At 57.4% G+C, this 56,409-nt stretch carries 58 protein-coding genes (1 of these 58 running past the window's edge); 34 read left to right on the plus strand and 24 right to left on the minus strand.

Going from position 1 to position 56,409, the window contains the following annotated elements:
* Positions 1-26: the 5' end (the start) of a fluoride efflux transporter CrcB gene (crcB, locus tag R3F64_RS07900; RefSeq protein ID WP_199283912.1), read on the minus strand. The gene continues 358 nt to the left of window position 1, outside the view; 26 of the gene's 384 nt are visible here — the first part of the coding sequence; the start codon lies at positions 24-26; its stop codon lies off the left edge, out of view.
* Entirely contained in the window at positions 23-412 is a 390-nt protein-coding gene (locus R3F64_RS07905) for a fluoride efflux transporter FluC (protein ID WP_233337267.1), read from the minus strand. The genes crcB and R3F64_RS07905 overlap by 4 nt, the downstream gene beginning before the upstream one ends.
* Positions 413-561: 149 nt before the next feature.
* Here R3F64_RS07905 and R3F64_RS07910 point away from each other — a divergent pair, with 149 nt between their 5' ends.
* On the plus strand, positions 562-1,416 hold the full coding sequence (locus R3F64_RS07910; protein ID WP_085917198.1) for a universal stress protein: 855 nt from the start codon (positions 562-564) through the stop codon (positions 1,414-1,416).
* Here R3F64_RS07910 and R3F64_RS07915 read toward each other — a convergent pair.
* On the minus strand, positions 1,413-2,606 hold the full coding sequence (locus tag R3F64_RS07915) for an MFS transporter (protein WP_199283911.1): 1,194 nt from the start codon (positions 2,604-2,606) through the stop codon (positions 1,413-1,415). The genes R3F64_RS07910 and R3F64_RS07915 overlap by 4 nt on opposite strands.
* Positions 2,607-2,697: 91 nt before the next feature.
* On the opposite strand from R3F64_RS07915, the gene R3F64_RS07920 reads away from it, so the two are divergent.
* A complete protein-coding gene (locus R3F64_RS07920) occupies positions 2,698-3,039 on the plus strand; it encodes a TraR/DksA family transcriptional regulator (RefSeq protein WP_085917200.1) in 342 nt (113 codons plus the stop codon).
* Between the two features lie 38 nt (positions 3,040-3,077).
* Positions 3,078-3,437, plus strand: a complete 360-nt coding sequence (locus R3F64_RS07925) for a RidA family protein (protein ID WP_085917201.1) — start codon at positions 3,078-3,080, stop codon at positions 3,435-3,437.
* A gap of 5 nt (positions 3,438-3,442) precedes the next feature.
* Here the strand turns inward: R3F64_RS07925 and R3F64_RS07930 are convergent, their stop codons facing one another.
* The 4 genes from R3F64_RS07930 to R3F64_RS07945 all read right to left on the minus strand — a co-directional run bounded on the left by R3F64_RS07930 (position 3,443) and on the right by R3F64_RS07945 (position 9,715).
* Positions 3,443-4,303, minus strand: coding sequence for a MurR/RpiR family transcriptional regulator (locus R3F64_RS07930; protein ID WP_085917202.1), 861 nt, complete (start codon positions 4,301-4,303; stop codon positions 3,443-3,445).
* On the minus strand, positions 4,303-6,060 hold the full coding sequence (locus tag R3F64_RS07935) for a putative bifunctional diguanylate cyclase/phosphodiesterase (RefSeq protein ID WP_332610745.1): 1,758 nt from the start codon (positions 6,058-6,060) through the stop codon (positions 4,303-4,305). The genes R3F64_RS07930 and R3F64_RS07935 overlap by 1 nt, the downstream gene beginning before the upstream one ends.
* The gene (locus R3F64_RS07940) at positions 6,057-8,294 is read right to left on the minus strand and encodes a hybrid sensor histidine kinase/response regulator (protein ID WP_332610747.1); all 2,238 of its coding nucleotides are present in this window, start codon (positions 8,292-8,294) and stop codon (positions 6,057-6,059) included. The genes R3F64_RS07935 and R3F64_RS07940 overlap by 4 nt, the downstream gene beginning before the upstream one ends.
* A gap of 65 nt (positions 8,295-8,359) precedes the next feature.
* Positions 8,360-9,715, minus strand: coding sequence for an aldehyde dehydrogenase family protein (locus R3F64_RS07945; protein WP_332610749.1), 1,356 nt, complete (start codon positions 9,713-9,715; stop codon positions 8,360-8,362).
* Positions 9,716-9,852: 137 nt separating this feature from the next.
* Between R3F64_RS07945 and R3F64_RS07950 the strand changes: the two genes are divergently transcribed.
* The 12 genes from R3F64_RS07950 to lpxL all read left to right on the plus strand — a co-directional run bounded on the left by R3F64_RS07950 (position 9,853) and on the right by lpxL (position 20,366).
* Positions 9,853-10,998, plus strand: a complete 1,146-nt coding sequence (locus R3F64_RS07950) for a GNAT family N-acetyltransferase (RefSeq protein ID WP_332610751.1) — start codon at positions 9,853-9,855, stop codon at positions 10,996-10,998.
* An 89-nt stretch (positions 10,999-11,087) separates the two neighbouring features.
* Entirely contained in the window at positions 11,088-11,429 is a 342-nt protein-coding gene (gene ftsB, locus R3F64_RS07955) for a cell division protein FtsB (protein WP_268901970.1), read from the plus strand.
* On the plus strand, positions 11,422-12,129 hold the full coding sequence (gene ispD / locus R3F64_RS07960) for a 2-C-methyl-D-erythritol 4-phosphate cytidylyltransferase (RefSeq protein WP_309780599.1): 708 nt from the start codon (positions 11,422-11,424) through the stop codon (positions 12,127-12,129). Before ftsB ends, ispD begins: the two co-directional genes overlap by 8 nt.
* The gene (gene ispF / locus R3F64_RS07965) at positions 12,129-12,617 is read left to right on the plus strand and encodes a 2-C-methyl-D-erythritol 2,4-cyclodiphosphate synthase (protein WP_332610755.1); all 489 of its coding nucleotides are present in this window, start codon (positions 12,129-12,131) and stop codon (positions 12,615-12,617) included. Before ispD ends, ispF begins: the two co-directional genes overlap by 1 nt.
* Complete coding sequence (gene truD, locus R3F64_RS07970) at positions 12,610-13,644, plus strand: tRNA pseudouridine(13) synthase TruD (RefSeq protein WP_332610757.1); 1,035 nt, start codon at positions 12,610-12,612, stop codon at positions 13,642-13,644. The genes ispF and truD overlap by 8 nt, the downstream gene beginning before the upstream one ends.
* Positions 13,645-13,688: 44 nt before the next feature.
* Complete coding sequence (gene surE / locus R3F64_RS07975) at positions 13,689-14,435, plus strand: 5'/3'-nucleotidase SurE (protein WP_085917211.1); 747 nt, start codon at positions 13,689-13,691, stop codon at positions 14,433-14,435.
* Entirely contained in the window at positions 14,422-15,099 is a 678-nt protein-coding gene (locus R3F64_RS07980; RefSeq protein ID WP_199283901.1) for a protein-L-isoaspartate(D-aspartate) O-methyltransferase, read from the plus strand. Before surE ends, R3F64_RS07980 begins: the two co-directional genes overlap by 14 nt.
* The gene (locus R3F64_RS07985) at positions 15,096-16,067 is read left to right on the plus strand and encodes a DUF368 domain-containing protein (RefSeq protein WP_199283900.1); all 972 of its coding nucleotides are present in this window, start codon (positions 15,096-15,098) and stop codon (positions 16,065-16,067) included. Before R3F64_RS07980 ends, R3F64_RS07985 begins: the two co-directional genes overlap by 4 nt.
* A 7-nt stretch (positions 16,068-16,074) precedes the next feature.
* A complete protein-coding gene (locus R3F64_RS07990; protein ID WP_332610761.1) occupies positions 16,075-17,112 on the plus strand; it encodes a peptidoglycan DD-metalloendopeptidase family protein in 1,038 nt (345 codons plus the stop codon).
* A 147-nt stretch (positions 17,113-17,259) separates the two neighbouring features.
* Positions 17,260-18,228, plus strand: a complete 969-nt coding sequence (gene rpoS / locus R3F64_RS07995; RefSeq protein WP_085917215.1) for an RNA polymerase sigma factor RpoS — start codon at positions 17,260-17,262, stop codon at positions 18,226-18,228.
* Between the two features lie 110 nt (positions 18,229-18,338).
* Positions 18,339-19,439, plus strand: a complete 1,101-nt coding sequence (gene alr, locus R3F64_RS08000; protein WP_332610763.1) for an alanine racemase — start codon at positions 18,339-18,341, stop codon at positions 19,437-19,439.
* 12 nt (positions 19,440-19,451) lie between these two features.
* Positions 19,452-20,366 carry an LpxL/LpxP family Kdo(2)-lipid IV(A) lauroyl/palmitoleoyl acyltransferase gene (lpxL, locus tag R3F64_RS08005; RefSeq protein ID WP_085917217.1) on the plus strand — a complete coding sequence of 305 codons (915 nt, stop codon included), beginning with the start codon at positions 19,452-19,454 and terminating at the stop codon, positions 20,364-20,366.
* A gap of 10 nt (positions 20,367-20,376) precedes the next feature.
* On the opposite strand, the gene speD is transcribed toward lpxL, so the two are convergent.
* The 5 genes from speD to R3F64_RS08030 form a co-directional block, all read right to left on the minus strand.
* Entirely contained in the window at positions 20,377-21,171 is a 795-nt protein-coding gene (gene speD / locus R3F64_RS08010; protein ID WP_085917218.1) for an adenosylmethionine decarboxylase, read from the minus strand.
* A gap of 222 nt (positions 21,172-21,393) precedes the next feature.
* Entirely contained in the window at positions 21,394-21,813 is a 420-nt protein-coding gene (locus R3F64_RS08015) for an OsmC family protein (protein WP_066319734.1), read from the minus strand.
* A gap of 95 nt (positions 21,814-21,908) precedes the next feature.
* Complete coding sequence (locus R3F64_RS08020) at positions 21,909-22,304, minus strand: gamma-glutamylcyclotransferase family protein (protein WP_085917220.1); 396 nt, start codon at positions 22,302-22,304, stop codon at positions 21,909-21,911.
* Positions 22,301-22,975: an N-acetylmuramate alpha-1-phosphate uridylyltransferase MurU gene (gene murU / locus R3F64_RS08025; RefSeq protein ID WP_085917221.1), complete on the minus strand. Its 675-nt coding sequence runs from the start codon at positions 22,973-22,975 to the stop codon at positions 22,301-22,303. Before murU ends, R3F64_RS08020 begins: the two co-directional genes overlap by 4 nt.
* Positions 22,972-23,982, minus strand: coding sequence for an aminoglycoside phosphotransferase family protein (locus R3F64_RS08030; RefSeq protein WP_268901974.1), 1,011 nt, complete (start codon positions 23,980-23,982; stop codon positions 22,972-22,974). Before R3F64_RS08030 ends, murU begins: the two co-directional genes overlap by 4 nt.
* Positions 23,983-24,052: 70 nt before the next feature.
* Between R3F64_RS08030 and R3F64_RS08035 the strand changes: the two genes are divergently transcribed.
* From R3F64_RS08035 to R3F64_RS08065, 7 genes are all read left to right on the plus strand, one after another.
* Entirely contained in the window at positions 24,053-26,482 is a 2,430-nt protein-coding gene (locus R3F64_RS08035; protein WP_085917223.1) for an LPS-assembly protein LptD, read from the plus strand.
* A gap of 38 nt (positions 26,483-26,520) precedes the next feature.
* Complete coding sequence (locus tag R3F64_RS08040) at positions 26,521-27,537, plus strand: peptidylprolyl isomerase (RefSeq protein WP_332610771.1); 1,017 nt, start codon at positions 26,521-26,523, stop codon at positions 27,535-27,537.
* Positions 27,537-28,592 (plus strand): 4-hydroxythreonine-4-phosphate dehydrogenase PdxA, encoded by a 1,056-nt coding sequence (gene pdxA, locus R3F64_RS08045; protein WP_085917225.1) that lies wholly within the window; start codon positions 27,537-27,539, stop codon positions 28,590-28,592. The genes R3F64_RS08040 and pdxA overlap by 1 nt, the downstream gene beginning before the upstream one ends.
* Positions 28,593-28,663: 71 nt before the next feature.
* A complete protein-coding gene (gene rsmA / locus R3F64_RS08050) occupies positions 28,664-29,479 on the plus strand; it encodes a 16S rRNA (adenine(1518)-N(6)/adenine(1519)-N(6))-dimethyltransferase RsmA (RefSeq protein WP_332610774.1) in 816 nt (271 codons plus the stop codon).
* Positions 29,476-29,853, plus strand: a complete 378-nt coding sequence (gene apaG / locus R3F64_RS08055) for a Co2+/Mg2+ efflux protein ApaG (RefSeq protein ID WP_085917227.1) — start codon at positions 29,476-29,478, stop codon at positions 29,851-29,853. Before rsmA ends, apaG begins: the two co-directional genes overlap by 4 nt.
* A gap of 28 nt (positions 29,854-29,881) precedes the next feature.
* Entirely contained in the window at positions 29,882-30,706 is an 825-nt protein-coding gene (locus R3F64_RS08060) for a symmetrical bis(5'-nucleosyl)-tetraphosphatase (protein WP_332610775.1), read from the plus strand.
* Positions 30,703-31,824 (plus strand): polynucleotide adenylyltransferase, encoded by a 1,122-nt coding sequence (locus tag R3F64_RS08065; RefSeq protein WP_332610776.1) that lies wholly within the window; start codon positions 30,703-30,705, stop codon positions 31,822-31,824. The genes R3F64_RS08060 and R3F64_RS08065 overlap by 4 nt, the downstream gene beginning before the upstream one ends.
* Before the next feature lie 13 nt (positions 31,825-31,837).
* Here the strand turns inward: R3F64_RS08065 and folK are convergent, their stop codons facing one another.
* Both folK and folB read right to left on the minus strand, forming a co-directional pair.
* Positions 31,838-32,383, minus strand: coding sequence for a 2-amino-4-hydroxy-6-hydroxymethyldihydropteridine diphosphokinase (folK, locus tag R3F64_RS08070; protein WP_085917230.1), 546 nt, complete (start codon positions 32,381-32,383; stop codon positions 31,838-31,840).
* Positions 32,380-32,760, minus strand: coding sequence for a dihydroneopterin aldolase (gene folB / locus R3F64_RS08075; RefSeq protein WP_199283892.1), 381 nt, complete (start codon positions 32,758-32,760; stop codon positions 32,380-32,382). The genes folK and folB overlap by 4 nt, the downstream gene beginning before the upstream one ends.
* Before the next feature lie 80 nt (positions 32,761-32,840).
* On the opposite strand from folB, the gene plsY reads away from it, so the two are divergent.
* Positions 32,841-33,413, plus strand: coding sequence for a glycerol-3-phosphate 1-O-acyltransferase PlsY (gene plsY, locus R3F64_RS08080; RefSeq protein WP_085917289.1), 573 nt, complete (start codon positions 32,841-32,843; stop codon positions 33,411-33,413).
* A 10-nt stretch (positions 33,414-33,423) separates the two neighbouring features.
* On the opposite strand, the gene tsaD is transcribed toward plsY, so the two are convergent.
* A complete protein-coding gene (gene tsaD, locus R3F64_RS08085; RefSeq protein ID WP_332610780.1) occupies positions 33,424-34,473 on the minus strand; it encodes a tRNA (adenosine(37)-N6)-threonylcarbamoyltransferase complex transferase subunit TsaD in 1,050 nt (349 codons plus the stop codon).
* A gap of 199 nt (positions 34,474-34,672) precedes the next feature.
* Here tsaD and rpsU point away from each other — a divergent pair, with 199 nt between their 5' ends.
* The 3 genes from rpsU (at position 34,673) to rpoD (ending at position 39,000) form a co-directional block, all read left to right on the plus strand.
* A complete protein-coding gene (gene rpsU, locus R3F64_RS08090) occupies positions 34,673-34,888 on the plus strand; it encodes a 30S ribosomal protein S21 (RefSeq protein WP_008956349.1) in 216 nt (71 codons plus the stop codon).
* Positions 34,889-35,079: 191 nt separating this feature from the next.
* A complete protein-coding gene (gene dnaG / locus R3F64_RS08095) occupies positions 35,080-36,936 on the plus strand; it encodes a DNA primase (protein ID WP_332610783.1) in 1,857 nt (618 codons plus the stop codon).
* Between the two features lie 219 nt (positions 36,937-37,155).
* Positions 37,156-39,000, plus strand: coding sequence for an RNA polymerase sigma factor RpoD (gene rpoD / locus R3F64_RS08100; RefSeq protein WP_085917234.1), 1,845 nt, complete (start codon positions 37,156-37,158; stop codon positions 38,998-39,000).
* Positions 39,001-39,089: 89 nt separating this feature from the next.
* Here the strand turns inward: rpoD and R3F64_RS08105 are convergent, their stop codons facing one another.
* Positions 39,090-39,740 carry a hypothetical protein gene (locus tag R3F64_RS08105; protein ID WP_085917235.1) on the minus strand — a complete coding sequence of 217 codons (651 nt, stop codon included), beginning with the start codon at positions 39,738-39,740 and terminating at the stop codon, positions 39,090-39,092.
* A gap of 152 nt (positions 39,741-39,892) precedes the next feature.
* Positions 39,893-40,789, minus strand: coding sequence for a LysR family transcriptional regulator (locus tag R3F64_RS08110; protein ID WP_085917236.1), 897 nt, complete (start codon positions 40,787-40,789; stop codon positions 39,893-39,895).
* Between the two features lie 202 nt (positions 40,790-40,991).
* On the opposite strand from R3F64_RS08110, the gene R3F64_RS08115 reads away from it, so the two are divergent.
* From R3F64_RS08115 to mtgA, 4 genes are all read left to right on the plus strand, one after another.
* A complete protein-coding gene (locus tag R3F64_RS08115; protein ID WP_233337266.1) occupies positions 40,992-41,972 on the plus strand; it encodes an MBL fold metallo-hydrolase in 981 nt (326 codons plus the stop codon).
* Positions 41,973-42,027: 55 nt separating this feature from the next.
* The gene (locus tag R3F64_RS08120) at positions 42,028-43,137 is read left to right on the plus strand and encodes an S-(hydroxymethyl)glutathione dehydrogenase/class III alcohol dehydrogenase (protein ID WP_085917237.1); all 1,110 of its coding nucleotides are present in this window, start codon (positions 42,028-42,030) and stop codon (positions 43,135-43,137) included.
* Between the two features lie 72 nt (positions 43,138-43,209).
* Positions 43,210-44,064 carry an S-formylglutathione hydrolase gene (gene fghA, locus R3F64_RS08125; protein WP_085917238.1) on the plus strand — a complete coding sequence of 285 codons (855 nt, stop codon included), beginning with the start codon at positions 43,210-43,212 and terminating at the stop codon, positions 44,062-44,064.
* 10 nt (positions 44,065-44,074) lie between these two features.
* Positions 44,075-44,797: a monofunctional biosynthetic peptidoglycan transglycosylase gene (gene mtgA, locus R3F64_RS08130; protein WP_199283887.1), complete on the plus strand. Its 723-nt coding sequence runs from the start codon at positions 44,075-44,077 to the stop codon at positions 44,795-44,797.
* Positions 44,798-44,859: 62 nt separating this feature from the next.
* Here the strand turns inward: mtgA and R3F64_RS08135 are convergent, their stop codons facing one another.
* Both R3F64_RS08135 and R3F64_RS08140 read right to left on the minus strand, forming a co-directional pair.
* Positions 44,860-45,633: an EAL domain-containing protein gene (locus tag R3F64_RS08135; protein WP_441316940.1), complete on the minus strand. Its 774-nt coding sequence runs from the start codon at positions 45,631-45,633 to the stop codon at positions 44,860-44,862.
* Between the two features lie 25 nt (positions 45,634-45,658).
* Positions 45,659-46,597, minus strand: a complete 939-nt coding sequence (locus R3F64_RS08140) for a DMT family transporter (protein WP_332610788.1) — start codon at positions 46,595-46,597, stop codon at positions 45,659-45,661.
* A gap of 140 nt (positions 46,598-46,737) precedes the next feature.
* Between R3F64_RS08140 and R3F64_RS08145 the strand changes: the two genes are divergently transcribed.
* The 3 genes from R3F64_RS08145 (at position 46,738) to R3F64_RS08155 (ending at position 49,969) form a co-directional block, all read left to right on the plus strand.
* A complete protein-coding gene (locus R3F64_RS08145; protein WP_085917241.1) occupies positions 46,738-47,127 on the plus strand; it encodes a DUF4168 domain-containing protein in 390 nt (129 codons plus the stop codon).
* Positions 47,128-47,331: 204 nt separating this feature from the next.
* Entirely contained in the window at positions 47,332-49,242 is a 1,911-nt protein-coding gene (locus R3F64_RS08150) for a DUF294 nucleotidyltransferase-like domain-containing protein (protein ID WP_332610790.1), read from the plus strand.
* A gap of 1 nt (position 49,243) precedes the next feature.
* Entirely contained in the window at positions 49,244-49,969 is a 726-nt protein-coding gene (locus tag R3F64_RS08155; RefSeq protein ID WP_085917243.1) for a 3'-5' exonuclease, read from the plus strand.
* Positions 49,970-50,053: 84 nt separating this feature from the next.
* On the opposite strand, the gene R3F64_RS08160 is transcribed toward R3F64_RS08155, so the two are convergent.
* The 5 genes from R3F64_RS08160 to R3F64_RS08180 all read right to left on the minus strand — a co-directional run bounded on the left by R3F64_RS08160 (position 50,054) and on the right by R3F64_RS08180 (position 55,357).
* Complete coding sequence (locus R3F64_RS08160; RefSeq protein ID WP_199283884.1) at positions 50,054-51,697, minus strand: BCCT family transporter; 1,644 nt, start codon at positions 51,695-51,697, stop codon at positions 50,054-50,056.
* Between the two features lie 38 nt (positions 51,698-51,735).
* A complete protein-coding gene (locus R3F64_RS08165) occupies positions 51,736-52,158 on the minus strand; it encodes a universal stress protein (RefSeq protein WP_085917245.1) in 423 nt (140 codons plus the stop codon).
* A gap of 144 nt (positions 52,159-52,302) precedes the next feature.
* Positions 52,303-53,175: a glycine betaine ABC transporter substrate-binding protein gene (locus tag R3F64_RS08170; protein WP_199283883.1), complete on the minus strand. Its 873-nt coding sequence runs from the start codon at positions 53,173-53,175 to the stop codon at positions 52,303-52,305.
* 149 nt (positions 53,176-53,324) lie between these two features.
* Entirely contained in the window at positions 53,325-54,155 is an 831-nt protein-coding gene (locus R3F64_RS08175; RefSeq protein ID WP_199283882.1) for an ABC transporter permease, read from the minus strand.
* 2 nt (positions 54,156-54,157) lie between these two features.
* A complete protein-coding gene (locus tag R3F64_RS08180) occupies positions 54,158-55,357 on the minus strand; it encodes a quaternary amine ABC transporter ATP-binding protein (protein ID WP_085917248.1) in 1,200 nt (399 codons plus the stop codon).
* Between the two features lie 517 nt (positions 55,358-55,874).
* Between R3F64_RS08180 and R3F64_RS08185 the strand changes: the two genes are divergently transcribed.
* Entirely contained in the window at positions 55,875-56,342 is a 468-nt protein-coding gene (locus R3F64_RS08185; protein ID WP_332610796.1) for a hypothetical protein, read from the plus strand.
* Positions 56,343-56,409: the final 67 nt, after the last annotated feature.

The following is a 56,409-nucleotide window of genomic DNA, read 5'->3' on the forward strand; positions in this document are numbered from 1 at the left end:
GCGGCATAGGTGGCAAGCGTCTTCATAGGCCCCCTCCCGCTAACCATGCACCTAACCCCAGCGCCGCAACGCCGAGTGTCAGCGTGCTGGTGATATTGGCGAGTGCCTTGCCTCCCATGCCGCTTTCCCACAGGCCCAGGGTCTGCAAGCTGAAGGATGAGACCGTCGTGAAGCCGCCCAGTAGCCCAACGGCGACAAACAGCCACGCATCACCGAATGGTGGGCTGCCCTGATTGAGGGTGCTCGCCACCCAGCCAAGGGCAAAAGCGCCCAGCAGGTTAACGGCCAGGGTGCCCCAAGGAAATGCGATGCCTAGCCATTTGGCAAACAGGTTCGAGGTGGCCACGCGGGCCATGCCACCGAAAGCCCCGCCAACTGCCACCAGCATAATGCTACCCCAGCTAATACCCAAGATACGTCCCCTTGCAAATTCGCCCCAGCGGTCATCAAGCTTATCATGTTGAGATGTCGGGGCAGGCGCTGTTGCCGGTCAATAAGTTCGTGTAAAAAGGTAGGCCACAACAATAATGTTTATTGCACCTGCTTGAGTGAGGTTGATCAATGTCTGATCGAGTATTGGCGGCTATCGACAGTTCCCAGTTTTCCGAAGGGGTATGCGACTACGCTGCCTGGGCTGCCAAGGCGCTTGATGCGCCTCTCGCGTTTATTCATGTAGTGGATAACCACCCACAAATCTCCGAGCCTGACCTGACCGGCAATCTGGGGCTGGGCACCCGCGAGCATCTACTGGAAAAGCTATCCGACGTCGAAGAACAGCGTGCCAAGCTGGCGCGTGAGCAAGGCAGGCTGGTGCTGGAGGATGCCAGGCAGCGAGCCTTGAAAGCGGGTGTCGAAGCGCTAGATGCCATGCAGCGCAACGGTACCTTGGTGGAAACCCTGGTCGAGCAGGAAAAGAGTGTACGCCTACTGGTGGTGGGTAAGCGTGGTGAAACCGCTCACCAGGCCAGCGGCCATATAGGTTCAAACCTGGAGCGCGTGGTGCGCGAAGTGCACCGCCCTATCCTGATGGTGCCCAGAACATTTACCCATCCCGAAAACGTCATGATGGCCTTCGATGGCAGCAACACAGCGCGCAAAGGCGTTGAAATGCTGGCCAAGAGCCCGTTGTTTAACGGTGCGACCTGCCACGTTGTCATCGTCGGCGCGGAAACCGCCGAGCACCGTTCACAGCTGGAGTGGGCGCTGACGAGCCTGACGAGTGCGGGACATACGGCCGAAGGCGCGATTCGAGCGGGTGATGTCGAAGAGACGCTGCGCGCCTACAAAGAGGAACATGGCATCGATATGCTGGTCATGGGCGCCTACGGCCATTCGCGCATTCGCCATTTGCTGGTTGGCAGCACCACCACCGCGATGCTGAGGAAGGCCCAATTGCCGGTGCTGATTCTGCGCTAGGGGCTGGCCGCTTGGTTGGCTATTTGCAAAACGCGTTGGGCAAGACACCAGGCGGCGACGATAAACGCCAGCATCGTGGCAAGGATGGCCGGAAACGCCATGCCAGCGCTGAGCGCGAGTCCGATGGCGGCTGGGGCGATACCCGTGGAAAATACCATGGCGGCGCTGAGCGCGGAGCGTACGCGTCCCAGGTGCTCGATGCCCCACAGCTTGATCAGCAGGCCCGAGGCAATCAGCTCTTGAGCGCCCATGGCCAAACCGCCTCCCACCATCAACGCCCAAACGCTTGCGTTCCCTCCGGCCAGTGTGGCGAATAGCATCGCCGCCGCATAAGGAATCAAGTACACGCGGGCTAGACGCACCGGGCCAATTTTGTCGATCCAGCGGCCGCCCAACAGTGCGCCAGGAAGCTTGGCGACCCCCATGCCGGTAAGGGCCAGCGCATAGACGCTCAGCGAGCTGTCCAGGGCATCGGTCAGCTGCGCCTGGTAAATGAATAGCCCTGTCATGGTGATCGGCAGCGACATGAGCAGCGGCAATAACGCCCAGAAGCGAGGCTCGTAAAAGGGTCGCGGCCCGGTGGTGTCACGTTTCTGGGGTTTTTGGCCCGGGGCGTTGGACCAGGGGGCACGCTGCAGCAGCCATAACCAAGGCAGGGCCAGCAGGGCACAAAGCAACCACCAGAAGGACTGCCAGCTTAGCCATAGCAGTGTCGCCGCGACGAGCGGTGGAAGCAGCGCTTCGCCAAGTGGAATGCCCAAGCTTGCAAGCCCCATTGCGCGGCCCCGCTGGGTGGTGAACTCCCGGGCAGCGAGGGTGTTGCCCAGGTGGGTCAACATGCCCTGCCCGCATAATCGCACCAGGCCCAGGCCGAGAACGCCAAGCCACCACCAGGGGGAAAGGGTGAGCAGGGCAACGCCCGTCACCAGGGCGAACAGCACGGTAATCGCGAATCGGCGTGGGGATATCCAGTCGATGGAAGGACCGTAATACAGCATTACAAACCCTGAAACGAGCGTCACGACGGTGTAGGCGGTACCGAACTGGCCCGCGCTGAACTGCCAATGGTCAGCCAGCGGTGCCTGAAAAAGCCCGACAAAAAAACTTTGCCCAAGGCTTGAACTGAACATTGCCAAAAAGGCGATACTTAACACACTACGGTGGTCGCGCAGCAGGGTACGATAGCCCATGATGCAGTATCCTTTGCGAAACAAGCGGGCGAAGGGGCGCTCGTAAAAGGTTAATTCTCCAAGTATAACAGCAGATCCTAAGGAGGCGGCGATGAACCATCCCGATGTAGACGTGGAGGCCATGAAGGCCCGTTTAATCACCCTGCGCGAAACGCTGATCGACGAAAGTGCTGGCAGTGCCGGGGCTCGGGATACGGTGACGCTGGATCAAACCTCGGTAGGTCGACTGTCGCGTATGGACGCCCTTCAGGGGCAGGCCATGGCCAAGGCCGAAGAGCAGCGTCGCCAGCAAAACGTGACGCGTATCGCGGGCGCACTACAGCGCCTCGAACAGGGTGTCTTCGGTGAATGTATCAAATGCGGCGAGTGGATTAACATTAAGCGTCTGGAAAGCGACCCGCTGGTGCTCAAGTGCATCGGCTGTGCCGAATAGGCCGAATGACAACGGATTCAACGATAACGAGGAACCCCATGACAATTGAACGCCACGACACCAAAGCCCGCATGAGCCGTGCGGTCATCCATCAGGGTGTGGCCCACCTATGTGGCCAGGTTGCCGGGCCAGAGGCGCGTTACGACGATATCACGGCACAAACCGAAAGCATGCTGGCGCGGGTGGATGACCTGTTGAGCGAGATTGGCTCGTCGCGTGAACAGCTGCTGACCGCCACGATCTACCTCAAGGACGGTAGCGATTTCGCGGCGATGAATGCCGTTTGGGATGCCTGGGTGCCGGAAGGCCATGCGCCGGCACGCACCTGTGTATGTGCACCGATGCCTGCCGACGAGCTGAGGGTCGAGATTACCGTTTGCGCTGCTGTGACCGATTAAACGCCCTAGGTGTTTTTGGGAACAGGGAAGCGTGTTTCCCGTAGGCTGTCCTTGATCTTTTTGAGGTGCGGCAGGAAATCCTCGCCGCGCCTGAGCGTCACACCGGTGGCCAGCGCATCGATCAGCGTCAGTTGAATCACGCGTGACGTCATGGGCATGTAATGGTCAGTGTCTTCCGGTGTCGCGACTTCAAGGGTGGCGGTGCATTCCTGGGAAAGCGGTGAATCCGGCGCTGTGATGCCCAGCACCACAGCGCCCGCTTCGCGGGCGACGCGAGCAATGTCGACCAGTTCACGGGTACGCCCGGTATAGGAAATGATCACTACCACATCGCCTGTATGGCAGGCAGCGGCAACCATGCGTTGCATCAGCACATCGATGTGCACCATGACCGGCAGGTTGAAGCGGAAGAACTTGTGTTGGGCATCCTGCGCCACCGCACCGGAGGCCCCAAGGCCGAAAAAGTGGATCTGCTTGGCCTGGGTCAGGTAATCCACCATGCGTTCCACGGCGCCCATGTCGACTTCACGTTGGGCTTCATCCAGTGCGGCAATGGTGGCGCCAAAGATTTTCTGGGTGTACTGGGTGGCGGAATCGCCAGGCTCGACTGCCCGGGTCACGTAGGGGGTGCCGCCCGCGAGGCTCTGGGCAAGTTTGATCTTGAAATCGGGATAGCCCTTGGCGCCAAAGTTGCGGCAGAAGCGGTTCACCGTCGGCTCGCTGACGCTTGCCGCCTGTGCCAGGCTGGCAATGCTCAGGCTGGTGGCGGCCGCAGGATCATCGATAATCACGTTGGCGACCTTACGCTCCGAGCGGTTGAGATCTTCCAGGCGTTGGCGTATCCGGTCGAGCAAGTCGTGAGCCATTAAACGGTCTCCGTGGAGGTTGGTGGCAAGTGCGGCTGCCAATTATCGCACCAGGCGAGGAACTCGCTGGCCGGTAATGGCCGCGAGAAATAATAGCCTTGAGCAGTTTCACAGCCAATGCCCCGTAAGTACATGGCCTGATACGCGGTTTCAATGCCTTCCGCGACAACATCACTGCCCACGCTATGCGCCAGTTGGGCAATGGTGCGCGCCAGTTGGCGTTCTACGTCGCTTTCCTCCAAGTCCATAACAAAGGCGCGGTCAATCTTCAGCGTTGAAAAAGGCAGCGTCTTGATATACGCCAACGACGAGTGGCCGGTGCCAAAATCATCGATGGCCACGGCGATATTGGCCTGGGTAAACTGCTCAAGCTGTTGCCGTGCGTTCTGCATATCGCTCATTAAACCGGATTCAGTGACCTCAATGGCGAAGAAGTGCGCGGGGATTTGGTGGTCTTCCAACTGACGCAAGACGCTTTCGGCGAAATCCTTGCGCGCCAGCTGCCGGGCGGCTACGTTCACCGCAATGTGAAAGTCATTGCTGAACACGTTTTTCTGTCGCCAGTCGGCGATCGTCCTCATGGCCTCTTCCAGAACCCACTCGCCAATCGAAAAGATATCTCCGCTGGCTTCAGCCAGAGGAATGAACATGCCTGGTGATATGTGTCCCAGGTCGGGATGGTGCCAACGTAATAATGCTTCGGCACCGATAATACGCTGATCACTCAGGCGCAGCTTGGGCTGGAAGACAAGCGACATTTCACCGCGTTCGGTGGCGCCACGCAAGGCTTGCAGAACGTGTAGCCGATGGCGCTGCTGGGCCTCGAGCGTTTCGCTATAGCACTGAACGGCTCTGCCGTTCTTCTGTGGTAGCGCCAAGGTCGCCATATGGACTAACCGCTCAATATCAAATGCACCGCGGGCTTGGCTAATGCCGACTCTTGCTCCTAGTGGCAGCAGCAAATCGTCAACCTGCTGGTCGGTTTCGAACGTTTCCATCAGGTGATGGGCCAGCGACAGAAGCTTACGCTTGTCATCAGTGGCGCTAATCACCAACAGCTCGCTGCCACCCCATAAGCCGAGTGTGTGGGAGTCGCTCAGGCGCTCACCCAGGCGCTGTACAATATGGCTCATTAGCCTTTCGGCAATCCGGTACCCATGCAGTCGAATGACATCATCAAAGCGGTCTAAGGCAATAAACAATAGCCCAGTGGCATCGTTGTGCGTTGCCGCTTCGCTGAGGGCTTGAGTAAGGCCGCGCCGATTGGGTAAACGCGTAATGGGGTCGGTGCATGATTGAAGGTAAAGCGCCTGAGTGCGTTCATTGACTATGCGTTCCAGAGTGTCGGCCTGTCGGTCGCGGACGTGGTAGCGATGCTCGACGTTCAGCACGTTGAGAATGCGTTGCAGCACCTCGTCATGCTTGAAAGGCTTGGTAACAAAGTCGCGCACGCCAAGCGCCAGCGCGCGCTGTCTGGTTTCGTCGTCAATCTGGGCCGTGAGGATGACAATCGGCGGCGTCTGCTCGCCAAGGTGCGCGTTGAGCTGCTCGATAACCGCGTAGCCATCCAGGTAAGGCATGCGAATGTCCAGCAATAACAGATCAGGTAGTGACCGCTGGCAATAGGCGAGCACATGGCGGGAATCGCTGATGCCATGAGTGTTGTGAAAACCCTGGTTTTCGAGCAAGTCGAGCATTAGCTCAATGTTGACAGTGTTATCGTCAACGACCAGTACGTGTTTGGAATAGAATGTCATGGCTCCTGCCTGATGGGCGCTCCCAGCAACGGGTTAAGCGTGTCAGTAAACTGTTTAATGTCGATTGGTTTGGTTAAATAGGCATCAAACCCTGCTCTGAGACCCTTTTTTATGTCGCTGGGCAGCGCATTGGCCGAAAGGGCAATGACGCGCACATCGCGATAGAGGGGAGTCGTACGCAGCTTGATCAACGCGTCATAGCCACTGATGCCGGGTAGGTGCAAGTCCATTATCACCACAGCGGGAATGTCGTAACGCATCATTTCCAGGCCGATCTCAGCACTTGATGCGGTGCGAAGCGTCACGCCCTCCATGGCGTCGACAATATCTTCCATCAGGTGTTGGTTGGCAGGATTGTCTTCGATGTACAGCAGTGTTTGCTGGTTTGCAGTCTCTGGCAGGTGTTGTCGGTCAGCGCCTTCGGGGCGCTCAGTGGCGGGGGAGGTCGACACTGGCAACGTGAACCAGAACGTCGTCCCATGGCCTGGCTGGCTGTCGACGCCAATCTCTCCATGCATGCGTTCCACTAGCTTCCGGGTAATGGACAATCCTATACCGGTTCCTTCCACATGGCTTTCTTCAGCATCAAGGCGGTTAAACGGTTCGAACAGCTCGTTCAACCGGTCGGTCTGGATGCCGGGGCCCGTGTCGCTGATGCTGAGCTTGGCGACATCTTTCTGATGCTGCGCAAGGATATCGATACGCCCGTTGGCCACGTTGTACTTGATCGCGTTGGACAGCAGGTTGAGAAGTATTTGCTTGGTACGTGTGTAGTCGGCACTGATCTTCAAGTCGGTATCAGGTAATGAACAGGTCAAGGTGATACCGGCGGCCTCGGCGTTAGCCTCGAGGGTGCTACAGGCATCCTCGAGGATGCTGTTCAACGAAATGGCTTCAATGGAAAGCGACAGTTGGCCCGCTTCGACTTTGGCCAAGTCCAGTACGTCGTTTATCAAACTAAGCAGATGGTGGCCGCTCTTTTCGATCTGGTTGACTTGGCGTTTTTGTTTGTCATTCAGAGGTGCGCGGGGGTTGTGGCCGAGTACTTGGGCAAAGCCGATAATCGCGTTGAGCGGCGTGCGCAGTTCATGGCTCATCGATGATAAAAATTCGCTCTTGGCCTGGTTGGCACGCTCGGCTTGATCGCGGGTATTGGCTAAATCCTGCATGACCTGCTCGCGCTCAGCCATCTGGCGGTAAAGGTTGATCAGTAGCACGCAGGTGTCGGTGAAGGGCTGAAGCCAGTCCAGCAGATGCTGGTCCAGCTGCTGACGGCTGTTGGCGATGGCAAACATGCCGATGAGTTGGCCGCTATTGAAAATAGGCACGCCCAGGTAGTTTCCAAACTGCACCTGGCCCAGCGGGAACTCGCTGCGCTGGGTATGCTCATTAACATCGTTGTCGATGACCACCTCACCCCGGGCAAAGACCCTACCCAACAGCGAGTTGGGGTTCTTGAGCACCATGTCGCCGCTGAGCAGTTGCTCTATGTGATGACGCGATTCGGAACTCCACAAAGGGCCTTTAATGGCATTAAGCTTCAGCGCATTGCTGATATCGCCGGGTAGTACCTCGCCAATCAAGGTGTATTCGCTGTCGGTGAGCTCGCTCAGGGCTTCCGTTAAAAAGGTCCACAGCTGCTCGCCGGACATGAGCGCCTGATAGTCGGTGATGCCGTGGTGGAGAACTTTGAGCAGTTGCTGCTCTTTATGCATCCGGTTGGCTGTCTGGGTGAGTTCAACCTGCAGCTTGTGGTGGCGAAACAGTTCTTCAACCTGACCCGCTAAACGACCCAGTAGCTTCAAGTCACGTTCGCTGAATGGGCGCGGTTGGTAGTCGATAATGCATAAAGTGCCAACGGCCATGCCATTGAGGGGCCGTATCGGGAAGCCTGCGTAAAAGCGGAAATGCGGCGGGCTTGTGACCAATGGATTGCCGGCAAAGCGCTCGTCTTCAAGGGTGTCTTCAACGATGAGCGGTCCATCTTGGGCGATGGCGTGGTCGCAGAAAGAAATGCTCCGGTCCGTTTCAGACATCTCAATTCCTTGGTGCGATTTAAACCACTGCCGTTCTTGATCGATGAGCGATACCAAGGCAACAGGCACATCGAATAGGTCACGGGTCAGTTGTGTCAAGCGTTCAAACGCCCTGTCACTGGGGGTGTCGAGGACACGAAGCGCATGCACCGCGTCCAGGCGCTGAGGCTCGTTATCGAGGGTTGGTGGTGCTGGCATCCTTGCTCCGTGGGAAGGTGTCAATAAAACCTTATATTAACATTATCGGCCGTTTGCTCCCCGGCTTAAATGAGACGAAGTAACTTTAGTAGCCAGCGACGGTAAGGTGGGTATAGCTGCGTGGCAGGAGAGCGGCTGGCCAGATAAAACATCCCGCGCAGGTGGCTGAAACGGTGAAAGCCGTGACGGCCGTGATAGGCCCCGTGGCCGCTGGCCCCGACGCCGCCAAACGGCAGCCCCGGCACGGCGTGATGCAACAGTGTGGTATTGAATACCAGGGCGCCAGACTGGCTGGCGTGTTGCCAATGGCGTTGTTGATCGCGTTGCTGGGTGAATACATAAATCGCCAGCGGATGTGGTCGCGCAGCGACAAAGTCAAGCGCCTTATTGCTGTCCTTGACGCTGATAACTGGCAGGCAGCGGCCGAAAATTTCCTCGCGCATCACGGCAAGCCTCTGGTGGGGATCTATCACCAGCGCGGGCGCGTGGGCGCCGTGGTCAATGATTCGGCATCCGTGGTTACGCGCCTCGGCGAGCATCGCTTCACTGCGTGCACGCTGAGCCTCGTTTATTGGCTGGGTGGCCTCCCGTGCCGAGGGGCGCTGTTTTAAAATCGCGCGGCTCAGAGCGTTGGTCAGAGCATCGATATGGCGGCTTTCAACCAGCACGTAATCGGGGGCAATGCAGGTTTGCCCGGCATTCATGCCCTTGCCGAAAATAATCGCGTCGGCAGCACGCGTAAAGTCGGCATCCCCTGCTACAAACGCCGGGCTTTTGCCGCCCAATTCCAGCGTCGTTGGGGTCAGGTTGTTGGCAGCGGCCAATGCAACTTTCCGGCCGACCTGGGGCGAGCCGGTAAACAGCAAATGGTCGAATGGCAGAGCGCTGAACGCCTGGCCGGTGGTGGCGTCGCCCTCAATCACGCACAGTGTTCGGGGGCTGAAATACTGCGTTACCAGTCGGCCAAGCAGGGCGCTGGTGTGTGGCGTGAGCTCGCTGGGCTTGAGCATGACGCGGTTTCCCGCCGCGAGTGCATCAACGACCGGCACCAACGCAAGGCTCCAGGGGTAGTTCCAGGGGGCGATAATACCTACAACGCCAAGAGGTTGGGGCGCAATACGCGCACGTGCAGGCAGTAGCCGCCAGGGGACGCTGACTCGCCAGGGGCGCATCCAGTGCCATAGATGACGACGCGCATGGCTCACAGCATCAAGTACCGGTTGAATGTCGGCAAGCTGAATCTCGACCTCGCTGCGCTGGCCGAAATCGGTCTGGATGGCCTCGATGATGGCGTGTCGGTGGCGCCTGGTCATCAGCGCCAGCCGGGCCAAAAGCTCACGTCGTTCCGCCCGGGAGGGGTAAGGCGACTGGCGGCAGGCGAGACGCTGAGTCTCCAGGCAGGCGTTGAGGTGGCAGGTCATGGCGTCTCCTTGATGGATCCTGATGTCAGGCGCGAGGCAATTCGTTGCGTTAAATCACGAGCTTGTACCGTAAGGGTAATGAACCCGCATAGTGTAGAGTAGCTTAATTGAAACCAACCCTAGGTCTGGGAGAGGCTATGCCAGTGTCGCTATCGGTTGCGGTGTTATCTGCCATGGAGGCTGTGTCGGCCAGTCAGTGGGATGCTCTGGTAGATGCCGATCAGCCGTTTTTACGTCACGCCTTCCTGCATGCGCTGGAGGCGAGCGGTTCGGTAGGCCCAGCGACCGGCTGGCAGCCCTGCCATTTAACCGTTTGGAAAGGCGCGCAACTGGTGGGCGCAATGCCGCTTTACGAGAAGCACCATTCCTACGGCGAATATGTGTTTGATTGGGGGTGGGCTGATGCTTTTGAGCGCGCCGGGGGGCATTATTATCCTAAAGCGCTGAGTGCCGTACCGTTTACTCCGGTACCCGGCGCGCGTGCCTTGGTAGCCCAAGACGCTGATACAGACGTCGTCTACGCGGCCCTGGCCCAGGGCTGGCGGGAGCAGTGCCAGCGCCATGACCTTTCAAGCTGGCATTTGCTGTTTGCGGGCACGTCAGAAGTGGAAGTGTGGCAGGCCCAGTGCCCCGAGCTCATCAGCCGCGAGGGCGTGCAGTTTCAGTGGCGTGATCGAGACTTCGGCGACTTCGACGGGTTTCTCGCTGCGTTGACGTCCAAGCGGCGTAAAATGATCAAGCGTGAACGCCGTCTGGTGGCCGATCAGGGGCTGGAGGTGGTGCGCTTGGTCGGCGAACAGATCACGCCTGCTGACCTGACGCATTTTTACCGGTGTTACGCCATTACTTACCAGGAGCGCGGGCGGCCGCCTTATCTGGCCCAGGATTTTTTTACCCGTATTTACAATGCCATGCCCGAGTCGCTGCTCTTGGTACAGGCACGCCTTGAAGGTAGACCTGTTGCGGCAGCGCTTTACTTTAGAGGCGCTCAGACGCTTTATGGGCGCTACTGGGGCAGTGAGGTGGTGGCCGACTGCCTGCATTTTGAAGCTTGCTATTACCAGGGCATCGAGTTCTGTCTCGAGCAGGGCCTGACGCTGTTTGATCCGGGTACTCAGGGCGAGCACAAGCTACTGCGCGGCTTTGCACCGCAGCGTGTGCGCTCATTGCATTACCTGGCCCATCCCGGCCTCGCGAACGCTGTCGCGACCTTTTGCCGTGAAGAAGGGCAACAAGTGGCTGCCTACCGTGATGCGGCCTTTGCCGCGCTACCGTATAAATGAAAGCAACTCGCTGATCGGGCGGCTTGATGGCATAATGGCGCGCCAATTTAGGCAAAATGTATTTGAGCGGCATTTATAGGAGAGCGGTCATGCGCAGATGGCTATTAATCGCGCTGCTGCTGGTGTTGGGCATGCTGCAATACCAACTTTGGCTTGGCGATGGCGGCTGGCGCGACTTGCAGCAACTCGAGCAGCGCGTTGCCGATCAGGAGGCAGAAAATGTGCCCCTGCGCGAGCGCAATGCCAGAATGGCGGCGGAAGTGACCGATCTCAAGGACGGCCTGGACGCGATTGAAGAGCGAGCGCGCAGCGATATGGGCATGGTGCGTACCGACGAGCAGTTTTTCTGGGTGCCAGGCGTTGCCATCGAGGAGGAGTTGGTCGGCATCAACGCCCGCTCGGTGGTCAGGCCGGAGTTGCCCGATGAGTGATCCTTTGTGGTTGGTGGTGCCCGCTGCCGGTCAAGGACGCCGAATGGAGGCGGACAGGCCCAAACAGTACCTGACATTGCTGGGCCGCCCGCTGCTTGCCCATACCCTGGAACGCTTGCACAGCGCTTTCCCAAATGCGCGTCTGGTACTCTGCCTTGACGACGACGACCACTGGTTCGCCGAAAAGTGGGTGCCGTTTGCCGATTGGCAGCGTGTCACTGGTGGCGAAGAGCGCATGGACAGTGTGTTCAACGCGCTCACGGCCATCGACGCCGGGGATAACGATCTGGTGCTTGTCCATGATGTCGCCCGCCCCTGCGTGACCCGTGAAGATCTGCTGGCGCTTTACCAGGCCGTGCAGCACCATGCCGCGGGTGCGCTCCTGGCGATGCCGGTGGCTGACACCATGAAACGTGCCAGTCCTGCCGGTGCCAGCCTGCATAGTGAACCCCGTGACGCACTCTGGCATGCGCTGACGCCCCAGGGTTTCCGTTACGGCCAGCTTTACCGAGCGATAAACGATGCACGAAACCGGCATACGCTGGTGACCGATGAAGCCTCCGCCGTGGAAGCGCTGGGCGATGCTCCCCAACTGGTGTCCGGGCGACGGGATAACCTTAAAGTGACACACCCCGATGATCTGGCACTGGCGGCCGCGATTCTTACGTCACAGCGTGATACCACCGAGAGGAGCCACTAATGCGCATTGGTCATGGATTTGATGTCCACCGGTTTGGTCCCGGCGATCATCTGATGTTGGGCGGGGTAAAGGTAGCGTTTGATAAAGGGTTTATTGCTCACTCCGACGGCGATGTACTGCTGCATGCGGTGAGCGATGCCCTGCTGGGGGCCTGTGCGCTGGGCGACATTGGTCATCATTTCCCGGACACCGACCCGGCATGGAAAGGGGCGGACAGCCGCGATCTCTTGCGCCAGGTTATCGCGTTGGTGCGTACTGAAGGGTATAACGTCGTCAATATCGATGCCACGGTGATGGCCCAGGCGCCAAAACTGGCCCCCTTCGTGGGCGCCATGCGCGAGGTGATCGCGGCCGATCTGGGTGTGAGCCAGGGCCAGGTGAATGTTAAAGCCACCACTACCGAGCGGTTGGGCTTTACCGGGCGCGGTGAAGGCATCGCTGCCGAAGCGGTGGTGCTGCTCGGCCTGAATGAGAGGCCCCATGCCTGAATTACCCCGCTGGAAGCGCAGCCTGGAAGCGGCACTCGGTCCGCCAAAACCTGGCAGGTTTCGTCTGGCGCCGGATGACTTTTTGGTCGACGAGGTGCTGGATTTTGCCCCGGAGGGGCACGGCGAACATCTTTGGCTGAACATTGAAAAGCGCAACCTGACGACCCTGGAGGTCGTTAAAACACTCAGTCAGCGCTGTGACGTTGCACCCCGTGACGTTGGCTATTCGGGGATGAAGGACCGTGTCGCGGTGACTCGCCAATGGTTGAGCGTGCATTTACCCGGCAAGGAAGCCCCTGAGGGGTTGATGCAGGCCCTCGCCGATGGCGGCATCAGCGTTTTGCAGCATGCCCGACACCCGCGCAAGCTGAAGCGTGGCGTGCATCGTTATAACCGATTTCAACTGCGGTTGAGCGGGGAAGCGATAGAGACAGATGACGTTAGCCAGCGTTGGCAGTTGCTATGCGAGCAGGGCGTGCCCAACTACTTTGGGTCGCAACGCTTCGGGCCAGCGGGGCGCAATCTACAGCGCGCAGAAGCATTGTTGGCGCGCGGATGGCGCAAGCGTGACGATCGTCACGGTATTTTGCTGTCCACCGCCCGCAGCTTTCTGTTCAACGAGTTGCTTAGCGAAAGAATTGAGAAAAACCAGTGGCAGCAACCAGTTAACGGCGATACGCTAATGCTTGACGGTACCCAGAGCGTGTTCAATGTTGACCAGGTAGACACCACGCTTTGCGCGCGTGCCGATGCATTGGATGTGCATCCGACAGGTCCCTTGTGGGGCGTCGGCAATATCAGTCAGCAGGCAGCGGGTGACTACGAGGCTGCGCTGTTGGATCGTCATCCGTCGCTGTGCGAGGGCCTGCTGCGCAGCGGAGTCAGGCGCGGCCAGCGGGCATTACGCGTTCGTTTGAGCGAGCCACAGCTAAACCGCGAAGCCCAGAGCGTGGTACTCTCATTCGCTCTGCCTCGCGGCAGTTTCGCCACCGCGGTGGTTAGCGAATTGATCGCGTCACCGGACTGAAGGGGCGCGTGCCGGGACTCGGGCAACCAATTAAGGAGTTTTCCATGCGGCGTTTGCTGCTATCCAACGACGATGGAGTTCATGCGCCGGGGCTCAAGGCGCTTTACGATGCATTGACCAAGCACGCCAATCTGCGTGTCGTTGCCCCGGACCGTGACCGCAGCGGGGCGAGCAACTCGCTGACGCTCTCGCGACCGCTGGCGATGACCGCACTGGACAGCGGGTTCTACAGTGTCGACGGCACGCCGGCGGACTGTGTCTACCTGGGGGTCAACGGCGTGTGGGATGAAAAACCCGACCTGGTGATTTCCGGCATTAACCATGGCGCCAACCTGGGGGACGACGTGCTGTATTCGGGTACGGTTGCCGCTGCCATGGAAGGACGTAATCTGGGCATGTCGGCGATTGCCATGTCGCTCTGCGGCCATCGCCACTTTGCTACGGCCGGCCACCTGGCGGCGAGCCTGGTGGGGGCCGTGGACCAGCTGTCGCTGCCGCCGCGCACACTGCTGAACGTTAACGTGCCCGATGTGCCCTGGGGGGACGTCAAGGGGGTTAAAGTGACGCGACTTGGCTATCGCGGCCCCGCGGAGCAGCCGCTGGCCGTTAAAGACCCGCGTGGGCGCACCCGTTACTGGATTGCCCCGGTGGCTGCCAATGCCGACGATGGTGACGACACTGATTTTGCCGCCGTCGAGGCGGGCTTTGTATCGATTACCCCCTTGCAAACGGATTTAACGCGCCATCAGGCGCTCAACGACGTTCGAGACTGGCTGGATGCATTCGCCTAAACTGTCACCGGAAGAGCTGCGCGGTACCGGAATGACCTCGCAGCGTACCCGTGACCGCATGGTCCAACGCCTGATTCGCCAAGGAATTGGTGACGCACGGGTGCTTGAAGTCATGGCCAGCGAGCCGCGCCATCTTTTTGTGGATGAAGCGCTGGCCCACCGCGCCTACGAAGATACCTCGTTACCCATCGGGTTTGGCCAGACGTTGTCTCAACCGCTTATCGTTGCGCGCATGACCGAGCTGGTGCTGCGTGCTGAACCCAAGCGCGTTCTGGAACTGGGCACTGGTTCTGGCTATCAAACACTTATTCTGGCCCGATTGGTCGATAAGCTGTTTTCCCTTGAGCGTATCGAGGCTCTGCACCGGCGCGCCGCCTTCCGGCTTAGCCGCCTGGGTGCCCGGGCGTCGCTGGCCGTTGCTGACGGCGGTGAAGGCTGGCCCGCCGCCGCGCCATTTGACGTCATTCTGTTGACCGCTTGCGCCCAAACGCTACCAGAACCACTGCTTGAGCAGTTAAGCCCTGATGGCGTCTTGATTGCCCCTCTAGAGGCATCAGACGGCAGCCAGTGGCTTACCCAGATCAAACGCGTCGGTAATGCGTTTGAAAAACGCCGCCTGGAACCGGTTCGTTTTGTTCCATTATTGCAAGGAGTGGTCGATTGAAGCGTCAACCCGTACGATTGTTATTAACCGGAGCCGGGATGGGCGCTGCTGATGCAGTGCCGGGGGTTTCGGGTGGGACCATTGCGTTTATCAGCGGCATTTATGAAGAATTGATCTTAACCATCAAACAGTTCGGCCCAAGCGCCATTGGTGCATGGCGTCGTGGCGGGCTGGGAGGGCTGAGTCAGCACCTTAACCTGGCGTTCCTGGTGCCGCTGCTCGTCGGTATTGTCATCAGCGTTTTCAGTGTGGCGCACCTGGCGCTGTGGTTGATGGAAGCACATCCACTGTTGCTGGATGGTTTTTTCTTTGGTTTGGTGGCTGCTTCGGCCTTTGTTGTGAGTGATTCAGGAACGCGTTTCAAGTTGCGCTACCTGTTCCCGCTAGGGGTTGGCCTGCTGCTGGCTCAATGGCTACCCGGATTGATGCCCCTGGTGTCAACATTGGGTAATGAGTCACTGATATTGATAGTGGCGGGGAGTATTGCCATCAGTGCCATGTTGTTGCCCGGCGTATCAGGAAGTTTTTTACTGCTCACCATGGGGCTTTACGGTACGGTGATGGAAGCTGTGCGCGGCTTTGATTGGGTGACCATCCTGCTGTTTGGGGGCGGCTGCCTCATTGGTCTGGCGCTTTTCTCACGGGTGCTCTCCTGGTTGCTGCGCCGCCATCGTGGCTCAACGCTTCAATTATTGTTAGGTTTCATTATGGGTTCACTGCCCGTGCTCTGGCCGTGGCGAGAACTGGTGCGATACCAACTAGGTAGTGATGGTGAAATGATTCCGTTGGATTATCGATATTTAATGCCCGGCGATTATGCACAGCTAACGGGCGAATCCGCGCAACTCATTGGTGTAATAGCGTTGATGACGTTTGGCGCACTGGTCGTTGTACTGTTGCATCGGCGTGCCCTTGGTCGCACGCCGCCAACGTCTCCCCAAACCGCCTCCGCTGCTGAAAAGGAGTAGGCTTTGCATGCGTAAGATAGTAATGATGTCCGCACTGGCGTTAGCCGTTGCCGGCTGTGCCAACCAGCAGAGCGGCGGCCCGCAGGTGCGTGATATAAGCGATGCCCGCGACGCGGTCGAGCGCTCCCCCGAGTATCGGGTCAAGGAAGGCGATACCCTTTACGGCATCGCCTGGCAGCATAATCTCGATTATCGCGAAGTGGCTGAACTCAATAACATCGAGCCCCCTTACCGTATCCAGCCTGGGCAGATCATTGCCCTGCGTGAGGGCACGTCTTCAACGTCGGCGAACGCCTCAGCGGGAGCGAATGAAAGCGCCAGTGGTGCGGTGGCAAGAGGTCTTTCGCCCGAGGCGTCTACCCCCGCTTCGAGTGATGATCAGCAAATGGACTGGTTGCTGCCCGATGAGTCAGCCATTGAGCGCAATCAGCGGTTGACGGCTGAGCGTGATGCTGATGACGCCGAGGAAAATGTCACTACGGCTGAGGCATCTGAGACTCAGGCGGCTTCTGATTCAGCCCCCGATCAACCTCGGGCTGAGCAAACTCAGCCCGAGCAGGCTGAAGCGCAAACAGCGCCGGAACCTGAAGCCGAAACGGCCCCAGAGCAGGCGACGGCCGCTCCTGAGGATTCGACACCTGACCGCGACGGCCGCACTTATACACCAGCCGAAACCATTGATTGGCAGTGGCCGAGCGATGGCAATGTGGTGGGCGAGTTTGGCCAGGGCGATAGCATCACCGCCGGTATTGATATCGCTGGTGAAAAGGGGCAACCTGTAAGAGCCGCCGGTTCTGGCATTGTGGTATATGCAGGCAGCGGTGTGCGCGGTTACGGTAATCTCATCCTGCTCAAACACAACGATGAATTTCTCAGCGCTTATGCGCATAACGACAGCCTTAATGTCAGCGAGAACGACGTTGTGGAAGCCGGTGAGGTCATTGCCACTATGGGCGATAGTGACGCGGAAGACGTGAGACTGCATTTCGAGGTACGCCGCGAAGGGCAACCACAAGATCCCCTGGAGTTTCTACCGTCACGCTAACCGGTATCAGCCATTTGCAACGTGCGTTGCCACGACTCATTCGACAGGTAACGGCGTGAACGCTTTGTATAACAATAACGATGGGAAGCCCAAGCGACCCATTTGGTTTTTTAAGGGCGGATAGGCGATATAACGGGGGTAAGACGCATGAGTATGCTGGAAAAAGATCTACAGGAAGTAGACCTGAACGCTGTGGAAGAAGCACTTGACGACGGTGAGGATGTCGTTGCCGCCGAGGAGGCCTTCGAAAAAGCGTTAGGGCGCGAGGACCGTCAGCATCAAAGTCTTGATGCCACACAAATTTACCTCAATGAAATTGGCTTTTCGCCACTGCTGACGCCTGAAGAGGAAGTCTATTACGGGCGACTGGCCCGCAAGGGCGATCCGCTGGGGCGTTCGCGGATGATTGAGTCGAACCTTCGCTTGGTGGTGAAGATTGCCCGTCGCTATCTTAATCGTGGTTTGACCCTGCTGGACCTGATTGAGGAAGGTAATCTGGGGCTGATTCGAGCCGTCGAAAAATTCGACCCCGAACGTGGCTTCCGCTTTTCGACCTACGCTACCTGGTGGATCCGGCAAACCATCGAACGGGCGCTGATGAACCAGACACGTACCATTCGCTTGCCGATCCATGTGGTCAAGGAGCTTAACATCTACTTGCGGGCAGCCCGTGAGTTGACGCAAAAGCTCGACCACGAAGCCACGGCGGAAGAAATCGCCGAGCATCTCGACAAGCCGGTAGGCACGGTGAAAAAGATGCTGGGGCTTAACGAAAGGGTCTCGTCGGTTGATTACCCCATGGGCGGCGAAAGCGACAAACCCCTCATCGACACGCTCTCTGATGAGGAAGACCATGGCCCCGAGGCTTCCCTGGTAGATGGTGATGTCAAGGAGCATGTTGACCACTGGCTCGACGAGCTCAATGAGAAACAGCGCGAGGTGGTGGTGCGGCGTTTTGGTTTGCGCGGCCATGAAGCGGCCACTCTCGAGGAAGTGGGTGCCGAGATCGGCTTGACCCGAGAAAGGGTACGTCAGATTCAGGTAGAGGCGCTCAAGAAATTACGTCGGTCGCTGGAGAAACAGGGGCTGTCGCTGTCGTCGATTTTTGAAAGTTAACGGCCTTCCTTCAACTCCCGTTAATTTTCCCAACACCGGGCCATGTGCCCGGTGACTTTATTTAGTCATAATGATGAACCCTGATTAGAAGCAACAAGCGAGAAAGCCCAATGCGCCCGCTGGTGGCCCATATTGATCTAGACGCGTTGCGTCATAACTATCAGCTGGCGTGTCAGTGCGCGCCACATAGCCGATCGGTCGCCGTCATCAAGGCAAACGCCTATGGCCACGGCGCGCTTGAGTGCGCGCGTGCCCTGGCCGCGGATGCTTCCGCGTTCGCCGTGGCGTGCCTGGAAGAAGCAGTGACACTGCGGGAAGGCGGGATCACCACACCCATTATCCTGCTGGAAGGTATCTTCAGCGCCGACGAGTTGGCGTGGGTGGATGAACACCGGCTATGGATGGCGGTGCACAGTGCATGGCAGGTTGAGGCGCTGCTGGCCTTTTCGCCGCGTGAGCCGATTCCTGTCTGGGTCAAGGTAGACTCCGGCATGCACCGGCTGGGGTTTGCCCCGGAGGACGTCAGCAATGTCTGGGCGCAGCTGAGCGAGGCGCCGCAGGCATCGTCGCTGCACTTGATGAGCCACTTTGCCACGGCGGATGCCGCTGACAGTCGCTATTTTCAACAGCAGATGACGCGGTTGCAAGCGCTTGCCACGACACTCGATGCGCCGCTGTGTCTGGCGAATTCCCCCGCGACCCTTGCCTGGCCGGTGTCCCACGGGGCCTGGAATCGCCCCGGTATTATGCTGTATGGCAGCAATCCGTTGGAAACCGCTACGCCTGCCACGGACTCGTTGCGTCCGGTAATGACGCTGCGCTCTGAAATCATTGCCCTGCGTGACGTTGAGGCGGGTGAGCCGGTGGGCTACGGCGGGCGCTGGCGGGCACCGCGACGCTCCCGCATCGCGGTAGTCGCCGGAGGCTATGGCGATGGCTATGACCGCCACGCCCAGGATGGCACACCGGTGCTGGTCAATGGACAGCATTGTCCGCTGGTCGGCAAGGTCTCGATGGATATGTTCACGGTGGATGTCAGCGGGGTGGCGGATGCCGTCATTGGTAGTGAAGTGGTACTGTGGGGGCGCGCAAGCAATGGCGCAGTGCTGTCGATCGATGACGTCGCCCGTCACTGCGATACCATCAGCTATACCCTGCTGACTGGGGTGTTGCCCCGTGTACCGCGCCGTTATCATGGCGCTTTTGGTTAAATGGCGAGGCGCATGTCACGATCAACCTATCCCCGTTCTTTCGCGCACCCGCGCTTTTGGTTCACCTGGATGGCCATTGCTGGCATGCACATTGCGGCATGGCTACCCTGGCGGCTGAACATTGCCCTCGGTTCGGGTATCGGGCGCTTGGCCTGGCGGTTTGCCAAGCGCCGTCGTCATATTACCGATGTCAACATAGCGCTATGTTTTCCCGAAAAAAGCCCTGACGAACAGCGTAGACTGGTAAAGCAAACCTTTATCGCCAATGGCATCGGGCTGATGGAAACCGCCGTTGCGTGGTGCCGCAGCCCCGAGGATTTTCGACATCGAGTCGCGTGCATCGGCGAAGAAAATCTTGCCAGGGCCCAGGCGCAGGGTAAGGGCGTTCTGATTATTGGCGTGCATTTTTCGCCGCTGGATTTGGGGGGCGCGCTGCATTCGCTGTTTTTTCATTCGGACGCGGTCTACCGCCCGCATAATAACCCGCTTTTCGACCGCTTCATGACCCGCGCTCGCCTGAGGGTGTTCGATCAGATGATTCATCGTCATGACCTGCGCAGCGTCATACGGCGGCTGAAAGCCGGGCATTCGGTATGGTATTCACCCGACCAGGACTTTGGTCGTGATGCCAGCGTATTTGCCCCGTTTTTTGGTCAGCAGGCTGCGACGGTGCGGTTAACCGCCAAAATTGCGCGGATGACCGGGGCGCAAGTCGTGCCGTTGATTTTCTACCGCAACCCCGATGACCGTACCTACACCTACGAGTGGCTACCCGCGCTCGAGGGATATCCCAGCAACGATGAAGTGGTCGATGCCACGCGGGTCAATGCGTTTATCGAGCAGGCGATTCGGCAGCACCCCGAGCAGTATCTGTGGTTGCATCGGCGCTTCAAGACCCGGCCTGAGGGTGAGCCGGGACTTTACTAGCAGAGCGCCCTCAGTCGAGGTTGCGCGAGTAGAAGATCTCGAGCATTTCCTTGCGCAGACGGTCTTCTATATCGCGCGCTTCTTCAAAGGTGATATCCCGGCTCGAGGTGCCGAACAGGTAGTTATCCAGTTCGAAGTCTTTGAGCAGCATCTTGGTGTGGAACATGTTTTCCTGATACACGTTCACGTCGATCATTTGATAGGCGTGCTTGGTGTCTTCGGCCAGGTAATCCTGGATCGAGGTGATGTCGTGGTCGATAAACAGCTTTTTGCCATCTACGTCACGGGTAAAGCCGCGAACACGGTAATCCATCGTCACGATATCGGAGTCAAAGCTGTGGATCAGATAGTTCAGCGCCTTGAGGGGACTGATATGGCCACAGGTCGAGACATCGATATCCAGGCGGAAAGTGCTGATGCCGTTATCCGGATGGGACTCAGGGTAGCTGTGCACCGTGACATGGCTTTTATCCAGGTGAGCGACCACGGTTTCGGGGAGCGGCCCCGGCCCGGGTTCTGTTTGCTCGGGATCCGTCTCATCCAGCTCATGTTCAGCAATCAGAATCGTCACGCTGGCGCCGTGGGGCTCATAATCCTGGCGTGAAATGTTCAGCACATGGGCGCCAATGATGTTGGTCACGTCTTTAAGAATCTGTGTCAGCCGTTCGGCATTGTAGAGCTCATCGATGTAATCGATATAAGCCGCACGCTGCTCTTCTGTCTTGGCGTAACAGATGTCGTAAATGTTGAAGCTTAGCGAGCTGGTCAGGTTGTTAAACCCGTGGAGTCGGAGATTGTCTGACACGTCCGAGCCTCCCTTTGGCAGATGAAAACACCCCGACGAGCCAACGCCGGAACCGGTCATGCGTTAGCGACGCATGATGATGAGCACTCAATTCAACACCTGATAATCCCAGGCGCTCAACAAGCGGGCGTATTATGCCCGCCCCAGGCGCGGGATGCATCCAGCAGGGCAAGTTTTTTGGCCTGCTTACCGAAGCTTGAACGCTTTTCAATGCAAAGGCGCTCAGGCGTCGACGATCTCGTAGGAATGGGTGATCTCGACGCCGCCGTTGGTCAGCATGATCGATGCACTGCAGTATTTCTCTGCAGACAGCTCGACGGCACGCTGGACCTGTTTTTCTTTCAGCGCGCGGCCGGTGACCACGAAGTGCACATGAATGCGCGTGAACACCGAAGGCACGCTATCGGCCCGCTCAGCGTCAAGCTCCGCCACGCAGTCGGTGACGTCGGCGCGGGCCTTGTCGAGAATATTCAGAATATCAAACGCCGTGCAACTGCCCATGCCCATTAGCAGCATTTCCATGGGCCTCGGGCCGGTATTGCGGCCGCCATGGTCGGGCGGGCCGTCAATCACCACGCTGTGGCCGCTGCCCGATTCAGCGACGAACTGGCGGCCATCTGTCCATTTTACGCGTGCTTTCACGTTGCTCTCCTTATTCAGGCGGCTGGCTAACAAAAAGTAAGTCGCGCAGCATAACATCTCTTACCTGGTTCGCACTGCACTGTCTTATTGTGGCCTCATTGTGACGGCCAGCCACCTTCGGCAATCATTATGCAACCATCCACGCTAGGGTTATAAATATATACCCAGGCCTTGCCGAAACGGGTCGTGAGCAGCTGGCGCTGATACTCGCCCTGTTCAGGCGCCCCGTGGCGGTGATCTTCCAGCTCGTCGAGCCGGGCGAGCTGGCTGGCCGTCACGCGATAAATCTCAAGGCTAATGCCGCGCGATGTCTGCCATTTTGCGCCGGGGTAGGGTCCTATATCGTAGAGGGTCAGCGCCGTGCAGGTATCCCCACCCAGCCGAGTCGCTGTCGACAGCCAGTGAGCGTTATTCAAGCCTTTCTTAAGCGTACCGTATACCGCTACCAGGGATGTAGTGGTCACTGCGGCTTCCAGGTATCTGGCGGTCATTGCGCACCTCGTCGGTCTTGCAGATGAGTGTCCAGTGCGGTTAATCGCTCGGGAGTCCCCACATCCACCCAATGCTGAGAGGTGTGTTCACCGCTGACGCGCTGGCTGTCGATGGCGTTTTTCAGCAGCGGCGCCAGAGCAAAGGCGCCTGCCGGGTGATTCGCCACCAGCGCCGGGCGGATCAGGCTGATACCCGCGAAGGTGAGGAACGGGGGAGGGCCTTCATGCACCCGACCGTCACGCAAGGCAAAATCCCCGTCGGGGTGATGCCCGGGGTTATCCACCAGCACCAGGTGCGCCAGGTCCTCCTTGGCTAGCGCCTTCGCATCGGGCAGGTGATCGCACCAGACATCGCCATTGATGAGTAAAAACGGGTTCTCGCCGAGTAGAGGCAATGCCTGACGAATACCGCCGCCGGTCTCAAGCGGCGTGGCTTCTCGGCTCCACTGAATCTGGACCCCATGGGCGTGGCCGTCGCCCAACGCCTCGATAATCTGCTCCCCGCGGTAGCTGACGTTGATCACGACCTGGTCAATGCCGACGCGTTTGAGCCGTTCAAGGTGGTGCACAATGAGCGGCTTACCGGCGACGGTCAGTAAGGGTTTGGGGCAGTGGTCGGTGAGTGGACGCATGCGCTTGCCGAGACCGGCGGCCAGAATCATTGCCTTCATTGGCCTACCTCGCTTAAACGTGCAGTGATGGCGGGGCGTAAGGTGTTGGACGCCCATTGGGCGAACTCGGCATGGGCAGGCAGCCCGGCCAGGCTGTCGTCCAGGTGGTCCAGGAAGTGTGGCAGGCGCGCTAGATAACCTGCTTTTTGGTCGCGCAGGGTAAGACGGCAGAAAATGCCAAGCACTTTAAGGGTGCGCTGGGCGGCCATTGCCTGGCTCTGGGCGAGAAAAGTGTCAGCATCAAGGTGCTGTGACAGGCGACCATCCTGTTGAGCCTGTGAGTGAAAGTTGCGAATGAACGTCGTAAATTGCTGTTTGCTGAAACGCTGGTAGCGTCCCCGCAGCAGCGAGATGGCATCGTAGCTGATCGGACCGGCGACGGCGTCCTGGAAGTCGATCATGTAGAGGCGTTGATCCAACACCATCAAATTCATGGCGTCGAAGTCGCGGTGCACGCAGACCACGGGCTGGGCCAGGGACTGTTCAATTAGCTCGGCCCGCAACGCCGTCCAGTTCTCGGGCGTCGGGATGCCCAGCCATGCATTGAGACACCACTCGGGAAACAGGTCGAGTTCCCGGCCCAATAGCGCGGCGTCATAAACGGGCAACGCCTCGGGGGAAACACGATTTTGCAAATCGGCAATCAGCGATAGGGCCTGATTATGATAGCCTCTAATACGCGCATCATCAGTAAACAGCTCTTGTAAGGGTGTGCTACCCAGATCGTCCAGCAGTAAGAAACCCTGCTCCAGGTCGGCCGCGTGTATCCGAGGGACAGGTAATCCTGCGCTGCGCCAGCGTCGGGCGATGGTCACGAACGGTTGACTATCTTCCTGCCGGGGCGGGGCATCCATGACCACCCGGGTCGTACCGTCGGGTAGCATGAGCCGGAAATAGCGCCGAAAACTGGCGTCACCCCCGGCCGGGGCAAGGGAAATAGTGTCTATGGAAAGACCGTGTTGTTGCGCGGCCCATGAAATAAGGGCGTTAATCCGCGATGAAGACATGCAAGCTCCTGGCTGGTCGGGCATGATGCGGACTGTATAATACCGATTCTCGATGCCAAGGATAACGAACATGGGCAAGCGATTTTCGCGCGCGGTGCCAGTGGCGCAAACATTGATGGGCAGTTTGTTGGCAAGCGCCTCTTTTTCCGTTGTCGCGCAGAGCGAGCCGCTCTCGGCGGAGGCGCTGGACTGGCAGCCATGGGGACGAGAAGAAGCCGCAACCCAACTATGCCGTGGGCGTTACGTGATGCCCGGCTACCGCCTGGCGGAACAGGACAACCCCGAAACCCTGGCGGCCGAAGCCACCGAAGCGGATTACGACATCGACGGTCAGACAATTCTGCGTGGTGACGTGGTATTGCGGCGTGCCGACCAGGAGGTGGAAGCGGAGCGTGTCAGCATGCCCGCTGACCGTGAACGGGTGAACGCCGAGGGCAATATTGCGCTGCGAGATGGCACCTCCCTGGTGCGTGGCAATACCGCTGAGATAATGCTTAACGAAGATCGCACTCAGTTGGACGATAGCCAGTTCGTGCTGTACGACCAGCACTTGCGCGGTCAGGCCGTTCAGTTGGAACAGCTGGAGGAAGACCAGTACCGCCTGGTGGATGCCCGCTTTACGACATGCGATCCCGGTGAAAATACCTGGCACCTCGTCAGCAGTGATATCCGTCTGGACCAAGCCAAAGGGTTTGGTACCGCGCGTAATGCACGTCTGGAAATCAAGGACGTGCCTGTTATGTACGTTCCATGGGTGCGCTTTCCGATCGACGACCGTCGCCATACCGGACTGCTGACCCCCGCGATTAGCGTATCTGGCGACGGTATCGACTATACCCAGCCGTTTTACTGGAACATCGCGCCCAACCGTGATGCGACGATCACGCCACGCTGGATGAGTGATCATGGCCTGCTGCTGAACGGTGAGTTTCGCTACTTGCTTGACGATGTTCGGGGAACGGTGGAAGCGGGTTACTTGAACAGCGATAACGGTGGTTCGGGCGGTGCCGAAAACCGCTTTGCGGGCGAGGATCGCTGGTACTTCGAGACGCAAAATGCTGGGCGTATCAACCCGCGTAGCCGCTACCGTTTAAATTATGGCGCTGCCAGCGACGGGCGTTACTTCGACGATTTTGGTGGCGAATTTGGCAGTAGTGACCGCATCAGCATGGAGCGCTTGGCGCAGGTCGATTACCGTGGCGATCGCTGGCAGTTGGATGCTCGGGCGCAGGGCTTCCAGCGCCTGGATGACCCGCTTAACGAACGCAACAAGCCTTTTTATCGCCTGCCAAGCTTAACCGCCAACGCCCGTTGGCAACTGGGTAACGGCTTTTATAGCCAGTGGCGCTCCAATGCGACCTATTTCTGGCGTGATGTGAACGAACAGCGCGTCATTGAACGCGAAGCGGCAACGGGTAGTCGCTTGCATCTAACCCCCGCCGTGGGTTGGCGGTTCGAGCGCCCGTGGGGGTATATCGAACCCCGCACAGAGCTTTGGCATACCGATTATCAGTTGGACTATGGTGACCGTGTGACCGAAAACAGCGAATCGCCGAGCCGTAGCATTGCGGTGACATCCGTGGACAGCGGCCTGGTGTTTGAGCGAGAACTGGCACTGGGGGGGCGCGACTACCGGCAAACCCTGGAGCCCCGTTTAAACTACGCCTTTGTGCCGCGTACCGACCAGAGCGAGCTACCTAGTTTTGACAGTCGCGAGCGGCCCTTTTCCTGGAATCAGCTATGGTCGGCCCAGCGGTTTTCGGGAGCCGACCGGGTGGGAGATCTGAACAGGCTGTCGTTGGGTGTTGAATCACGGCTGCTTGAAGACGAAACCGGCCGCGAACAGCTATCCGTTGGTGTGGGGCAAAGTGTTTACTTCGATGAGCGAAGAATAGATATCGAGGGAGACGCCGATGAGCTGCCACCCATAGGTACGGAAAGCCGCTATAAAGCCACCCGTGATCGCTCGCCGCTGGTGACGCAGGTTGACTGGCAGATTAACGACCGCTGGAGCACCGGCTACGAGTGGCTCTATGACGACAAGCGTGAGCGTACAGAAAGCTCTACCGTCGATGTACGCTATCGTCATCCTCAGGGCCACGTAGTGAACCTCGGCTACCGCTGGGAAATCGAAGATTTTAACCCGGGCGTGGAACCCAGCGACGATAACTTCCGCAACTATGATCGCGAAGAATGGAACCTGTCCTTTGCCTGGAAGGCCAGTCCACAGATTGATCTGATCGGCCGTTACCTTCACGATCAAACCAATGATCGTGTGCTCGAGCAACTGGCGGGCGTTCAGTGGAACGACTGTTGCTATGGCCTGCAGCTGGTGTGGCGTGAATGGGTCGATGATAGCGATACTGCGCGTATCGATGATGACTTTAACGATCGTGGTATTTTCCTTCGTTTCGTGTTCCGCGGCTTAGGCGGCGTGGGCCAGAATGCCGATGGGTTCTTTGAACAAACCATTCCGGGGTATCGACCGACGCCTTTATAAATTAGCCTTCAAAATGGCGACTGATAGAGACTGACGTTATGAAATTGAGAAAGACCTTATTCGCCCGCGCCACCCTGCTTTCGCTGGGAGGTGCGCTGGCTCTTTGCATGGCGGCCGCTGTTTCACTGAGTGCTCAGGCCCAGACGTCGGCACCCACTGAGCGTCAACCGTTGGACAGCGTGGTCGCTGTGGTCAACGACGGCGTTATCATGCGCAGCGAACTGGATAACCGACTGGCGCAGGTCGAGAGGCAGGCGCAGTCCCGGGGGGAATCACTTCCCTCTCGCCAACAGCTGGAATCACAGGTGCTTGAACGCATGGTGGTTGAGGAAATTCAGTTGCAGATGGCCCGCGATGCCAACATCACCATCGATGATACCGAGCTGAACCGGCAAGTTCGCGCCATCGCCGAATCCAACAACATGAGCCTTGACGAGTTTGCCGATGCGGTGGAAGCCGATGGCATGACGCTGGCCAGTGTCCGTGAGGACGTGCGTAGAGAGATGTTGATACGTCGAGTTCAGCAGAGGCAAGTCGGTAGCCGGGTCAATGTCAGCGATAGCGAGGTTGACCGCTATTTGAGCCAGCAGATGGGACAGGTAGGCGAAGAAGCCGTTATTCAGGAGACCCGGGCTCGTCATGTGCTCATCGAGCTAACCCCCACCCGCGGTGAGAATCAGGCGCGGGCACAAGCCGAGGAAGTGCGCGAGCGGCTTACGCAGGGCGAAGATTTCGCCACGGTGGCCCGTGAAATGAGCGATGACGATGGCAGTGCGCTTAATGGGGGTAACCTTGGCTGGTTGCGCCCTGGGCAGACAGTACCCGCGTTTGAAGAAGCCATGAGCGGGCTGTCGATTAACCAGATCTCTGAGCCTGTCCGCTCGCAGTTCGGCTATCACGTTATTGAGGTGCTGGATCGCCGCCAGCAAGATGTGACCCAGGAAGCCCAGCGTGAAGAAGTCCGCCAAGCCATCTTCCAGCGCCGCGCCAATCAGGAGTTGGAAACCTGGCAGCAGCAAATCCGTTCGCAAGCCTTCGTTGATATTCGTCTTTGATGAAAGCTCGTTGCCCAGCGCCATTGGCGATCACCACCGGTGAACCTGCCGGTATCGGGCCTGAACTGACGCTGATGTTGGCAGCCCAGGGGGCCTTGCCCGCCGGTAGTGTCGCGATAGGTGACCCGCAGATGCTACGGCAACGCGCCTCGGCCTTGTCGCTTGAGGTCGATATCTTTGAGGTGTCGCCGTCGCAAACGCTGCCAGCGCAGCGGTCGACAACGCTGCCGGTCTGGCCGGTTGAACTTGCCGAATCTGCGGTGCCCGGCGAGCTCAACACCGCGAATAGTCGCTACGTGCTTGAGACATTGGCGCTTGCCGTGACGGCTTGTCAGGCTGGGCAAGCGGCGGCGATGGTCACCGCGCCGTTGCATAAAGGCGTGATTATCGATGCAGGTTTCTCGGGGTTTACCGGACACACCGAGTGGCTACGCGACGCCTGCGGCGTTGACGAGGTGGTCATGATGTTAGCCACCGATCGAGCCCTGCACGCTCAAGCGCCTGGTTGGCAGGGCAGCGGTGACATGCGCGTGGCGCTCGCTACCACGCACTTACCGCTGCGTGAGGTGGCGGATGCCATTACCTTTGAGCGTATTGTGCGTATCAGTCGTTTGCTGGAAGCCGATCTGCGCCAGCAGTTTGGCTTGGCCGCGCCGCGAATAGCGGTATGTGGCTTGAACCCCCATGCCGGTGAAGGTGGTCACCTGGGGCGCGAGGAATTGGATATTATCATTCCGGCCCTTGATGCGCTGTGTCAGGAAGGCATGGCGATTACCGGCCCTTTCCCCGCCGATACGCTGTTTACGCCGCGCCATCTGGCTGGTGTCGATGCTGTCCTGGCCATGTATCATGATCAGGGGTTGGCGGTGCTTAAATATGCAGGCTTTGGGCAGGCCGCCAATATCACACTGGGCTTGCCCCTGGTGCGTACCTCTGTTGATCATGGCACGGCGTTAACGCTGGCAGGCAAGGGCATTGCCGATCCCGGTAGCCTGCAAGTGGCGCTATCGTTGGCGCGCCGCCTCGCCGACCAGCGCGCCGTCTCGTCGGGCTAGTACCGCGCGACGCAACAATCTAGTTATCCAGGCTTTTTGGCTAACGACCGACCCCCAAGGAATCGTGTTAGATGTCTCACGCGCCCCAGCAGCACCGCGCCCGCAAACGTTTTGGTCAGAACTTTCTCCGTGACCTGGGGATCATTTCGCGCATCGTGCGTGCCATTGGCCCGCGCGAAGGTGATCGACTGATTGAAATTGGCCCTGGTCAGGGCGCGCTCACCGAGCCGCTGATAGAGGCCGCCGGTGCGCTGGAGGTTATCGAGCTCGACCGTGACCTGATTCCAGGCCTGCGCGTACAGTTTTTCAACTATCCAGATTTTGTCATCCATGAAGGCGACGCGCTGAAATTCGATTTTGCCGCCCTCAAAGGCGATGGCCCCGGGCTACGTGTGGTGGGCAACCTGCCCTACAACATCTCGACGCCGTTGATTGTGCATTTGCTGACCATGGGCAGTGCCATTGCCGATATGCATTTCATGCTGCAAAAAGAGGTGGTGGAGCGGCTGGCGGCTGAGCCTGGCGGCCCTGACTGGGGGCGCTTATCGGTCATGGCTCAGTATTACTGTCAGGTCGAGCAGCTTTTTATTGTCCCGCCTGAGGCCTTTGTGCCACGTCCAAGTGTCGACTCAGCTATAGTCCGCCTCACCCCCCACGCGACGCTGCCCCATACGGCTGATGACCCCGAGTTGCTGTTTGAGCTGGTCAAGCTTGCCTTCGGCCAGCGGCGCAAAACCCTGCGCAATAACCTGAAAGGGCGAGTGAGTGCCGATGTTTTGGAGGCGCTCGGTATTGACCCGGTGCGCCGCCCGCAAACGCTGACGGTGGCTGAATTCGTGACGATTGCCAACCGTGTGGCAGCGAATGAAGGGGGTGTCACGCAATGAGCGGCTTGGCGATCGATGTCACGGTGACCCCCGAATACCGCGCTGAAGAGTCGAGCCAGGCAGAATCACGCTTCGTATTCAGTTATACCGTCAGCGTGCACAACGGCAGTCCACACAGTGTTCAACTGATGGCACGCTACTGGAAAATCACGCATGGCAGTGGCGAACACCAGGAAGTGCGCGGCAAGGGCGTGGTGGGGCAGCAACCGCTGATCGGCCCGGGCCAGCAGTTTCGTTATACAAGCCGTGCCATGTTGCAGACGCCCGTAGGGGTCATGGAAGGCGTCTACACCTTGCTGGATACCTCAACCCAGCGGGTCTTTGAAGTGTCGATTCCTACCTTTCGACTTGCGGTACCTTATCAACTGCACTAATGACTCATGACCTGAAAGGCCTTCAACAATGAGCACCTATGCGATTGGCGATCTGCACGGCTGTTATGGCGAATGGATGGCCTTGCTAGACACGCTCGGTTTCAACCCGGAGCAGGATACCCTCTGGCTGGTCGGCGACCTGGTCAACCGGGGGCCTGACTCTCTGGCCTGCCTGCGCGAAGCTGAAAGATTGGGCAGTCGCGTTCGCTGTGTGCTGGGTAATCATGACTTTCACCTGCTGGTAGCCGCGCGCGGCGGCGGCAAGGTCAAGAAGAATGCCAGTCTGGAGGCCGTGTTGAATGCGCCTGACCGCGAGCGTTTGCTCGATTGGCTTCAGGGTCAGCCATTGGCGGTGCGTGAAGGGAGCCGGCTGATGACCCATGCAGGTCTGTTGCCCCAATGGGACCTTGCTCAGGTGACATCACTTTCTGATGAGGTGCAGGCGGCATTAGTCAGCGAGACCTCAGGGCGCTTTTTAAACCAGCTCTACGGTAACCACCCGGCTCGTTGGGACAACGCGCTTGACGGCATGGATCGTCTGCGTTGCATTGTCAATGTGCTCACCCGCATGCGCTTTATCAATGCAGAGGGATGCCTGGATTTCGAAGCCAATCAGGGGCTTGAAACGGCACCCGCAGGGTTTGCGCCGTGGTTCCAATTCCCCCGCGACGACGATCCTCAATTGCTGTTTGGTCACTGGGCGGCACTCGGTGGAGAAACGCCTGGTGCCCGTGTGCGAGTTGACGCCCTGGATACCGGCTGCGCCTGGGGCGGGAAGCTGACCGCCCTTGATCTGGCGACGGGGGAGCGTACCAGTGTACCAAGCCATCAATCACAAGGTTCACCACGATGACGGACGCCAGCGATCCGCGTATCGCCGGTCTGGATGTTTACCGAGTGGGTGGGGCGGTGCGCGACAGGCTATTGGGCTGGCCGGTCTATGACAACGACTGGGTGGTCGTGGGCACTACGCCCGATGAGATGCTCAAGCGAGGGTTCAAGCCAGTGGGGCGCGACTTTCCGGTGTTTCTCCATCCTGAGAGCGCTGAAGAATACGCTCTGGCACGCACTGAGCGAAAAGCGGGGCACGGCTATGCAGGTTTTAAAGTGATCGCCAGCCCTGACGTTAGCCTTGAGGACGACTTGCTGCGTCGCGATCTGACCGTCAATGCGATCGCGGAAGCACCTGATGGTACGATGATCGATCCTTTTGACGGCCAGCAGGACATTGAACAGCGACAGCTACGGCACGTCTCCCCAGCGTTTCGCGAAGATCCGCTGCGTGTGTTACGTACGGCGCGCTTTCTAGCACGCTATAGAACGCTGGGCTTTGCGATTGCGCCGGAGACGATGGCGTTGATGGGGGAGGTCAGCCGCAGCGGTGAGCTGGCCTATTTGGCCGCTGAGCGGGTATGGCGGGAAACCGAAAAAGCCTTGGCCGAAGCGCGGCCGGCGAGCTACTTCACCACACTTGACCAGTGTGGTGCGCTGACTACCTGGTGGCCTGAATTAACGCGGGGCAGCTTGGGTGATTGTCTCAACGCTATGTCGCTGGGGGTGAATGATGATGCGCTGGCCGGTGCCGAATGGCGCTATGCGTTGTTGGTTTCGCCGCTGGACGATGCCGCGCGCGAGTCGCTGGCCAGGCGTTTACGGTTGCCGAATGCGGTAGCGCAGCTAGCGCGGCATGCCGCCCTGAGTCGTCACCTGGTGGGAGGAACGCTGGATGCCGCAGCGGTGTCTCACTGGCTCGAGCGGCTCGATGCCTGGCGGAAGCCCTCTCAGGTATATACCCAGTTGACGCTGGTGGCGGCGTTGGCGCCGGAGCATGTTGACGCATTGAACGCCGCTTGGCAGGCCGCGCAACAGGTAAGTCCTCAGTCGTTGATGGCAGAAGGTTTCCAGGGAGCCGAACTGGGCGCTGCGCTAAAAGAGCGCCGTCACATGGCGATCGACAAGACGCTCAATTGACGTGTGGCCGGGCTTAGCGGGCCAGCGCCTGACGCAGTGGTGTGTCGGCCTGGGAAATCCATGTGCCTTGCCATTCGAAATCAATTGCCCATAAGCGCTGAGCGCCCAGTTCAAAGGCTGCCCAGAGCGTTGCATAAGGGGTGCGACAGTGGGGATGGCAGTGTGTGGGCAGGAGTTCGGCCAAGGGCTGCAAGACAAAGGCATTGTAGTTGATTTCGGCGCGGGGAAGCGTGATTCCGTCAACGATGCCGCAGGCGTCACCCACCGTCAGCAGGTCGATATCAAGCGCGCGGGGGCTGTATTTTGCCGTGTCGGGCGTTCGGCCATGGTTGGCCTCCAGTTGTTTGGCCCAGGCCTGTAGCTCACCGGGTGTCCAGTCGCTATGAAACGCCACCACCAGGTTGAAAAAATTGCGCCGATCACTGAAGCCAACGGGTTCGCTCTCGAACACCCGGGATACCTCAAGCGAACCGAAGGTGTCGGCCAGCGCATCAAGGCATAAGCGAATGTGTCTGGCGGGCTCGATATTGCTGCCCAGGCTCACGGTCACTAAGCTCATTGGGTGGTTGCTCCGGTTTCGTCGGGGAGCGTGCCGCGGGTGATTTCCAGGCCGACACTGCGTGCATTGGGGATGGCGCCGGGTTTGTGGACGGTAAGTCGCAGCCAACTGATCGGGAAATCATTGCGCAGGCAGGCGGCCAGGCGCTCGGCGAAGGTTTCCACCAGAGCAAACTGATGCGTATCAGCAAACTGTTGAATACGCTGGCAAATGGCAGCGTAATCCAGCGTGAGCCGAAGGTCATCGGTGGCCGCCGCCGAGCGAATATCGGTCGCCAGCGTTAAATCCAGACGCAGTGACTGATGAATGGTGCGCTCCCATTCGTAGACGCCAATAATGGTATCTACCTCAAGCGCTTCGATGAAAATGCGGTCCATGAGCCTTCCCCAACACAACGAGCGAGCGATTGTACGTGAGCAGAGCGCTCAGCAACAGTAGCCAACGCGAGCACAATGGCATGATATGGATACTAGTGGGATATGCGAGCGGTAGCTGGCTGGCGGCACTTAGCGTCTGCCGCTGGGCAGGGGTGCCCGACCCCCGGCAGCACGGCTCGCACAACCCAGGCTTTTCCAACGTGCTGCGCCTGTACGGCGCCCGTCTGGCGGCAGCCACGCTGCTGCTCGATGCGCTGAAAGGCATGCCGGCGGTGCTCGCCGCCAAGCTGCTGGGCTTTCCCGTCTGGCTTCAGGGGATGGTGGGGTTGGCCGTCTTGCTGGGCCACAGCTACCCGTTATGGCATGGGTTTCGCGGTGGCAAGGCAGTCGCCAGTGCGTTCGGCGTGCTACTGGTATTGGTGCCCGCTGTGGCGCTAATCAGTGCCCTGGTCTGGGCCCTGCTTGCCTGGCGGCTGAAAACAGCCGCGCTGGCATCGCTTTGGAGCGCTATGCTGGCGCCGCTGGTATGCAGCTGGCTGGCACCATCTTATGTGCTGGTGGTTGGCGGGTTCAGCTTGCTGGTGCTGACCCGTCATGCGTTGAATATTCGTCGGCTGAAGCGCGGTGAGGAGCCGCCATTTGGAGGCTCCTGAGAGGCGGCGGCTAAGGCGTGGTTGGTGTCGCCAGGTCGGCGAGCGGCCAGCGCGGTGTGGCCTGCATGATGCCGCTTGCGTCCTGCTCGCCAGCGACGAGTCGCTGGGCACCCACATAGGCGATCATGGCACCGTTATCAGTACAAAAACGTCCGCGCGGATAGTAGGCCTTTGCCTGGCGTTTTTCACAGGCCTGGGCGAGCCGTTCGCGGAGACGATGATTGGCGCTTACACCGCCCGCCACGACCAGCCGCTTAAGGCCGGTTTGATCCAGCGCCCGACGGCACTTGATGACCAGGGTGTCGACAACTGCTTCTTCAAAGGCGCGGGCAACGTCAGCCCGGGCCTGGTCGTCCAGCTTGTCTGCCGTTTCCAGCTGGCGAATAGCGGTGAGGGTGTGGGTCTTCAGTCCGGAAAAGCTGAAGTCCAGTCCCGGGCGGTCGGTCATTGGGCGGGGAAAGCGAAAACGCTCAGGGTTCCCTTGTTCGGCTAGCGCCGCCACGTGGGGGCCGCCCGGGTAGGCCAGCCCGAGCATTTTGGCGGCTTTGTCGAAGGCTTCGCCAGCGGCATCGTCCACCGACTCGCCGAGAAGCTGGTAGTGGCCTAGCCCCTGCACGTTTACCAGTTGGGTGTGGCCGCCGGACACCAGCAGCGCCACAAACGGGAAGTCGGGGGCGTCGTCCTCGAGCATGGGAGCCAGTAAGTGGCCTTCCATGTGATGCACCCCAAGCACGGGAATGCCCAGTCCGCGGGCCATGCCATGGGCGGTGCTGGCGCCCACCATTAACGCGCCGACCAGGCCAGGTCCAGCGGTATAGGCGATACCATCAAGGTCGTGGCGCTCGAGCCCGGCGTCGGCCAGAACTTGCTCAATAAGTGGTAGCAGTTTGCGGGTATGGTCGCGTGAGGCCAGTTCTGGCACAACGCCACCGTAATCGGTGTGCATGGCAATTTGGCTGTAAAGCGCATCGGCGAGCAGACCTTGGCCGCCGGTCAGCGACGTATCGTAAATGGCGACGCCGGTTTCATCGCAGGACGTTTCAATGCCCAGTACGCGCATAGGACAATAACTCTGTGAAAAAATAGATGGCCTATTCTAGCATTCCTAATGGCGATTGGGTGTTAGCATTTGCAAAGCGTGCCCAGCAGGATTAGAATATTGTGCGCTGTAAAACTGAGTCGTGCACTGTGCTCGCATACATGCGTAACGGTGTGCGTACTATCCGAACTCAAGACTCCTTAAGGTAGGTGAGTGCTTAATGCCTTCTGTAAAAGTACGTGATAACGAGCCGTTTGACGTCGCCCTGCGTCGCTTCAAGCGTTCTTGCGAAAAAGCCGGCGTTCTCTCTGAAGTACGTCGTCGCGAGCACTATGAGAAGCCGACTGCTGAGCGCAAGCGCAAAGCGGCTGCGGCCGTAAAACGTCACGCCAAGAAAGTTCAGCGTGAACAAAAGCGTTTCGAACGGCTCTATTGATCCGTACCGAAACACGCTATGTCACTCATGGTGTGTTTCTAGAGGGATGCCGAGCGGCCGCCATCTAGGTGGCCGCTTGTTTTGCGTTTATCCAAGCGTGTCTAAGGTGATCAGGCATCGTCCCTCATGACGATAGTGTCTGATGACATTAGGTTCGCGAATCAGCGCCCCGCGCGAGGATGCCTGCATCCATGGCTGGCCAAATTCCACAGCGTTTTATCGACGATCTTCTCGGCCGCGTTGATGTGGTGGAAGTGGTTGGTGAGCGTGTACAGCTAAAAAAAGCAGGTCGCAACTACTCGGGCCTATGTCCTTTCCATCAAGAAAAAACCCCTTCGTTTACGGTGAGCGCTGACAAGCAGTTCTATCACTGCTTTGGCTGTGGGGCGCACGGCAATGCGCTGCGTTTTTTGATGGAATACGACAAGTTGCCGTTTCCCGAGGCGGTTGAGCAGTTGGCCGGGCGCTTGGGGGTTGAAGTGCCCCGAGAAGGGGCTGACGATCCGCGCGCCCAGCAACGCGAAAAAAAGCGTAAAGAAGGCGTTAATCTGCTTGAGCTTGCCGCCAGCTTTTACCGCGAGCGGCTGAAAATGCAGGAAGGGCAGGACGCCAAGCAGTATTTGCACGAACGCGGTCTTTCCAGTGATGTCATCAGTGACTACGGCATTGGCTATGCACCAGGGGGCTGGGAAGCGCTCAAGCAACACCTGAGCGAGCGGGGTATCAGTGAGTCGGTGCAGATTGAATATGGTCTGTTGATTCACCGTGAAGACACAGGGCGCACTTACGACCGCTTTCGTGACCGGGTAATGTTCCCGATCCGTGATCTGCGCGGTCGTACAATCGCTTTCGGTGGTCGGGTAATGGGTGACGGTCAGCCCAAGTATCTTAACTCTCCGGAAACGCCTGTGTTTCATAAAGGGCGGGAGCTCTATGGCCTTTATGAAGCCCGCCAAGCCTCCAGCAGGCTTGAGCAACTGGTGATGGTCGAGGGCTACATGGACGTTGTCGCCCTGGCGCAATATGGCATTCATAATGCCGTGGCCACTCTTGGTACGGCCACCACGGAAGATCACCTGAGTCGCCTCTTCCGTCTCGTCGGGCGCGTGGTGTTTTGCTTTGACGGCGACCGGGCTGGCCGCGAGGCGGCAAGTCGGGCACTCGAAACCGCGCTGCCGATGATGATCGACGGCCGAGAGGCGCGGTTCTTGTTTCTGCCGGAAGGCGATGACCCGGATACGCTGGTGCGCCGCGAAGGAACCGAGGCTTTCCAGGACCGTGTCACCTGTGCGATGCCGCTGTCTGAGTTTCTCTTTGAGCAGGCAGCCCAGGACCGTGACCTGAATACCGTGGAAGGGCGCGAGCGGTTTGCCAGTCGGGTGCTTGAGGCATTGAAAAAAGTGCCGGATGGCATGCTCAAATCATTGATGCTCGAGGCGCTTGCCAAGCGTAGTGGTTTGACTCAGGAGCAGTTGAAAGAGTTGCTGGAAAAGCGTGTCGAGGCGGCAGCGCGCCAGCAACAGACTCGCGGGGAGGCAGTTGAATCCTCCAGTGCTGAGAGTTCCAGGCCACAGAGCGCTCCAGCGCGTCCGACAGTTCGGGAGCAAGCGTTGTCGCCGGTTGGGCGTATTGTGCAGCTCCTGCTTCACGAGCCCGGCCTGGTGACGAGCCTGCCAGAGAATGATGCATGGTTGCCGGATAGTGACGGGCCGGAAGTCAGTGATGTGCGTCTATGCCGAGAGCTGCTGGCGCTCTTGCGGGCTGGGCGTTATCGCAGTCCTCAGGTGGTTTTGGCGCATTTTCAAGGCAGTGTAGAGGGCTCGCGGCTGGCTGAATTCGCAAAGCGTGAACTGCTGATTCCCCGGTCGACGCGGGAAACAGAGCTAACGGGATTGGTGGAACATCTTAAACATTTGCAGCGCCAACAATCGCCGCGAGAGGAATATGAAGCATTGCTGGCGCAAGAGCGTCATGGACAAAAGCTCGATAAAACACAGCGCCAGCGTCTGGCAAGCTTGGTAATGGAGCTGTCTCAGCGACCACATTGACGCTACTTGCAAAGAGGCGGGTTGAATTATCACTGTACCGCCTCCAAATCAATTGCCACGGGTTAAAAAGTGGCTAACTAATCAACCTAACACACCTGAATGACAGCGCAAATACACAAACTGGAAAAACTCAAGCCAATCACGCTATAATGTTAGGCTTGTTAGGTTTTATGTCAGCGCTTCAGGTGCTTCATTCTTCTTCGTCGAGATAGGGTTTCTATGGCTGGAAATGCACAGCAGCAGTCGCGTCTGAAGGAGTTGATCGCGCGCGGCAAGGAACAGGGTTACCTGACCTATGCCGAGGTCAACGACCATCTACCCGAGGATATCGCCGACCCGGATCAAGTGGAAGACATCATTGGCATGATCAACGACATGGGTATTAGTGTCGTTGAAGAAGCGCCAGATGAAGACACTTTGATGATGTCGGATCACTCCACGGACGAGTCCGCTGCGGAAGAGGCCGTTGCGGCCCTTGCCGCCGTGGAAAGCGACGTCGGTCGCACCACCGACCCTGTCCGCATGTACATGCGTGAGATGGGCACGGTTGAACTCTTGACCCGTGAAGGCGAGATCGAAATCGCCAAGCGGATTGAAGAGGGGACACGCGAAGTCATGTCGGCGCTGGCCTATTTGCCTGGTGCCGTGGCCTCTATTCTGGACGCCTACGACGCGACCCAGGACGAAGAGGCTCCCGGTCGGTTATCCGACCTCTTCTCTGGGTTTATCGACCCGGATGAAGGTATCCCTGGCGTGGCGGAAGCAGAAGTGCCCGAGCCAGAGCCCGTGACAGAAGTTGATGAAGACGTCGAAGGCGACGACGAAGATGATGACTCCACCGCGAGCGAAGGCGGCCCGGATCCCGAAGAGGCGCGTGCGCGCTTCGAGCAGATTCGTGAGCAGAACGCAGCGGTAGAAGCGGCTTTTGCCCAATACGGTCGTGGTAGTGCCGAGCTGAAAACGGAGCAGGCGCGTCTGGCGGTGCTGTTCTCCCCGATCAAGCTGGTGCCCAAGCATTTCGAGCGGTTGGTGGGGCAGGTACGCATTAGCATTGAGCAGGTGCGTGCTCAGGAAAAAGCTATCATGCAGATGTGCGTGAAGAAAGCCAAGGTGCCGCGCAAAACCTTTATCAAGTCGTTTCCGGGGAGTGAGTCAAACCCGAAATGGCTGGATGCGTTTCAGTCCGAGCAGCCCAAGTACGCTGATCGTCTGGAGCCACTGCGCGCCGATATTGCCCGCTCTCAGCGCAAGATTGCCTTTGAAGAGGACATGGTGCAGCTGAAAGTGTCTGACCTGAAAGAGGTCAACCGCAAGCTGTCGATTGGTGAAGCGAAAGCCCGCCGTGCCAAGAAAGAGATGGTGGAAGCCAACTTGCGCTTGGTGATCTCGATTGCCAAGAAGTATACCAATCGCGGTTTGCAGTTCCTGGATCTGATTCAGGAAGGCAATATTGGCCTGATGAAAGCGGTCGACAAATTCGAATATCGCCGTGGCTACAAGTTTTCGACCTATGCCACCTGGTGGATTCGCCAAGCGATTACCCGGTCGATTGCCGATCAGGCTCGTACTATCCGTATTCCGGTGCACATGATCGAAACGATCAACAAGCTCAACCGCGTATCGCGTCAGATGCTGCAGGAAATGGGCCGCGAGCCGACCCCGGAAGAGCTGGGTGAGCGCTTGGAAATGCCGGAGGATAAAGTCCGCAAGGTGCTCAAGATTGCCAAAGAGCCCATCTCCATGGAGACGCCCATTGGCGATGACGACGACTCGCATCTGGGTGACTTTATCGAAGACGGCACCATGTTGCTGCCAATCGATTTGGCAACTGGCGAAGGTTTGGTCGAAGCCACGCGTAATGTGTTGGGCGGCTTGACGGCGCGTGAAGCCAAAGTACTGCGCATGCGGTTTGGTATCGATATGAACACCGACCATACCCTTGAAGAGGTGGGCAAGCAGTTCGATGTGACCCGTGAGCGAATTCGCCAGATTGAAGCCAAGGCGCTTCGCAAGCTGCGTCACCCGAGTCGTTCTGAGCCACTGCGCTCGTTCCTCGACGAATAACAAGGCGTTTCATACCGCATCAAAAAGCCCGCCGTTCATCGAACGGCGGGCTTTTTTCATGGTGATTTCGTATGGCGAGTGCGGTGGCTCTATAGCGACGACAACTTGCGCGCTTGATAAACGCGGCGAGCAAGCAATAACAACTCCAAAGTAGCGATAAGAATCAAGCTGTAACCGAGCAGCTCAACCACTTCTTCAGCGACGCTCTTGAAAGTTCCTGAGTAGCTATCTTCAAGAATCGCTTTCCAGAATTCCTGTCGCCCATATAACCGCGAGAAAATGTAGGTGGTAAGTACACCGGCCGTGAACAAGCCAAAGGCGAAGGTATTGCTGTAATGGGCGAATTCCTCGAGAAAACATTGACGCTGTTTAACCACCCAAGCGAGAGTCGGGAGGATGATCAGTGCAACAAGCACTTTCCAGGTATTGTCAGCAACATAAGTATCCAAAAAGTGATCTTGTTCGCGCACCAGAGAAGCGGCCACGAACCCAAGAAGCAGCAATGTAACGGTGGGCCACACCTTCAGTACCTGCCGAATGTAGATCAGCATCGCGCAGCATGTAGCCAACACCAATGTCTGCGTAAATTCGGTAAAACCAAGTTCTGAAAAGCGGATATCGGGAAGATACAGCGCTTCTAAGTAGGCACCTTGAGCGATAGCGCCAATAAATAATACGTACAGCACGGCACGTAGAAAGAGGGTTTGAAAGCCGATTGGCCAGGAAGAGGGAGGCGACATACCAACGTCCTTTGTGGGTAAGCAGTTATGCTAAGCAGAAAGAAAAAACATGCCTGGATGGACGTTCATTATATCGTCATCTTTCTGTGACCGCACGTCGAACTAGCATGCCGTTGTCGCGATTCGGATGTCGACCTTGCCTGGGTGAGGGGTTAACGCCATTGAGTGTCAGGTAGCACCTGATCAATATGCTCGACAAGATAATCCACCAGTTGGCGTATCTTGGGTGAAAGATGCCGATGGCGGGGGTAAACCGCCCATACCCCGGTATCATGGTGCTGAAAGGGTTCCAGCACGGCGACCAGCTCTCCACTGGCAAGATAAGGTGCGACGTAGTAGTCAGGTAGTTGCGCAAGGCCAAGGCCCTTCCGTGTGGCGTCGAGCAGGGCTGGTCCTGAGTTGGCCTGCCAGCAACCGTTGACCTTGACTTCACGTCGCTGGCCATTGACCTCAAACAGCCAGTTGGGTCGCGAGCCCACCAGGCAGCGGTGCTGGCTCAGCTCGCCCAGCGTATGCGGCCGGGTCGCCTGGCGAAAGTAGGCTTGCGAGCCGACAATATATTCGCGGCGTTTGCATAGGCGACGCGCAATCATGCTCGAATCCTTGAGCACCCCCATGCGAATCGCTATATCAAAGCCTTCGTCAATCAGCTCGACCGGACGGTTGGTAAAGTGCATCTGCACGTCCAACTGTGGGTGCAGGCACTGGAAGTCGTTGACCAGCGGCGCGATATAGCGCTCTCCAAACGTCGTCGCTGAGGTGAGTTTCAACACGCCGTGAGGTTTGCCCTGTTGTTCGCTCAACACCTGTTCGGCATCACGCAATCCGTCGAACAGGTGCCGACAGTGTTCCACATAGATAGAGCCGGCATCGGTCAAGCGGATCTGGCGGGTAGTGCGGTAAAGCAACTGAACGCCCAACTGATTTTCGAGCTGGCTGACCAGGCGGCTGGTGTGAGAGGTTGATACCTTGAGGTGGCGCGCTGCCGCCGAGAAGCTTTCCAGGCGGACTACCTCAATGAAAGCTTCAATTCGATCCCAGCGCTGCATAAGGAACTTACCTGCTGTTAAATGGATTGTTGCACAGTGGCAATAATCTTATGAGTGTATCCCGGTTTATCCCTGCCGACTAGCTGACCTACACTGTGACTAGTTAGGGCATTGCGTACCAGCGTTGTAAAGTAAATGCGCAATCGCTGCGGGCAGGTTTATCGGCCGTGGCGGATTTTTTCGTAGGCTAAGGAGATGACGAGTGTCTCATCATGTATGGATTCCACGAGTAGGCAAGGCATCACTGTTGCTGGCCATGGGAACCTCGCTAAGCGCGGTGGCGGCCCCTGACCAACGGCCGGAGCAGGTATCAGGCTGGTTCAGGATGATGGTTGATGACCATGAAGTCACGGCGCTGTACGACGGCTATACGGCGATTGAAACACAACTGCTAAAAGGCATGGAGCAAGCGGAGATACGTGAGCACCTGAATGCGTTGTTCATCGACTCCGAAGATGGCGTTCAAACCGCTGTTAATGCTTTTCTGATCAATACTGGGGAGAACCTTGTTCTGGTGGATGCGGGTTCATCTGCGTGTTTTGGCCCGACACTTGGGCATGTCGAAGACAACATGCGTGCGTCCGGTTACCAGCCAGAAGATGTGGATACTATTCTGATGACCCATCTTCACCCCGACCATGTTTGCGGGTTGACCCGTGACGGCGAAGCTGTTTATCCCAACGCCGAGTTGCGGGCCAGCCAGCAGGACGCCGATTTCTGGTTGAGCGAGTCGCGTGCAGAAGCGGCCGATGAAGGCCAGCGTGCCTTTTTCGAGATGGCTCAGGACGCTGTTGCGCCTTATATAGAGGATGACCGGTTCACACCGTTTGAGCCGGGTGATGAGATGCTGATGGGGATCGTGGCCGAGGATACCCATGGGCATACCCCCGGTCACACCAGCTTTATGCTGAGTGGAGACGATGATGCCATGCTGGTGTGGGGCGATGTGGTGCATAGTTACGGCGTACAGTTTGATGATCCCACGGTCGCCATCGAATTTGACTCTGACCCCGAGCAGGCCATTAAAACCCGCCAAGCCGTGCTTGAAGAGGCGGTCGAAGGCAAGCACTGGGTGGCCGGGGCGCATATGCCGTTTCCTGGCATAGGCCATATTATTCAGGATGAAGAGGGTTATCAGTGGCTACCCATTGAGTATCAACCGGTCACGTCCGACGAAGAGTGAACCATGCGCCCGGACTGAGTGGCGTGAACAGATAGGCTGTAGAGGAGCAATAGTAATGAAGTCACGTGCGGCGGTAGCACTGGAAGCGGGCAAGCCTTTAGAGCTTGTCGAGATTGATGTAGAAGGGCCCAAAGCGGGTGAAGTGCTGGTCAAGATGGCGGCGACAAGCGTTTGCCACACGGATGCCTATACGCTTTCAGGCGCTGATCCAGAGGGGAATTTTCCTTCTGTGCTGGGCCACGAAGGTGCCGGTGTGGTGCAGGAGGTTGGCGAGGGTGTCACCAGTCTCAAGCCCGGTGATCACGTCATTCCGCTTTATACGGCCGAGTGCGGACAGTGCAAATTCTGTCTGTCGGGCAAGACGAACCTGTGCGGTAGCGTTCGTGCCACCCAGGGCAAGGGGGTCATGCCCGATGGCACCTCGCGCTTTTCCCTGGATGGCAAGATGCTTCACCATTACATGGGGACGTCCACGTTCAGCGAATATACCGTGCTGCCCGAAGTATCCCTGGCAGCGGTGTCCAAAGAGGCGCCGATGGATAAAATCTGCCTGTTGGGCTGTGGCGTGACCACCGGCATTGGGGCCGTCATGAACACGGCCAAAGTGGAACCTGGCGCGACGATTGCCGTATTTGGCCTGGGCGCGATCGGCCTGGCGGTCATTCAGGGCGCAGCCATGGCCAAGGCGTCGAAAATCATCGCTATCGATGTCAATCCGGACAAGTTCGAATTGGCCAAGCAGTTTGGTGCCACGGACTTCGTGAACCCGAAAGATTACAGCGACCCGATTCAGCAGGTCGTGGTGGACATGACCGATGGCGGGGTGGATTACTCCTTTGAGTGCATCGGCAACGTCAATGTCATGCGTTCCGCGCTGGAGTGCTGCCACAAAGGGTGGGGCGAATCGATCATCATTGGGGTCGCCGGTGCGGGTGAGGAAATCTCCACACGGCCTTTCCAACTGGTGACCGGTCGGGTCTGGAAAGGCTCCGCCTTTGGTGGTGTGAAAGGCCGTACCGAACTGCCGGGCTATGTAGAGCGTTATATGAACGGTGAGATCAATATCGACGACTTTATTACTCATGATATGCCGTTTGAGAAGATCAATGAGGCCTTCGATTTACTGCACGCAGGCCAGAGTATTCGTACCGTCCTGCATTACTGAGTATGATAGTGCCTACAACAAGGGGCGCGGCGGGGAGACCCGCCGCGCTTACTGCTTTAAAGGAGCCTGCTCATGAGCATGAGTGAAACCCTGGAATTAGTGTCGGCCAACCGCAGCCACGGTGGCTGGCATAAACGTTATCGGCATTACTCTCGCGCCTTGGACTGCGACATGGTGTTCGCGGTTTATTTGCCACCTCAAGCGGAGGAAGAGCGGGTGCCGCTGTTATGGTGGCTCTCGGGACTAACCTGCACCGACGAAAACTTTATGCAAAAAGCGGGTGCGCATCGCCTGGCGGCAGAACTGGGTATCGCGATCGTCTGTCCCGATACCAGCCCGCGTGGTACTGACCTGCCCGGCGAACACGATAGCTATGACCTGGGTTCCGGCGCGGGCTTTTACGTCAATGCCACCCAGGCACCGTGGAAGCCGCAATACCGTATGTACGATTATGTGATTGAGGAGCTGCCATCGGTCGTTCGTCAGCATTTTCCGGTGAACGGTCGCGAATCCATCAGCGGGCATTCGATGGGCGGCCATGGCGCACTCATCATGGCATTGCGCCATCCAGGGCGCTTTCGTTCCGTATCGGCATTTGCCCCGATCGTTAACCCGATGAATTGTCCGTGGGGAGAAAAGGCGTTTTCCAACTACCTGGGTGACGATCTGGCACAATGGCGCCAGTACGATGCCTGCGAACTGGTGGCTAACGGCGCTTCGCGGCAGCGGCTGTTTATCGACCAGGGAGAAGCCGATCAATTCCTTGAAGAGCAGCTCAAGCCCGAACGCCTTGAGACCGTGTGCGAAGCGCACGACCATCCTCTGACTCTGCGTCGGCAACCTGGCTATGACCATAGCTACTTCTTTATTGCGACCTTTATCGATGACCATCTTCGCTACCATGCCGACCACTTGTTGAAACGGTGAGGAAGCTTTCATGTTGAAACGTACGCTACGTCGCTCATTCAGTTGGCTATGGTGGTGGGTATGGCGTGGCGTATTTCTGTTTGTGGTGCTGTCAGTGAGCCTGGTGATGCTGTTTCGAGTGGTGCACCCACCGGGATCAATGGTCATGGTGGAGCGTAAAATCCAGAGCTGGATTCACAGCGAGCCGATACAGCTGCAGCGGGAATGGCGGAGCTGGCCACAACTTGCCGATTCTGCAAAAGTGGCGGTCATGGCGGCAGAAGACCAGCGGTTTCCTCATCATTACGGTTTCGATATCACTGAGCTACGCCGCGCCTTGCGGGCCAGCATGGAGGGTGGGCGCTTGAGGGGAGCCAGTACCATCAGTCAGCAAACCGCCAAGAACGTTTTTCTATGGACGGGCAGAAGCTGGGCGCGTAAAGGACTCGAAGCCTGGTTTACCGTGCTTATTGAGCTGATCTGGGGCAAACAGCGAATCCTCGAAGTCTACCTTAATGTCGCCGAGTGGGACGCCGGGGTGTTTGGGTTGGAAGCGGCCGCGCAGCACTACTTTGGTGTCCCGGCCGACGCGCTGACAGATCGCCAGGCCAGTCTGCTGGCAGCCATATTACCTAGCCCGCGAACACGCAGTGCCTCGCGTCCAAGCCCTCAGGTGGAGCAGCGTAGCCAATGGGTGCGCCAACAGATGCGTAACCTGGGTGGTGCCGACTATTTACGACACATCGTCGATTGATGACATTGTGGGGTCACCACAGGCGGCGGCAAAGAGTCGCCTGCCTGGACCGCCTGGCTAAATCAGTCGTAAAGGGTGTCGTCGATAACCGCAAGCGCTTCCAGTTGCGGGCGGGCAAAGTAGTAACCTTGCTGTACCGGGATGCCCAACGCCATTAAGCAGCGCGATTCCTCACGGGTTTCCACGCCTTCCGCTACTAATTGAGTGCCCAGCGTATCCGCCAGGGCCACCAGACTGCGCAGAATCGCCTGACGGCGCTTGTTGCTATTGCAGTCCATGACAATCTCACGGTCAACTTTCAAAGTGTCCGGGCGCAGGTCGGTGAGCAGATCCAGGTTTGCGTAGCCGTTGCCGAAGTCATCAAGGGAGGTGGTAAAGCCCATCGCGCGGTAGCTTTCGATAATGTTACGCATGTGCTGCCGGTCCTGAACGCGCTCGGTCTCGGTGATCTCGAAGTTCAGTCGCTCGGTGGGCCATCCCACTCGCTGAGAGGTTTCCAGGGTCGCCTGGATACACGCCTCCGGCTCGTAAACAGCATTAGGCAGGAAGTTGATCGATAAACGTGCCTGCATCCCTAGCGCGCTGGCTAATTCAATCGCTTTAATGCGACAGGCTTGATCAAACCGATAGAGCAAATCGTCGGTGACCTTTCCCAGAATCGATCCCGCCGACTCGCCATCGGGTCCCCGCACTAGCGCTTCGTAATAAATCACCTGCCGCGCAGCGACATCGACAATGGGTTGAAAGGCCATGGTGAAGGCAAAAGGCACCGGGGTATCGCACCGGTTACAGCGGCCATCCACTCGCGCGCAATGGTGATATTCAGACGTCTTCATACTAGCCCTGAGAATTTCTATATCGTTATGTTGGTGACACTTTGGCAGCGGGTTTGCGCACCGTCAGTACGACGCCGACAATGGCAATGAACATCCCGCCAAGCCCTATCCAGGAAAGCCGTTCATCGAATAGCCACCACGCTTGTAGTGCGGTAACGGGTGGCACTAGGTAAAACAGGCTTGCTACCCGAGATGCCTCGCCGCGCTTGATTAACGCCATCAACAGCAGGATAGCGGCTATCGATAGAATCAGTACTAACCAGCCCAGCGTCAAGATAAAAGTGAGTGACCAGGTGACGTCCCGGGTCTCGAATAACAGCGCCCCAATGCCCAATACCCCGCCCGCAGCCAGGTATTGAATGACGGCCCCAGAAAGCAGCGGCATACGCGTGCAAAAGCGTTTCTGGTAAAGCGTACCCAGCGAAATGCCCATTAAAGCGGCCAGGACACTCAACAAGGCACCCAGGCCAAAGCCGCTGAATAGCGATTGCCCCAGATCAAGTTGGCTGCCCAACACGGCACTGATGCCGAGCAAACCCAAACCCAGCCCCAGCCATTGTTGTTTTGCCAGGCGCTCGCCCAACAGCGGGCCGGCGCAGGCCGCCGTCAGCAGGGGTTGCAGGCCGACCAACAGCGAAGCCAGGCCGGCAGGCATGCCAAGGGAAATCCCATAGAAAACGCCACCTAAGTAGGTGCCGTGAACAAGGAGACCTGAAATGGCGATATGCGTCCATAACCTGGGTGATGAAGGCCAGGATATTTTAAGTACCCATACCAGCGGCGTCAGCAGTAGCACCGTCATCACAAAGCGAATAAATAGAAACGTGAAGGGCTCTGCGTAGGGAAGGCCGAACTTGGCGCCAATAAAGCCGGTGCTCCAAAGCAGCACAAACAGTACAGGCATGGCGAGTAATCCGAGTGACGCGGCATCCCGTTGGCGTACGAGCGATATAACACCTTTCATAAGGCTCTCAATGTCCAATATGGTTGAGGGTGAGTGACTTGATATTCTTTTTGTTACATTACTTTACTTAAAAGGTTGAACCTCGACGCTATGTCCGCGTCACATAAACCACATTCATAACGAGTTAACCGAGGTTTTTTATGCAACGTATGACTGCCCTGTTTTCTGCCGCACTGCTCGCCACTGGCCTGATGACGGCAACGGCTCATGCCCAGCAGGATCAAGAGTCCACACAGGACTCAATGGCCACCCAAGAAGCAGCTCCGACTCAAGATTTTTCTGATGAACAGCTGCAACAGTTTGCCGATGCGTCACAAGAAATCGCGGTCATCTCTCAGGAATATACTGAGCGTCTGCAGGAAGCCGATGACGAAGCCGCTCAGCAGGAAGTCCGCACCGAAGCCAATGACCGCATGATCGAAGTCGTCGAAGACAGTGGCCTAGATGTTGATACGTTCAACGCAATTGGTCAAACAATCCAGCAAGATCCTGAAATGATGCAGCGTGTTCAGGAAATGGCGGAATCGTAAGCAGTCTTTGAGCGTTGCACCCGCTTGTAACGTCATTCCATGACATCGCTATGTAGCGGTTGCAAAGCCCGGCGCGAAAGCGCCGGGCTTTTTCATGGTTAGGGTTTACGCGTCTTTTGCTTCGCGCCACACTTGTATAAATGCCCGTATCAACGTGGATACGAGGTCACGTTGAAGTCCGGTTATACGGTCTGGGGAGAGAGCATGGACGTCGAACTACTAGAAATACGTCAGCATATGGGGCAGCACCCCCCTTTCGATAGGCTTTCGGACAGCTTGCTGGATGAAATCGCCAGTAGCGTCGAAGTCAGTTACTTCAAGACCGGCAGCGATATTCTGGCGCTGAACGAGACGATGTCCGACCTGTGCTATATCCGTAGCGGTGCGGTCGAGGTGTATCGAAGGCAGGGTGATCTCTATAACCGGCTGGGGGAAGGCGATATCTTTGGCCACTTCAGCTTATTGCGTAACCAAAAGGTGCGCTTTCCTGCCAAAGCTATTGAAGACACGCTGCTTTACTTTATCCCCAAAACTGTATTTCAGCAGTTGTGCGAAGAAGACGAGGACTTCGCTGACTTTGTTGAAGTGGAACGTCCGCGACTGGAAACCGCCGCAGAGCAGCAAAAGAAATCCAACGACATGATGGTCACGCGTATTCGCAAGCTGGTGGCGCGTTACCCGGTTATGGTGGAAGCATCGACCACAGTGCAGCAAGCGGCTCAGCAGGTCAGCCATGCACAAGCCTCAGCCGTTCTGGTGCTCAAAGAAGGCAGCACCAATCCGCGTTACAGCTTCAAGGACAGCGAAGGGCAAACGTGGCAGGTATGCGGCATCTTGACCGATAGCGACTTTCGCACCCGGGTCGTGGCTGAAGGGCTTTCGCCTCAAACGGAGGTAGGGGAGGTGGTCTCTTCACGGCTTATCACGGTTCAGTCGGACGTTTCGATCTACGAAGCGATGCTTACCATGCTGCGTAACAACGTTCATCACCTGCCGGTGCTTTATCGTCAGCGACCCATGGGGGTGGTGCACCTCTCCGATATCATTCGCTATGAAACCCACAGCGGACTTTACCTGGTGAGCAATATTTTTCACCAGTCGAGCATTGAGGGGCTGGCGCGTCTGGCACCTGACGTGAGTGCCTCCTTTGTCCGGATGGTGCAGGAGGGGGCCAACTCCCACATGGTGGGCAGTGCACTCTCGACCATAGGACGCAGTTTTTCGCGCCGTCTGTTGGAGCTTGCCGAGGAAAAACTGGGTCCGCCGCCGGTGGCCTACTGTTTCATGGTCAACGGATCGATGGCACGCAATGAGCAGAGTATTGTCACCGACCAGGATAATGCGCTGATTCTGTCGGATGACTTTGTTCCCGAAGAGCACGACGACTATTTCAAGGCGCTGGCGGACTTTGTGAGTGAGGGCCTGGATGCCTGTGGTTATACCTACTGCAAGGGCGACGTGATGGCGACCAATTCACAGTGGCGCCAGCCGTTGAGTGTCTGGAAAAGCTACTTTACCGACTGGATCAATAACCCGACCCCGGAAAGGCTGTTGCACAGCTCGATCTTTTTCGATCTTGATAGCCTCTATGGCGAAGATGTTTTTGTAGAAGCGCTCCAGGATCTGATTGCTGAAAAAGCTCCCCAGTCACCGCTCTTCTTAGCCGCCATGGCGCGCAACGCCCTGAATCGAACGCCACCGCTGGGTTTTTTCCGGACCTTTGTGATGGAAAAAGACGGCAAGCATAATAACTCCATCAACTTGAAGCGCCGTGGAACAGCACCGATGGTCGATCTGATTCGCGTACATGCATTGGCCTGTGGCTCAAAAGCCCAGAACACTTTCCAACGGCTGGACGACATTGCCAATACGCAACTCCTGGCCACCGGCATGAGCGACAAGTTGAGCTATGCCTTTGAGTTCATGTGCATGTCGCGCATTCGCCATCAAGTGATCGATCTGCAGGAAGAGCGCGTACCCGACAATAATATCGAGCCGGAGAACGTGGCCGATAGTGAACGGCACAACTTGAAAGATGCCTTCCAGGTGCTCAGCAATGCGCAAAAATTTCTGAAGTTCCGCTATCCCGTGCCATCTAGCCGGGCGGGACGCTAATATGACATTGATTCGCCCGCGTCGGAAAATTACCCAGGCAGACTGGGCGCTATATACGCAAAAACGTGCACCGCTGGCGCAGGATCCGGCCATTCGGCGTTTTTTCGAGACGCCACCTCCGAGCCTCGATACACCCATTGCCGAGGTGCCGATGGTCGCACTGGACATGGAAACGACGGGGCTAGATGAGCGTCGCCATGCCATTGTGAGTATCGGGCTGGTGCCGTTTACGTTAGGGCGCATCAAGCTTGCCGAGCGTCGCTACTGGGTGGTGAAACCGCCGCGCCCGCTTAATGAAGCCTCAATTACCTTCCACCACATCACCCACTCCGAGATAGCCAATGCCCCGGATCTGGATGCGATTATCGATCCCCTGCTGGAAGCCTTGGCAGGGCGGATCGTGGTGGTGCACTTTCGCCATATTGAACGCCCCTTTTTGGATGCGGCGATCAAGTCACGGCGAGGTGAGGGCGTCATGTTTCCGATGATTGATACGATGTCGCTCGAGGCGAGGCTTCACCGCCAGAAGCTATGGGCGCGTTTTCGTCGTTGGTTGGGGCGCCCGCCGGTCTCTATTCGTCTTGATGCCAGCCGCCGTCGCTACGGGTTGCCGAGTTACCAAGGCCATCATGCGCTGATTGATGCCATGGCGACAGCGGAGCTGTTGCAGGCACAGATTGCAACGCACTATGAGCCCAGCACGCCCTTGAGGGCGCTCTGGACTTGATGCCCCAAGCGTCACCAACATCTTTCTGAGCATAAAAAAACGGGCAGCCCAAGGCTGCCCGTTCAAGTTTGATGCAAGGATCTTTTAGACGGCTTTTGGCTCGCTCATCAACCCTTTGATAATGGCATAGCAGGCCACCAGCAGGATGATCGTGAACGGGAAGCCGGTCGAGACGGCCATGGTCTGCAGCGCGGTCAGGCCACCACCCAGTAACAGCGCAATGGCGAGGGCGCCTTCGATAATCGCCCAGAACACGCGTTGCGGTTTGGGAGCATCGACCTTGCCGCCAGCGGTAATTGAGTCAATCACCAGCGAGCCTGAATCCGACGAGGTCACGAAGAACACGATGACCAGCACAATGGCCACGAACGACGTGATCTGCGACAGCGGCAGTTGCTCCAGCATGATGAACAGCTGCAGATCGATACCTGCATCGCGAACGGCGTCAATGCCCTGGCTGAGGTATTGGTTGATCGCCGTACCGCCAAAGGTGGTCATCCACAGGACTGACACGATGGAAGGCACGAGGAGGACTGATACCATGAATTCGCGCACGGTACGGCCCCGCGATACGCGGGCGATGAACATGCCGACGTACGGAGACCAGGAAATCCACCATGCCCAGTAGAAGGCCGTCCAGCCTTGGCTGAAGTTGGCATCTTCGCGGCCAAACGGATTAGACAGCGCAGGCAGGTGCACCACGTAGTTAAGCAGGTTTTCAAAGAAGCCTGTGGCAATCAGCAGCGTCGGTCCGACCGCAATGACGAAGAACAGCAAGGCGGCGGCCATGGCGATGTTGATCTTGGATAGCAGCTGTACACCTTTATCTACACCGGCCAGTATCGAGCCGATCGCGATGATCGTGATGCCGATAATCAGCAGAATCATGGTGATATCGGATTCAGGTGCACCAAACAGGTAGGTCAAACCGGCAGCGGCCTGCGTGGCGCCCAGGCCTAGCGAGGTAGTCAGGCCAAACAGTGTGGCAAACACGGCCAGAATATCGATAAGGTGACCCGGCCAGCCCCATACGCGTTCGCCCAGAAGGGGGTAAAATACCGAGCGCATGGACAGCGGAAGCCCTTTATTGAACGCAAACAGCGCAAGGGACAATGCTACCACGGCGTAGATCGCCCACGGGTGGAGGCCCCAGTGGAAAATCGTCGCTGCCATGCCCAAGGCGGCTGCGCCTGCTTCGTCGCCTTCAGCACCGCCCAGCGGTGCCCAACTGCCACCGTCAAAAGACGTGCCAAAGTGGGTCAATGGCTCATTGACGCCGTAGAACATCAGACCAATGCCCATGCCAGCGGCAAACAGCATCGAGAACCAGCCCATATAAGTAAAATCAGGTTTGGCATTGGCACCGCCAATCCGGATTTTGCCTAATGGGGAAATGATCAGGCCGATACACAGGATGACGAATATGTTGGCCGCCAGGATAAAGAACCAGGCGAGATTGCCTGTCAGGAAGCTGAAGACTGAGTCATAGATTGGCGCGATGGTGTCTTGCAGGGCCAACGTGAGTATGACGAAAAGCAGTACGACGATGGAGGAAATGGTGAAAACCTTGCCATGTAGGTCAAGGTTAACCCCCATCGTTTTGGTGGTGATGTTGTCCTGGCCGATAACGTAATCGGTATCGATCAGGTTGGCTGGCCCCTCCGGAGCAGGAATCCCTTCCGAAGGAGCGTTCTCATCTGGCGATTGGTCTTGCGATTTGTTATCCACAAAGTTGCTCCCTTATTTATTTACAACAATATGTCGCTTTATTTGCTCGGGCGAAGCAGGAAGACGGATGCGTCGGTGTGTGTGGCTACCTTGCCGCCATGAGAGGGCATGACAATATCCAGATGGCGTGGCAAATGGGTCGCCATCATGACCAGATCCGCGCCCGTTTCATCGATCGCTTTCACCAACAAGTCGTCAACATTGGCAACCGGGTCGGTCGAGCTATAGACCTTGATGCTGACGGGCTGCCCATGAACCTTATGGCGGTCCTGAGCGAAGGCGTCCAGCTTTTGTTCGTACTCTTGGGGTGTGCGGGCGATGCTGGTAGGGGTGTTGGCCGTAACGCCGACGTAGGTAATTTTCGCGTCGTACTGTTTGGCCATGTCCGCGACAACGCTTAAAGCGGGCTCCAGCGTTTCCAGGTGGGCAAGATCCACGGGCACCATAATGTTCTTAAACACGGCAATCTCCTCACTATACTTTTGTAATGATCAACATTAGTCAAATATATGCCGGTCATCGCTATGGTTTAGACGAGATGTAAACAACTGAACTGGTGCGCAAGGTACGCACCAGTTCATCTCTTCTATCTACCAGGCAAGGAATTAGTTGTTAATCCATTCCTCTACTACGTCCTGGTTATCTTCAACCCACTGTTTGGCATTTTCGTATGGGTTGCTGTCTTCTTCCTGATTCATGAGCATGACCTCGCCCATCTGTTCAGGTGTCCACTCGAAAGCATCGAGAATGGCATAGGCTTCCGGCATGTCGTCTTTCAGGCCATCGCGCACGACAGTGTGAATCTGCTCGGCGCCACCATAGACGTTTTCCGGGTCTTCCAGGTATTTCACGTCAAAGCGGGCGAACATCCAGTGCGGTGTCCAGCCCGTCACGACGATGTCTTCCTCGTTTTCAATAGCGCTTGCAAGTGCGGCGGTCATGGTGGCACCGCTGCCGCTGCGCAATTGAAGATCAAGATCATAGGTATCCACAACCTCTTCGGTGAGGGACATCAGGCCCGCACCAGGATCAATACCGATAATCTCGCCGTTAAAGTCATCGGCGTTGTCGTTCAGTTCAGCGATGGAATCGACATCGGTGTACTCAGGAACCACCAGGCCCAGCTTGGTGCCATCCAGGTTTTGACCGAGGTCTTCAACGTTGTCGCCAACGCGTTCCATATAGTTCTCATGGGTCGAAGGCAACCAGGCAGCCACAATAGCGTCGGCATCCCCGGTAGACAGTGCCTGGAACATGGCAGCCGCCGAGAGAGATGTCATCTCGACGTCGTAGCCTTCTTGCTCAAGTACAGCGCGTACCACGTTGGTTGACGCGACTTCAGACGACCACTCGACATAAGCCAGGTTGATAGTGCCTTTATCCTGAGCCTGAACCATGCCACCAGCGGCAAGGCCAGCGCCTGAGATGAGTGCCAAAGAGGCGAGACGGATACGGCGATTCAACATACGAGTTTTCATTCACTTGCTCCCTTAGATGGAGAGGTAGTAATTAGCTACCTCAGACAACGTCGTGGTTACTTCGTATCACTCACAGCATGGGCATGTATCCCATGCTGTGCAAGTCCTACCAGCTTAACGCCGGTGTCGTAAAAGGCCAGTAGGCGCTTTTATCGGCGCGCCTTACTGAACGATTGGGTCAAGCGATCAAGCACCATGGCGAGAATAACAACCGCAATACCGGCTTCAAAGCCGTCACCCGGACGTAGGCGCTGGATGGCACGCCATACTTCGCTGCCCAAACCGTCCGCACCGATCATGGCGGCAATGACCACCATGGAGAGCGCCAGCATGATCGTTTGGTTAATACCGGCCATGACGGTTGGAAGTGACAACGGTAGCTGTACTTTGAAAAGCTTCTGGCTGCGAGTTGCCCCGTAGGCGTCGGCGGCCTCAATCAGCTCCACTGGCACCTGGCGAATGCCGAGGGTGGTGAAGCGAATCGCTGGTGGCATCGAGAAAATCACGGTAGCAAAGATGGCCGAGACTGAACCGATCCCGAAAAACGGGATGGCCGGAATCAAGTAAACAAACGCCGGCATTGTCTGCATGAAATCGAGGATTGGCATGATGACACGGTACAGGCGTTGGGATAGCGCGGCGGCAATGCCAACCGGAATCGCCATGACCACGGCCACCAGCGTGGCAATCACCACCAGCGTCAAGGTTTCGATCATTGGATCCCAGAGACCCAGGTTCCATATCAAGGCCATCCCAGCGGCCGCGCCGATGGCGAGGCGAGGTGATGCGGCTTTCCAGCACAGCAGCGCGATAATGGCCAGTAATGCCCATGGTGGGAGCCACATAAGGCCATCATTGAGGCCGCCGATACCGGTTTGCGTAACGCGAGAAATGGCGCGTGTGATCAGCGAGTATTCGCTGGTCAGCCAGGTCAGGCTGCTTTCAATCCAGTAACCTAACGGAATGCTTGGAATATCCATAATTATTCTCCTGCCCGAGCGAGTTCATCGAGTACTGCCCCTTTCACCACGACGCCGAGCAGCCGTTGCTGTTCGTCTATGACGGCGATTGGGAAGCTCTTGTCGTTGAACATGGCGAACAGGTTATGAAGCGGTTCGTCAGTGGTGACTTTTCGAAAGTCCTGGGTCAAGTAATCGGTAATGGTATCGGCACCTGCCTCGATAGCGCGGCTTGCCTCCTCGGCTTCCAGAAGCCCGAGCAGTTTACGGTCCCTGTCGGTCACGTAAATCGAGTCGACGCTGTTTTCACGCATGCGGTGTAATGCGGTGCGAGGTCCATCGCTTTCCCGGGCGGTCGTGCGCACCGGGCGCATGGCACTCTCGGCCGTCAGGATGCGCGAGCGGTCTACACCTTCGATAAAGCGGCGCACATAGTCGTCGGCCGGCTTGGTCAGGATGTCTTCAGGAGTGCCGATCTGCACAACTTCACCGTCCTTCAGCAGCACGATGCGGTCGCCGATATTCAGCGCCTCGTCCAGGTCGTGAGTAATGAAGACGGTGGTTTTTTGCATTCTGGACTGCAACTGCAGGAGTTCCTGCTGCATATCCTTACGAATCAAGGGGTCCAGCGCCGAGAAGGCTTCGTCCATTAACAGGACGCTGGCATCGTTTGCCAGTGCCCGGGCAAGACCAACCCGCTGCTGCATACCGCCGGATAGCTGGTTGGGATACGCATCTTCCCAGCCATCCAGGCCTACCTGGGTGAGTGACTCGCGCGCCTTTTGATCGCGTTCAGCGGGCGCGATGCCGCGGATTTCCAAGCCAAACTGAGCGTTTTGCAACACCGTTTTGTGGGGAAAGAGGGCAAAATTCTGGAACACCATTGAAAAGTGCCGACGACGGCACTCAAGCAACGCTTTCTCGCTCAGCGTAGGGATGTGTTCATCGTCGATGACAATGTCCCCTTCGCTGGTGTCGATGAGCCGGTTAAGGCAGCGAATCAGGGTGGATTTGCCCGACCCTGAAAGCCCCATGATGACCAGTAGCTCGCCTTCATAAACATCGAAAGAGATGTCGGAAAGCCCCAGTGTTTGGCCTGTCTTTTCAAGAATTTCAGGGCGTTTTAAACCCTGATCGCGAAGCTTAAGCGCGCTTTTTGGGTTTTTACCAAAGACCTTGCTTACGCCTCGCACCTGAATTTTGACGTTTCGTGTCTCGTCCATCGGCGATGCCTTTTGTTAACTGGGCTAGGTGTTGATGCCTGTTTGGGCACAAAAAATGACCCATAAGGCCAGCGAACACCCTCACCCATAAGTAGAAATAGGGGATGAAGTACTAAAGGATTACCAATTATTATACATAAGTGCTTTGGGTGTGTCACAACGCCTCGTCTTGAGCGGCTGCATAGTGTCTCATGTGTCATTTTTTACCCACCGCTCAGCGATTAATCAGACTGGAAAAATATATCATTTTAAATATTAAGTAATTGATTTTTATATATTTTGTTTTTATAGGGTAATCTTGGCATAAAATCTGTAATTCATTCTCTAAACTTGATCAATCTAGACATTATTCAAAAACTAAACGAGTGGTAAACGTTTAATTAAACGCAACGTAAACGCATGAGCAGTAAGCAGCCGGCACAGGTGTAGATTTAACATTGCTGTCTGTGAACTTGTTGCTCAATGCCGACGTCGACGTCACAAGGCAGTAACGTCCCAAGCTGAATGGAGTAAGCGCGTGAAATTTTATCGTTTTAATGGCCAGTCAAGTGTCCTGACAGCTTTGCTTTTGAGCGGCGTGTTACTGGCAGGTTGCGGTCAGGAAGAAGAGGCAGATGGCACAGCAGTGCCAGAGGCAACAACCCAGGATCAGCAGAGTAGCGAAGCAGCCGACGGAGCTTCCACCCAGGATGATCAATTCGTTTCTGAGCAGGAAAATGATCCGGCGATGGAAAGCGAAGCAAGCATGCAAGGTGAATCGGGAATGGAAGGCGAATCCGCTGGCACTGAGCCCGCACAAGAAGGCGAGCCATTGGCAGGTGACGCCACTGAAGAGCCAGGCTTTGGCGATGGGACGGATCCCATGCCAGGTGACGGCGAGGATGCAAGCGATCTGTCAGCAAATGACTCGGCCAGCGATGATAGTAACGGTGGCGATCAGTCAGAAAACGCGGATAGCGAGGAAGAGGATAGCAGCAGTCAGTAAACCAGTTTAGTTATCAAGTCCCTACGATGGTAAACCGTCCAACTGTTTGTTCCCTGCGGTTGTCTTC

Source organism: Halomonas sp. 5021 (genome assembly GCF_036663435.1).
GTDB lineage: Bacteria > Pseudomonadota > Gammaproteobacteria > Pseudomonadales > Halomonadaceae > Vreelandella > Vreelandella janggokensis.

Bases quoted from the DNA above. Each gene is read 5' to 3' on its own strand.
- R3F64_RS08145 (WP_085917241.1), top strand. From the start codon at position 46,738: ATGCAACGTATGACTGCCCTGTTTTCTGCCGCACTGCTCGCCACTGGC.
- alr (WP_332610763.1), top strand. From the start codon at position 18,339: ATGCGCCCGCTGGTGGCCCATATTGATCTAGACGCGTTGCGTCATAAC.
- R3F64_RS07925 (WP_085917201.1), top strand. From the start codon at position 3,078: ATGACAATTGAACGCCACGACACCAAAGCCCGCATGAGCCGTGCGGTC.
- rpoS (WP_085917215.1), top strand. From the start codon at position 17,260: ATGAGTATGCTGGAAAAAGATCTACAGGAAGTAGACCTGAACGCTGTG.
- mtgA (WP_199283887.1), top strand. From the start codon at position 44,075: ATGTTGAAACGTACGCTACGTCGCTCATTCAGTTGGCTATGGTGGTGG.
- rsmA (WP_332610774.1), top strand. From the start codon at position 28,664: ATGTCTCACGCGCCCCAGCAGCACCGCGCCCGCAAACGTTTTGGTCAG.
- R3F64_RS07930 (WP_085917202.1), bottom strand. From the start codon at position 4,303: ATGGCTCACGACTTGCTCGACCGGATACGCCAACGCCTGGAAGATCTC.
- R3F64_RS08155 (WP_085917243.1), top strand. From the start codon at position 49,244: ATGACATTGATTCGCCCGCGTCGGAAAATTACCCAGGCAGACTGGGCG.
- R3F64_RS08065 (WP_332610776.1), top strand. From the start codon at position 30,703: ATGACGGACGCCAGCGATCCGCGTATCGCCGGTCTGGATGTTTACCGA.
- truD (WP_332610757.1), top strand. From the start codon at position 12,610: ATGCCTGAATTACCCCGCTGGAAGCGCAGCCTGGAAGCGGCACTCGGT.
- R3F64_RS08120 (WP_085917237.1), top strand. From the start codon at position 42,028: ATGAAGTCACGTGCGGCGGTAGCACTGGAAGCGGGCAAGCCTTTAGAG.
- R3F64_RS08040 (WP_332610771.1), top strand. From the start codon at position 26,521: ATGAAATTGAGAAAGACCTTATTCGCCCGCGCCACCCTGCTTTCGCTG.
- R3F64_RS07940 (WP_332610747.1), bottom strand. From the start codon at position 8,294: ATGCCAGCACCACCAACCCTCGATAACGAGCCTCAGCGCCTGGACGCG.
- R3F64_RS07990 (WP_332610761.1), top strand. From the start codon at position 16,075: ATGCGTAAGATAGTAATGATGTCCGCACTGGCGTTAGCCGTTGCCGGC.
- R3F64_RS08020 (WP_085917220.1), bottom strand. From the start codon at position 22,304: ATGACCGCCAGATACCTGGAAGCCGCAGTGACCACTACATCCCTGGTA.
- ispF (WP_332610755.1), top strand. From the start codon at position 12,129: ATGCGCATTGGTCATGGATTTGATGTCCACCGGTTTGGTCCCGGCGAT.
- R3F64_RS07950 (WP_332610751.1), top strand. From the start codon at position 9,853: ATGCCAGTGTCGCTATCGGTTGCGGTGTTATCTGCCATGGAGGCTGTG.
- R3F64_RS08180 (WP_085917248.1), bottom strand. From the start codon at position 55,357: ATGGACGAGACACGAAACGTCAAAATTCAGGTGCGAGGCGTAAGCAAG.
- folK (WP_085917230.1), bottom strand. From the start codon at position 32,383: ATGAGCTTAGTGACCGTGAGCCTGGGCAGCAATATCGAGCCCGCCAGA.
- R3F64_RS08030 (WP_268901974.1), bottom strand. From the start codon at position 23,982: ATGTCTTCATCGCGGATTAACGCCCTTATTTCATGGGCCGCGCAACAA.
- surE (WP_085917211.1), top strand. From the start codon at position 13,689: ATGCGGCGTTTGCTGCTATCCAACGACGATGGAGTTCATGCGCCGGGG.
- folB (WP_199283892.1), bottom strand. From the start codon at position 32,760: ATGGACCGCATTTTCATCGAAGCGCTTGAGGTAGATACCATTATTGGC.
- R3F64_RS08140 (WP_332610788.1), bottom strand. From the start codon at position 46,597: ATGAAAGGTGTTATATCGCTCGTACGCCAACGGGATGCCGCGTCACTC.
- R3F64_RS07935 (WP_332610745.1), bottom strand. From the start codon at position 6,060: ATGACATTCTATTCCAAACACGTACTGGTCGTTGACGATAACACTGTC.
- R3F64_RS08110 (WP_085917236.1), bottom strand. From the start codon at position 40,789: ATGCAGCGCTGGGATCGAATTGAAGCTTTCATTGAGGTAGTCCGCCTG.
- R3F64_RS08135 (WP_441316940.1), bottom strand. From the start codon at position 45,633: ATGAAGACGTCTGAATATCACCATTGCGCGCGAGTGGATGGCCGCTGT.
- plsY (WP_085917289.1), top strand. From the start codon at position 32,841: ATGATATGGATACTAGTGGGATATGCGAGCGGTAGCTGGCTGGCGGCA.
- rpoD (WP_085917234.1), top strand. From the start codon at position 37,156: ATGGCTGGAAATGCACAGCAGCAGTCGCGTCTGAAGGAGTTGATCGCG.
- lpxL (WP_085917217.1), top strand. From the start codon at position 19,452: ATGTCACGATCAACCTATCCCCGTTCTTTCGCGCACCCGCGCTTTTGG.
- tsaD (WP_332610780.1), bottom strand. From the start codon at position 34,473: ATGCGCGTACTGGGCATTGAAACGTCCTGCGATGAAACCGGCGTCGCC.
- R3F64_RS07910 (WP_085917198.1), top strand. From the start codon at position 562: ATGTCTGATCGAGTATTGGCGGCTATCGACAGTTCCCAGTTTTCCGAA.
- R3F64_RS07920 (WP_085917200.1), top strand. From the start codon at position 2,698: ATGAACCATCCCGATGTAGACGTGGAGGCCATGAAGGCCCGTTTAATC.
- R3F64_RS08035 (WP_085917223.1), top strand. From the start codon at position 24,053: ATGGGCAAGCGATTTTCGCGCGCGGTGCCAGTGGCGCAAACATTGATG.
- murU (WP_085917221.1), bottom strand. From the start codon at position 22,975: ATGAAGGCAATGATTCTGGCCGCCGGTCTCGGCAAGCGCATGCGTCCA.
- R3F64_RS08175 (WP_199283882.1), bottom strand. From the start codon at position 54,155: ATGGATATTCCAAGCATTCCGTTAGGTTACTGGATTGAAAGCAGCCTG.
- R3F64_RS08170 (WP_199283883.1), bottom strand. From the start codon at position 53,175: ATGAAAACTCGTATGTTGAATCGCCGTATCCGTCTCGCCTCTTTGGCA.
- R3F64_RS08150 (WP_332610790.1), top strand. From the start codon at position 47,332: ATGGACGTCGAACTACTAGAAATACGTCAGCATATGGGGCAGCACCCC.
- R3F64_RS07980 (WP_199283901.1), top strand. From the start codon at position 14,422: ATGCATTCGCCTAAACTGTCACCGGAAGAGCTGCGCGGTACCGGAATG.
- apaG (WP_085917227.1), top strand. From the start codon at position 29,476: ATGAGCGGCTTGGCGATCGATGTCACGGTGACCCCCGAATACCGCGCT.
- dnaG (WP_332610783.1), top strand. From the start codon at position 35,080: ATGGCTGGCCAAATTCCACAGCGTTTTATCGACGATCTTCTCGGCCGC.
- fghA (WP_085917238.1), top strand. From the start codon at position 43,210: ATGAGCATGAGTGAAACCCTGGAATTAGTGTCGGCCAACCGCAGCCAC.
- R3F64_RS07915 (WP_199283911.1), bottom strand. From the start codon at position 2,606: ATGGGCTATCGTACCCTGCTGCGCGACCACCGTAGTGTGTTAAGTATC.
- ftsB (WP_268901970.1), top strand. From the start codon at position 11,088: ATGCGCAGATGGCTATTAATCGCGCTGCTGCTGGTGTTGGGCATGCTG.
- R3F64_RS08060 (WP_332610775.1), top strand. From the start codon at position 29,882: ATGAGCACCTATGCGATTGGCGATCTGCACGGCTGTTATGGCGAATGG.
- R3F64_RS07945 (WP_332610749.1), bottom strand. From the start codon at position 9,715: ATGACCTGCCACCTCAACGCCTGCCTGGAGACTCAGCGTCTCGCCTGC.
- pdxA (WP_085917225.1), top strand. From the start codon at position 27,537: ATGAAAGCTCGTTGCCCAGCGCCATTGGCGATCACCACCGGTGAACCT.
- rpsU (WP_008956349.1), top strand. From the start codon at position 34,673: ATGCCTTCTGTAAAAGTACGTGATAACGAGCCGTTTGACGTCGCCCTG.
- R3F64_RS08105 (WP_085917235.1), bottom strand. From the start codon at position 39,740: ATGTCGCCTCCCTCTTCCTGGCCAATCGGCTTTCAAACCCTCTTTCTA.
- ispD (WP_309780599.1), top strand. From the start codon at position 11,422: ATGAGTGATCCTTTGTGGTTGGTGGTGCCCGCTGCCGGTCAAGGACGC.